56 protein-coding genes and 5 tRNA genes (2 of these 61 cut by a window edge) are annotated in these 56663 nt (G+C 59.0%); 27 read left to right on the top strand and 34 right to left on the bottom strand.

Annotation, left to right across the window (positions count from 1 at the left end):
• The 5 genes from F3J31_RS14435 to leuA form a co-directional block, all read left to right on the top strand.
• Positions 1-568: the 3' portion of an MFS transporter gene (locus F3J31_RS14435; RefSeq protein ID WP_111967739.1), read on the top strand. The gene continues 617 nt to the left of window position 1, outside the view; only the last 568 of its 1185 coding nucleotides appear in the window; its start codon lies beyond the left edge, outside the window; its stop codon occupies positions 566-568.
• 313 nt (positions 569-881) lie between these two features.
• Complete coding sequence (gene mprA, locus F3J31_RS14430) at positions 882-1412, top strand: transcriptional repressor MprA (RefSeq protein ID WP_023308933.1); 531 nt, start codon at positions 882-884, stop codon at positions 1410-1412.
• Positions 1413-1538: 126 nt separating this feature from the next.
• A complete protein-coding gene (emrA, locus tag F3J31_RS14425) occupies positions 1539-2711 on the top strand; it encodes a multidrug efflux MFS transporter periplasmic adaptor subunit EmrA (RefSeq protein WP_045909303.1) in 1173 nt (390 codons plus the stop codon).
• 16 nt (positions 2712-2727) lie between these two features.
• Positions 2728-4275: a multidrug efflux MFS transporter permease subunit EmrB gene (gene emrB / locus F3J31_RS14420; RefSeq protein ID WP_115876129.1), complete on the top strand. Its 1548-nt coding sequence runs from the start codon at positions 2728-2730 to the stop codon at positions 4273-4275.
• A gap of 204 nt (positions 4276-4479) precedes the next feature.
• Entirely contained in the window at positions 4480-6135 is a 1656-nt protein-coding gene (gene leuA / locus F3J31_RS14415) for a 2-isopropylmalate synthase (RefSeq protein WP_167213765.1), read from the top strand.
• Here leuA and F3J31_RS14410 read toward each other — a convergent pair.
• The 19 genes from F3J31_RS14410 to mltB all read right to left on the bottom strand — a co-directional run bounded on the left by F3J31_RS14410 (position 6122) and on the right by mltB (position 20559).
• Complete coding sequence (locus tag F3J31_RS14410) at positions 6122-6886, bottom strand: helix-turn-helix transcriptional regulator (protein WP_167213762.1); 765 nt, start codon at positions 6884-6886, stop codon at positions 6122-6124. The genes leuA and F3J31_RS14410 overlap by 14 nt on opposite strands.
• A 64-nt stretch (positions 6887-6950) precedes the next feature.
• Entirely contained in the window at positions 6951-7466 is a 516-nt protein-coding gene (gene luxS / locus F3J31_RS14405; RefSeq protein WP_014833019.1) for an S-ribosylhomocysteine lyase, read from the bottom strand.
• A gap of 153 nt (positions 7467-7619) precedes the next feature.
• Positions 7620-9164, bottom strand: coding sequence for a glutamate--cysteine ligase (gene gshA, locus F3J31_RS14400; RefSeq protein ID WP_045909305.1), 1545 nt, complete (start codon positions 9162-9164; stop codon positions 7620-7622).
• Between the two features lie 83 nt (positions 9165-9247).
• Positions 9248-9676 (bottom strand): YqaA family protein, encoded by a 429-nt coding sequence (locus tag F3J31_RS14395; protein ID WP_021241956.1) that lies wholly within the window; start codon positions 9674-9676, stop codon positions 9248-9250.
• Entirely contained in the window at positions 9673-10239 is a 567-nt protein-coding gene (yqaB, locus tag F3J31_RS14390) for a fructose-1-phosphate/6-phosphogluconate phosphatase (RefSeq protein WP_032648006.1), read from the bottom strand. Before yqaB ends, F3J31_RS14395 begins: the two co-directional genes overlap by 4 nt.
• 117 nt (positions 10240-10356) lie before the next feature.
• Positions 10357-10433 (bottom strand) — tRNA-Arg (locus F3J31_RS14385).
• A 27-nt stretch (positions 10434-10460) separates the two neighbouring features.
• Positions 10461-10537, bottom strand: a tRNA-Arg gene (locus F3J31_RS14380).
• A 29-nt stretch (positions 10538-10566) separates the two neighbouring features.
• A tRNA-Arg gene (locus tag F3J31_RS14375) sits at positions 10567-10643 on the bottom strand.
• Positions 10644-10707: 64 nt separating this feature from the next.
• Positions 10708-10784 (bottom strand) — tRNA-Arg (locus F3J31_RS14370).
• A 4-nt stretch (positions 10785-10788) separates the two neighbouring features.
• Positions 10789-10881: transfer RNA gene (locus F3J31_RS14365), tRNA-Ser, on the bottom strand.
• A 342-nt stretch (positions 10882-11223) separates the two neighbouring features.
• On the bottom strand, positions 11224-11409 hold the full coding sequence (gene csrA, locus F3J31_RS14360; RefSeq protein WP_000906486.1) for a carbon storage regulator CsrA: 186 nt from the start codon (positions 11407-11409) through the stop codon (positions 11224-11226).
• Between the two features lie 241 nt (positions 11410-11650).
• A complete protein-coding gene (alaS, locus tag F3J31_RS14355) occupies positions 11651-14278 on the bottom strand; it encodes an alanine--tRNA ligase (RefSeq protein ID WP_008499543.1) in 2628 nt (875 codons plus the stop codon).
• A gap of 131 nt (positions 14279-14409) precedes the next feature.
• Positions 14410-14910, bottom strand: coding sequence for a recombination regulator RecX (recX, locus tag F3J31_RS14350; RefSeq protein WP_167213759.1), 501 nt, complete (start codon positions 14908-14910; stop codon positions 14410-14412).
• Positions 14911-14979: 69 nt separating this feature from the next.
• Positions 14980-16038 (bottom strand): recombinase RecA, encoded by a 1059-nt coding sequence (recA, locus tag F3J31_RS14345; RefSeq protein ID WP_024907698.1) that lies wholly within the window; start codon positions 16036-16038, stop codon positions 14980-14982.
• An 89-nt stretch (positions 16039-16127) separates the two neighbouring features.
• Positions 16128-16625: a nicotinamide-nucleotide amidase gene (gene pncC, locus F3J31_RS14340; RefSeq protein ID WP_045908520.1), complete on the bottom strand. Its 498-nt coding sequence runs from the start codon at positions 16623-16625 to the stop codon at positions 16128-16130.
• A gap of 129 nt (positions 16626-16754) precedes the next feature.
• Positions 16755-17633 carry a metal ABC transporter substrate-binding protein gene (locus tag F3J31_RS14335; protein WP_048029245.1) on the bottom strand — a complete coding sequence of 293 codons (879 nt, stop codon included), beginning with the start codon at positions 17631-17633 and terminating at the stop codon, positions 16755-16757.
• Positions 17634-17647: 14 nt separating this feature from the next.
• Positions 17648-18508: a metal ABC transporter permease gene (locus F3J31_RS14330; protein WP_024907701.1), complete on the bottom strand. Its 861-nt coding sequence runs from the start codon at positions 18506-18508 to the stop codon at positions 17648-17650.
• Entirely contained in the window at positions 18505-19158 is a 654-nt protein-coding gene (locus F3J31_RS14325; protein ID WP_167213756.1) for an ATP-binding cassette domain-containing protein, read from the bottom strand. Before F3J31_RS14325 ends, F3J31_RS14330 begins: the two co-directional genes overlap by 4 nt.
• A 300-nt stretch (positions 19159-19458) precedes the next feature.
• Positions 19459-20559, bottom strand: coding sequence for a lytic murein transglycosylase B (gene mltB / locus F3J31_RS14320; RefSeq protein ID WP_045908517.1), 1101 nt, complete (start codon positions 20557-20559; stop codon positions 19459-19461).
• Between the two features lie 251 nt (positions 20560-20810).
• On the opposite strand from mltB, the gene srlA reads away from it, so the two are divergent.
• From srlA to gutQ, 7 genes are all read left to right on the top strand, one after another.
• Positions 20811-21374, top strand: coding sequence for a PTS glucitol/sorbitol transporter subunit IIC (gene srlA, locus F3J31_RS14315; RefSeq protein WP_003862164.1), 564 nt, complete (start codon positions 20811-20813; stop codon positions 21372-21374).
• The gene (locus tag F3J31_RS14310; RefSeq protein ID WP_167213753.1) at positions 21371-22330 is read left to right on the top strand and encodes a PTS glucitol/sorbitol transporter subunit IIB; all 960 of its coding nucleotides are present in this window, start codon (positions 21371-21373) and stop codon (positions 22328-22330) included. The genes srlA and F3J31_RS14310 overlap by 4 nt, the downstream gene beginning before the upstream one ends.
• A gap of 12 nt (positions 22331-22342) precedes the next feature.
• Positions 22343-22705 (top strand): PTS glucitol/sorbitol transporter subunit IIA, encoded by a 363-nt coding sequence (gene srlB, locus F3J31_RS14305; protein WP_022649147.1) that lies wholly within the window; start codon positions 22343-22345, stop codon positions 22703-22705.
• Positions 22706-22719: 14 nt separating this feature from the next.
• A complete protein-coding gene (srlD, locus tag F3J31_RS14300) occupies positions 22720-23499 on the top strand; it encodes a sorbitol-6-phosphate dehydrogenase (RefSeq protein ID WP_023294411.1) in 780 nt (259 codons plus the stop codon).
• Between the two features lie 92 nt (positions 23500-23591).
• Positions 23592-23951 (top strand): transcriptional regulator GutM, encoded by a 360-nt coding sequence (gutM, locus tag F3J31_RS14295; RefSeq protein WP_045908515.1) that lies wholly within the window; start codon positions 23592-23594, stop codon positions 23949-23951.
• Positions 23952-24014: 63 nt separating this feature from the next.
• The gene (locus F3J31_RS14290) at positions 24015-24788 is read left to right on the top strand and encodes a DNA-binding transcriptional repressor (protein WP_032640855.1); all 774 of its coding nucleotides are present in this window, start codon (positions 24015-24017) and stop codon (positions 24786-24788) included.
• A complete protein-coding gene (gene gutQ, locus F3J31_RS14285; protein ID WP_069720350.1) occupies positions 24781-25746 on the top strand; it encodes an arabinose-5-phosphate isomerase GutQ in 966 nt (321 codons plus the stop codon). The genes F3J31_RS14290 and gutQ overlap by 8 nt, the downstream gene beginning before the upstream one ends.
• On the opposite strand, the gene norR is transcribed toward gutQ, so the two are convergent.
• Positions 25743-27257: a nitric oxide reductase transcriptional regulator NorR gene (gene norR, locus F3J31_RS14280; protein WP_205246254.1), complete on the bottom strand. Its 1515-nt coding sequence runs from the start codon at positions 27255-27257 to the stop codon at positions 25743-25745. The genes gutQ and norR overlap by 4 nt on opposite strands.
• A gap of 188 nt (positions 27258-27445) precedes the next feature.
• Between norR and norV the strand changes: the two genes are divergently transcribed.
• Positions 27446-28888 carry an anaerobic nitric oxide reductase flavorubredoxin gene (gene norV / locus F3J31_RS14275; protein WP_167213747.1) on the top strand — a complete coding sequence of 481 codons (1443 nt, stop codon included), beginning with the start codon at positions 27446-27448 and terminating at the stop codon, positions 28886-28888.
• Positions 28885-30018 (top strand): NADH:flavorubredoxin reductase NorW, encoded by a 1134-nt coding sequence (gene norW / locus F3J31_RS14270; RefSeq protein ID WP_167213745.1) that lies wholly within the window; start codon positions 28885-28887, stop codon positions 30016-30018. The genes norV and norW overlap by 4 nt, the downstream gene beginning before the upstream one ends.
• An 81-nt stretch (positions 30019-30099) precedes the next feature.
• On the opposite strand, the gene F3J31_RS14265 is transcribed toward norW, so the two are convergent.
• The 4 genes from F3J31_RS14265 to F3J31_RS14250 all read right to left on the bottom strand — a co-directional run bounded on the left by F3J31_RS14265 (position 30100) and on the right by F3J31_RS14250 (position 35039).
• Complete coding sequence (locus F3J31_RS14265; RefSeq protein ID WP_045418135.1) at positions 30100-31122, bottom strand: HoxN/HupN/NixA family nickel/cobalt transporter; 1023 nt, start codon at positions 31120-31122, stop codon at positions 30100-30102.
• Entirely contained in the window at positions 31100-33340 is a 2241-nt protein-coding gene (hypF, locus tag F3J31_RS14260; RefSeq protein WP_167213741.1) for a carbamoyltransferase HypF, read from the bottom strand. The genes F3J31_RS14265 and hypF overlap by 23 nt, the downstream gene beginning before the upstream one ends.
• A 5-nt stretch (positions 33341-33345) precedes the next feature.
• Positions 33346-33891 carry an electron transport protein HydN gene (gene hydN / locus F3J31_RS14255; protein WP_032643033.1) on the bottom strand — a complete coding sequence of 182 codons (546 nt, stop codon included), beginning with the start codon at positions 33889-33891 and terminating at the stop codon, positions 33346-33348.
• A gap of 134 nt (positions 33892-34025) precedes the next feature.
• A complete protein-coding gene (locus F3J31_RS14250; protein ID WP_045908510.1) occupies positions 34026-35039 on the bottom strand; it encodes a LacI family DNA-binding transcriptional regulator in 1014 nt (337 codons plus the stop codon).
• Positions 35040-35253: 214 nt separating this feature from the next.
• Here F3J31_RS14250 and ascF point away from each other — a divergent pair, with 214 nt between their 5' ends.
• Both ascF and F3J31_RS14240 read left to right on the top strand, forming a co-directional pair.
• A complete protein-coding gene (ascF, locus tag F3J31_RS14245) occupies positions 35254-36705 on the top strand; it encodes a PTS cellobiose/arbutin/salicin transporter subunit IIBC (protein WP_024907719.1) in 1452 nt (483 codons plus the stop codon).
• Between the two features lie 18 nt (positions 36706-36723).
• Positions 36724-38148, top strand: a complete 1425-nt coding sequence (locus tag F3J31_RS14240; protein WP_167213739.1) for a 6-phospho-beta-glucosidase — start codon at positions 36724-36726, stop codon at positions 38146-38148.
• 81 nt (positions 38149-38229) lie between these two features.
• Here the strand turns inward: F3J31_RS14240 and hycI are convergent, their stop codons facing one another.
• The 9 genes from hycI to hycA all read right to left on the bottom strand — a co-directional run bounded on the left by hycI (position 38230) and on the right by hycA (position 46008).
• Entirely contained in the window at positions 38230-38685 is a 456-nt protein-coding gene (hycI, locus tag F3J31_RS14235) for a hydrogenase maturation peptidase HycI (RefSeq protein ID WP_045908508.1), read from the bottom strand.
• Positions 38678-39088: a formate hydrogenlyase maturation HycH family protein gene (locus F3J31_RS14230; RefSeq protein ID WP_023294422.1), complete on the bottom strand. Its 411-nt coding sequence runs from the start codon at positions 39086-39088 to the stop codon at positions 38678-38680. Before F3J31_RS14230 ends, hycI begins: the two co-directional genes overlap by 8 nt.
• Complete coding sequence (locus F3J31_RS14225; protein WP_104950236.1) at positions 39085-39852, bottom strand: NADH-quinone oxidoreductase subunit B family protein; 768 nt, start codon at positions 39850-39852, stop codon at positions 39085-39087. Before F3J31_RS14225 ends, F3J31_RS14230 begins: the two co-directional genes overlap by 4 nt.
• Complete coding sequence (locus tag F3J31_RS14220) at positions 39852-40394, bottom strand: formate hydrogenlyase complex iron-sulfur subunit (RefSeq protein WP_008499573.1); 543 nt, start codon at positions 40392-40394, stop codon at positions 39852-39854. Before F3J31_RS14220 ends, F3J31_RS14225 begins: the two co-directional genes overlap by 1 nt.
• 9 nt (positions 40395-40403) lie before the next feature.
• Positions 40404-42113: a formate hydrogenlyase subunit HycE gene (gene hycE, locus F3J31_RS14215; RefSeq protein WP_045908505.1), complete on the bottom strand. Its 1710-nt coding sequence runs from the start codon at positions 42111-42113 to the stop codon at positions 40404-40406.
• 15 nt (positions 42114-42128) lie between these two features.
• A complete protein-coding gene (locus F3J31_RS14210; RefSeq protein WP_111967750.1) occupies positions 42129-43052 on the bottom strand; it encodes a respiratory chain complex I subunit 1 family protein in 924 nt (307 codons plus the stop codon).
• A gap of 1 nt (position 43053) precedes the next feature.
• A complete protein-coding gene (gene hycC, locus F3J31_RS14205; RefSeq protein ID WP_167213737.1) occupies positions 43054-44868 on the bottom strand; it encodes a formate hydrogenlyase subunit 3 in 1815 nt (604 codons plus the stop codon).
• On the bottom strand, positions 44865-45473 hold the full coding sequence (locus tag F3J31_RS14200) for a 4Fe-4S dicluster domain-containing protein (protein WP_023308971.1): 609 nt from the start codon (positions 45471-45473) through the stop codon (positions 44865-44867). Before F3J31_RS14200 ends, hycC begins: the two co-directional genes overlap by 4 nt.
• A 70-nt stretch (positions 45474-45543) precedes the next feature.
• Positions 45544-46008, bottom strand: a complete 465-nt coding sequence (hycA, locus tag F3J31_RS14195; protein WP_029739532.1) for a formate hydrogenlyase regulator HycA — start codon at positions 46006-46008, stop codon at positions 45544-45546.
• A 210-nt stretch (positions 46009-46218) separates the two neighbouring features.
• Here hycA and hypA point away from each other — a divergent pair, with 210 nt between their 5' ends.
• The 10 genes from hypA to F3J31_RS14145 all read left to right on the top strand — a co-directional run bounded on the left by hypA (position 46219) and on the right by F3J31_RS14145 (position 56131).
• Positions 46219-46569: a hydrogenase maturation nickel metallochaperone HypA gene (hypA, locus tag F3J31_RS14190; protein ID WP_039265546.1), complete on the top strand. Its 351-nt coding sequence runs from the start codon at positions 46219-46221 to the stop codon at positions 46567-46569.
• A 3-nt stretch (positions 46570-46572) separates the two neighbouring features.
• Positions 46573-47436, top strand: coding sequence for a hydrogenase nickel incorporation protein HypB (gene hypB, locus F3J31_RS14185; protein WP_167213734.1), 864 nt, complete (start codon positions 46573-46575; stop codon positions 47434-47436).
• Positions 47427-47699 (top strand): HypC/HybG/HupF family hydrogenase formation chaperone, encoded by a 273-nt coding sequence (locus F3J31_RS14180; protein ID WP_167213731.1) that lies wholly within the window; start codon positions 47427-47429, stop codon positions 47697-47699. Before hypB ends, F3J31_RS14180 begins: the two co-directional genes overlap by 10 nt.
• Before the next feature lie 2 nt (positions 47700-47701).
• A complete protein-coding gene (gene hypD, locus F3J31_RS14175; protein ID WP_167213728.1) occupies positions 47702-48823 on the top strand; it encodes a hydrogenase formation protein HypD in 1122 nt (373 codons plus the stop codon).
• Positions 48820-49830 (top strand): hydrogenase expression/formation protein HypE, encoded by a 1011-nt coding sequence (hypE, locus tag F3J31_RS14170; protein ID WP_167213725.1) that lies wholly within the window; start codon positions 48820-48822, stop codon positions 49828-49830. Before hypD ends, hypE begins: the two co-directional genes overlap by 4 nt.
• A 55-nt stretch (positions 49831-49885) precedes the next feature.
• Positions 49886-51943, top strand: coding sequence for a formate hydrogenlyase transcriptional activator FlhA (flhA, locus tag F3J31_RS14165; RefSeq protein WP_167213722.1), 2058 nt, complete (start codon positions 49886-49888; stop codon positions 51941-51943).
• Positions 51944-52097: 154 nt separating this feature from the next.
• Positions 52098-53096 (top strand): ABC transporter substrate-binding protein, encoded by a 999-nt coding sequence (locus F3J31_RS14160; protein ID WP_048029226.1) that lies wholly within the window; start codon positions 52098-52100, stop codon positions 53094-53096.
• Positions 53096-54133 (top strand): iron chelate uptake ABC transporter family permease subunit, encoded by a 1038-nt coding sequence (locus tag F3J31_RS14155; protein ID WP_167213720.1) that lies wholly within the window; start codon positions 53096-53098, stop codon positions 54131-54133. Before F3J31_RS14160 ends, F3J31_RS14155 begins: the two co-directional genes overlap by 1 nt.
• On the top strand, positions 54133-54894 hold the full coding sequence (locus tag F3J31_RS14150) for an ABC transporter ATP-binding protein (protein WP_167213717.1): 762 nt from the start codon (positions 54133-54135) through the stop codon (positions 54892-54894). The genes F3J31_RS14155 and F3J31_RS14150 overlap by 1 nt, the downstream gene beginning before the upstream one ends.
• Before the next feature lie 16 nt (positions 54895-54910).
• Positions 54911-56131: an MFS transporter gene (locus F3J31_RS14145; protein WP_167213715.1), complete on the top strand. Its 1221-nt coding sequence runs from the start codon at positions 54911-54913 to the stop codon at positions 56129-56131.
• Positions 56132-56136: 5 nt separating this feature from the next.
• Here the strand turns inward: F3J31_RS14145 and F3J31_RS14140 are convergent, their stop codons facing one another.
• The gene (locus F3J31_RS14140) at positions 56137-56481 is read right to left on the bottom strand and encodes a nitrous oxide-stimulated promoter family protein (RefSeq protein WP_045418265.1); all 345 of its coding nucleotides are present in this window, start codon (positions 56479-56481) and stop codon (positions 56137-56139) included.
• Positions 56482-56656: 175 nt separating this feature from the next.
• Here F3J31_RS14140 and F3J31_RS14135 point away from each other — a divergent pair, with 175 nt between their 5' ends.
• On the top strand, positions 56657-56663 hold the beginning of the coding sequence (locus tag F3J31_RS14135; RefSeq protein WP_045908493.1) for a SymE family type I addiction module toxin. It continues 224 nt past the right edge of the window; 7 of the gene's 231 nt are visible here — the first part of the coding sequence; the start codon lies at positions 56657-56659; the stop codon falls past the right edge of the window.

Here is a 56663-nt window from a genome sequence, read left to right as displayed (position 1 = left end):
GTTCACTCAGGATAAACTTCTGCGCACCCGCGCTCTGCTGGGCTGCTTCACCTTCGCCAACTTCAGCATTCTGTGGACGTCGATGGCGTTTCTGCTGGCCGCGCCGCCGTTCAATTATTCCGAAGGGGTGATTGGCCTGTTCGGTCTGGCCGGTGCCGCAGGCGCACTGGGCGCGCGTCCCGCAGGCGGGCTGGCCGACAAGGGCAAATCCCATCTGACCACCTCCGCGGGGCTGGTATTACTCCTGCTCTCCTGGGCGGCAATCTGGTATGGGCACGTCTCGGTGCTGGCGCTGATCGTCGGTATCCTGGTGCTCGATCTCACCGTGCAGGGCGTTCACATCACCAATCAGACCGTCATCTATCGCGTTAAGCCAGAGGCGCGTAACCGCCTGACGGCCGGGTACATGACCAGCTACTTCATTGGCGGCGCGGCGGGCTCGCTCATTTCCGCCTCGGCATGGCAGCATGCCGGCTGGTCAGGGGTATGTGCGATCGGCGCCATCGTCGCCACGCTTAACCTGCTAGTATGGTGGCGCGGCTACCATCGTCAGGATGCAATTCATTAAGTTTTACATTGCGTTGGCCTCTTAGGGTGTTAAGAGGCCCTTCACTCTGTTAATGTAAACGCAATCATTTATCCCAGAAATTTTAATGTGGGTGACATATTTACAATTGGCATGAATAGTTCAGACCCCCGTCCTCACATCCTCTCTTCAGCGGGTTCACACCCTACGCTTTCTGTGCTCACCGGGTCACGGACTTACCCGGCGCTTTCTGATGGTGACATTAATTTGGCGGATATAACCGCACAAATAATTCATTTACATTATTTGTCACTATCGTTACTATATCGGCTGTAATTAATGAGGTTATGCCCAAATGGATAGTTCGTTTACGCCCATTGAACAAATGCTTAAATTCCGCGCCAGTCGCCATGAGGACTTCCCGTACCAGGAAATCCTGCTGACTCGCCTGTGCATGCACATGCAGGGTAAGCTACTGGAAAACCGTAATAAAATGCTGAAAGCTCAAGGGATTAACGAGACATTGTTTATGGCGTTGATCACGCTGGAGTCTCAGGAAAACCACAGCATTCAGCCTTCCGAGCTGAGCTGCGCGCTGGGCTCCTCCCGTACCAATGCGACCCGAATTGCCGATGAGCTCGAAAAGCGTGGCTGGATTGAGCGCCGTGAAAGCGACAACGATCGCCGCTGCCTGCATCTGCAACTGACCGATAAAGGTCACCAGTTCCTGCGCGAGGTGCTGCCACCTCAGCACAATTGCCTGCACAAACTCTGGTCCGCCCTCAGCACCGCCGAGCGTGACCAGCTTGAGCACATCACTCGCAAGCTGCTCACCCGTCTGGACCAGATGGATGAAGACGGCGCCGTTCTTGAGGCGCTGCGCTAACGCGACGACACGCTCACCATTCCAGATTCATAAGAAAACCGACAGGCCAGCACGTCACACTGCTGGCCTTTCTGACAACAGGTCGGCTCAGCCGATGTGAAAATAAGAAGATCGTGGAGAACAACAATGAGCGCAAATGCGGAGAGCACTACCCCGCAGCAACCGGCCAACAAGAAAGGCAAACGTAAGAGCGCCCTTCTTCTGTTGACCTTGCTCTTTATCATTATTGCCGTGGCATATGGGATCTATTGGTTTTTAGTACTGCGTCATGCTGAAGAGACTGACGACGCGTACGTGGCAGGGAACCAGGTACAAATTATGGCGCAGGTGTCGGGCAGCGTGACGAAAGTCTGGGCTGACAATACCGACTTTGTGCAAAAAGGCGATGTGTTGGTGACTCTCGATCCAACCGACGCCCAGCAGGCGTTTGAAAAAGCACAGACCGCGCTGGCCTCCAGCGTCCGTCAGACCCGCCAGCTGATGATCAACAGCAAGCAGCTGCAGGCCAACATCGACGTGCAGAAAACTGCACTCGCACAGGCGCAGAGCGATCTGAACCGCCGCGTGCCGCTCGGCACCGCCAACCTGATTGGCCGTGAAGAGCTGCAGCACGCCCGCGACGCCGTCGCCAGCGCTCAGGCACAGCTGGATGTGGCCATTCAACAGTACAACGCCAACCAGGCGATGGTGCTGGGCACCAGCCTGGAAAACCAGCCCGCCGTTCAGCAGGCGGCGACCGAAGTGCGCAACGCGTGGCTTGCCCTGCAGCGTACTAAAATCGTCAGCCCAATGACCGGCTATGTCTCCCGTCGTTCCGTTCAGCCTGGGGCGCAGATTAGCCCGACCACGCCGCTGATGGCGGTCGTACCGGCAGACAACCTGTGGGTCGACGCCAACTTTAAAGAGACGCAGCTTGCGCATATGCGTATCGGCCAGACCGCGACGGTTGTCAGCGACATCTATGGCGATGACGTGAAGTACACCGGGAAAGTGGTGGGTCTGGATATGGGGACCGGCAGCGCCTTCTCCCTGCTGCCTGCGCAGAACGCCACCGGTAACTGGATCAAAGTCGTACAGCGTCTGCCCGTGCGTATCGAACTGGATGCCAAACAGCTGGCGGATCACCCGCTGCGTATCGGCCTGTCAACGCTGGTGACGGTTGACACCGCCAACCGCGACGGTCAGATCCTGGCAAGCCAGGTGCGTAGCAGCCCGGCTTATGAAAGTAACGCCCGTGAAATTAGCCTCGATCCGGTCAACAAGCTGATCGATGACATCGTGAAGGCAAACGCCGGTTAATCCGAAGGTGAGCGTTATGCAACAGCAAAAGCCGCAAAAACCGCTGGAAGGCGCGCAGCTGGTCATTATGACCATTGCGCTGTCGCTGGCGACATTCATGCAGGTGCTGGACTCCACCATCGCAAACGTGGCGATCCCAACCATCGCCGGTAACCTTGGCTCGTCGCTGAGCCAGGGGACCTGGGTCATTACCTCGTTTGGGGTGGCAAACGCCATCTCCATTCCGATCACCGGCTGGCTGGCAAAGCGCGTCGGTGAGGTGAAGCTGTTCCTCTGGTCCACGGTGGCGTTTGTACTGGCCTCGTGGGCGTGCGGCATGTCCAGCAGCCTGACGATGCTGATTTTCTTCCGCGTCATTCAAGGGATTGTCGCGGGGCCGCTGATCCCGCTCTCCCAGAGTTTGCTGCTGAGCAACTACCCTCCCGCAAAACGTTCCGTCGCGCTGGCGCTCTGGTCGATGACCGTTATCGTCGCGCCTATCTGCGGACCGATTCTGGGCGGGTACATCAGCGATAACTACCACTGGGGCTGGATCTTCTTCATCAACGTACCGATTGGCGCCGTCGTGGTATTGATGACGCTGCAGTCGCTGCGGGGACGAGAGACGCGCACCGAACAACGGCGTATTGACAGCATCGGGCTGGCGCTGCTGATCCTGGGTATCGGCAGTCTGCAGATCATGCTCGACCGCGGTAAAGAGCTCGACTGGTTCAACTCGCAGGAAATTATCATCCTGACCATTGTCGCGGTGGTGTCGATCAGCTTCCTGATCGTCTGGGAGCTGACGGACGACAACCCGATAGTCGATCTTTCGCTGTTTAAGTCGCGAAACTTCACCATCGGCTGCCTGTGTATCAGCCTCGCCTATATGCTCTACTTCGGCGCGATTGTGCTGCTGCCGCAGCTGTTGCAGGAGGTGTATGGCTATACCGCCACCTGGGCGGGTCTGGCGTCGGCCCCTGTCGGGGTGATCCCGGTCCTGCTGTCGCCGATAATTGGCCGCTTCGCCCATAAGCTCGACATGCGTCGGCTGGTGACGTTCAGCTTCATCATGTATGCGGTGTGCTTCTACTGGCGTGCGTATACCTTTGAGCCGGGAATGGACTTTGGCGCCTCGGCGTGGCCGCAGTTCATTCAGGGCTTCGCGGTGGCGTGCTTCTTTATGCCGCTGACCACCATCACGCTCTCTGGCTTACCGCCCGAGCGTCTGGCGGCCGCGTCGAGCCTGTCGAACTTCACCCGTACGCTGGCGGGCTCCATCGGTACGTCGATCACCACCACCCTGTGGACGAACCGCGAATCGATGCACCACGCGCAGCTGACCGAAGCAGTGAACCCGTACAACCCGAATGCTCAGCAGATGTATAGCCAGCTTCAGGGGATGGGAATGACGGAGCAGCAGGCGTCCGGCTGGATTGCCCAGCAGATCACCAACCAGGGGCTGATTATCTCGGCCAACGAGATTTTCTGGATATCGGCAGGGATCTTTATCATCCTGCTGGGGCTGGTGTGGTTTGCCAGACCGCCGTTTGGTGCCGGTGGCGGCGGTGGCGGCGCGCACTAGTCTTGTGCGCGGGTTGCTCGCTCTGTGCGACGGTTGCCCGGTGGCGCTACGCTTACCGGGCCTACGAACGTAGGCCGGATAAGGCGGAGCCGCCATCCGGCAAAAAACCGCACTGTGTCCAGAACGCGACAGCCATTGTCAGTTCCGATAAAGCAGCGCGCCTGAAATCGATTCACGATAGTGAAAAGACAACAGGAGCGCATCATGCTGAACACACCCGCCGACAAGTACCAACCCTATCCCACCCTTTCCCTGCCCGACCGTCGCTGGCCGGAGCAACGCATTACCCGCGCGCCGCGCTGGCTCTCGACCGACCTGCGCGACGGCAACCAGGCCCTTGCCGAGCCGATGGACAGCGCCCGCAAGCTGCAGTTCTGGGCTCTGCTGCTGGACTGCGGATTCAAAGAGATCGAGGTTGCCTTTCCTTCCGCCTCACAGACGGATTTCAACTTCGTTCGCCAGCTGATTGAAGAGAACCGCATCCCGGATGACGTGACGATTCAGGTGCTCACTCAGGCACGGGAAGATCTCATCCATCGCACTTTTGAATCCCTGCGCGGCGCGAAGCAGGCTACCGTGCATCTGTATAACGCCACCGCTCCTCTGTTCCGCCGCCTGGTCTTCGGCATGGAGAAAGCGCAAATCGTTGAGCTGGCGACGCGCTCGACGCGGCTTATTCGCCAGCTGTGTGAGGAAAATCCCGACACCCGCTGGCAATATGAATACTCCCCGGAAACCTTCTGCTTTACCGAGCCGGAGTTTGCGCTGGAGATTTGTGAAGCCGTGGCGGAAATCTGGCAGCCGTGCGACGAGCGGCCTATGGTGATCAACTTACCTGCCACCGTCGAAGTGAGCACGCCGAACGTCTATGCCGACCAGATCGAGTACTTCTGTCGCCACTTCAGCCGCCGACGTGATGTCTGCATCAGCGTGCATCCGCATAACGACCGCGGTACCGGCGTCGCCTGCGCGGAGCTGGCCGTAATGGCGGGGGCTGACCGCGTGGAGGGCTGTCTGTTTGGTAACGGGGAACGTACGGGCAACGTCTGCCTGGTAACGCTGGCGATGAACCTCTACAGCCAGGGGGTTAGCCCGAATCTGGACTTTAGCGATATGAATCGGGTGGTGGAAGTGGTGGAAACCTGCAATCAGCTGCCGGTCCACCCGCGCCATCCGTGGGCAGGACGGCTGGCCTATACCGCCTTCTCCGGTTCGCACCAGGACGCGATTAAAAAAGGCTTTGATGCCCGCAGGCCAGGCGATCGCTGGGAGATGCCTTACCTGCCCGTCGATCCCCAGGATATCGGCTGCACCTACGAAGCGGTGATCCGCGTAAACAGCCAGTCAGGAAAAAGCGGCAGCGCGTGGCTGATTGAGCAGAATCATGGTCTGAAACTGCCCCGCGCCCTGCAGCAGGATTTCAGCCAGCACGTGCAGCAGGAAACCGATCGTCACGGAAAAGAGATGACGCAAAATGCGCTGTGGCAGCTGTTCCGCACCCGCTACGGCCTGGTGGCAACGCCGCACTATGCGCTGCAATCCTACCGCAGCGATAGCCAGCAGGACGGCCAGCTGCGTTTGACGGCCAGCGTCGTCACACAGGGAGGAACGCGCCAGCTGGAAGGTCAGGGTAACGGTCTGCTCTCCGCCGCCGCTCACGGCCTGAGCCGCTGGGTCAACGCCCCGTTCGTGATTAAGGATTATCACGAGCATACGTTAGGTGAACGCAGCGACAGCCGCTCGGTGGCCTACATCCGCTGTCTGTTCCAGGACGGCAGCAGCCGCTGGGGCGTGGGCATTGATAGCGACGTGGCGCGCGCGTCGCTTCAGGCGCTCTTTAACGCCGTCAGTCGTTCTTAAAGTAATCGCTGGGGGAGACGCCCATCACCCGACGGAACATGGCCGTAAAGGCGCTGTGACTGCCGTACCCCAGATCCAGCGCCACGCGTAATACCGGCTGGCCCTGCGCCAGCCGCACTAAGGCTTCCAGCAGGCGCGCCCTTCTCACCCACTCTCCGTAGCTTAATCCCGTCTGCTGCTGAAAATGGCGGTTCAGCGTGCGCTCGCTCATGTTCATCATGCTCGCAGCCTGCGCGCTGCTCCAGCTTTCACCCGGGTGTTGCCGGATTTGCAGACACAGGCGACGTAGCGCCTTACTTTCCGGCTCCGGCAGGTGAAACGGCAGCACCGGCATAGTGCGGATTTCATCGAGAATGAGCTCATAGACGCGCTCATCCCGGCTTCCGGGTGAGTACGATTCAGGTAAAGCAAGGCAGACGAGGATCAGCTCGCGCAGCAGCGGCGTGATCTGCACTATCTGGCAGGTGGCCGGGAGATCGGCCCGCGCCAGCGGATCGATAAACAGCGTTCGCGCCGCCACGTTGCCGGTAATGCGCAAGGAATGCTGCGTGCCCGCAGGCAGCCAGACGCCGCGACCAGGAGGAACAACCCAACAGCCTGATGCGGTCTCCACCCGTACCACGCCGCTCAGGGTGTGCAGCAGCTGTGCGCAGTCGTGCTTGTGCCAGGGTTCGCTGTCACCATGAACGTAATCATGGGCAAACGGAACGAGGGGACGGTGGGTAAAGGAGAAGGTTAAGGTTGTGGTCAAAGGAGGCACCAACACAATGTAGGCCCGGTAAGCGAAGCGCCACCGGGCATCCACAGGCACAATACTAGATGTGCAGTTCCTGCAGTTTTTCTTTCGGCAGGGCCAGCTCTTCGTTGCTGTTCACGCGCACATCACGCTCGATGATATGACGCGCGATTTCCTGCGCTTCTTCCAGAGAGTGCATCTGGTAGGTACCGCACTGGTAAACGTTCAGCTCAGGGATCTGGTTCTGCTCTTTCACCTTCAGCACGTCCTGCATGGCCGCTTTCCAGGCATCTGCCACACGTTTCTCTTCAGGCTGACCAATCAGGCTCATGTAGAAACCGGTACGGCAGCCCATCGGAGAGATATCGATGATCTCAACGCCGTTGCCGTTCAGGTGGTCACGCATGAAGCCAGCGAACAGGTGTTCCAGCGTATGAATGCCTTTCTCCGGCATCACTTCTTTGTTTGGCACGCAGAAACGCAGATCGAAGACGGTGATCGTGTCGCCGTGCGGGGTGTGCATGGTCTTCGCCACGCGGACTGCAGGTGCTTCCATACGGGTATGGTCGACAGTAAAGCTATCTAATAACGGCATACGTCACCTCCGATAGTGATTTTTTTTAAAATAAACTGAACTCTTCTACAGAATGCGCGTCTGAGTATATGAAAGACGCGCATTTGTTATCATCATCCCTGAATTCAGAGATGTATATTTTGGCCACAGCGATGTGGCCTTTTTCTTTTCTGCTTAAGCCTGCTTCGCCAGAAACGCCTCAAACGACTCGGTATCCGCCGCTTCAACCTCTTTCTGACGCACAACGGACGCTTCGCGTTCCGCGACAAAATCTGCTTCGCTCAGGATTTCTAACGGCTCCTGGATCAGCATCTCACGGTACTCCGCCGAGAGTGAACGCCCCGTACCACCAATGCCCTGATCAATCATAGAACGCAGAATGCGTGCTGAGAACGTCAGTTCCGGGTTATCAAAGCATTCCACCAGCTGGTCGCAAATCTGTTGATACGCATCCCCGCCGTCGATGCTGTCCATCGTCCGGGCAACACGCTTCAGATCGCGGAACAGATCTTTGCCGACTTTCGTCAGCGGGAACTGTGCCGTTTCGCAGCCGATACCCAGCGTCAGACCTGGCTTACGCCCTTCCAGAATCACGCGGTTCCAGTTTGTACGGGTACAGAGCAGTTCGTCTGAACTCATTTCCGGCGCATCCGCCAGCACGCACCAGACCATAAACAGATCCAGGAAGCGAATCTGCTGTTCATCAACGCCAATCGGTGAAAACGGGTTGATATCCAGCGAGCGCACTTCAATGTATTCGATCCCGCCGCGCTGCAGCGCATCCGACGGGGTTTCGCCGCTGCGCGTCACGCGCTTAGGACGAATAGGCGCATAGAGCTCGTTTTCAATCTGCAGCACATTACTGTTGATCTGCAAACGCTTACCGTCTTTTTCGAGGCCGATTTTCTCGTACTCTTCCGACGGGGTTTTGATCGCCCGCTTCAATCCTGCCACATATTCGTGCAATTCGTTAAACGTAATACCGAGATTGCTTTGCGATTTATTGGTATAGCCGAGATCGCTCAGGCGCAGAGAGGTGGCGTACGGAAGATAGTACATTCCGCAGTCAGTCTTCTCGAACGGCAGCGTCGTCGGTTTTCCCTGCAGGAAGGATGAGCAAATAGCAGGCGATGCGCCGAACAGATACGGGATCACCCAGCCGAAACGGTAATAGTTTCGGATCAGGCGGAAGTAGCCTGCTGAGATGGCATCTTTATCCGTTTCACCGCATTTTGCTTCCCAGAATGCCATTGGCAACGAGAAGTTGTAGTGCACGCCAGAGATGGTCTGCATCAACGCGCCGTAGCGGTTTTTTAGCCCCTCACGGTAGAGCGTTTTCAGCCTGCCGATATTTGACGTGCCGTACTGTGCCAGCTCAATCTCCTGGCCCTGCTCGATATAGCACGGCATGCTGAGGGGCCACATGCGCTCGTCGCCCAGGTTGCGCGCGGTGTAGCGATGAATATCGCGCATGATCGTCAGCATATGATCAATATCACCCTCTACTGGGGTGATGAACTCCAGCAGCGCTTCAGCGAAATCGGTTGTGATCCATTTATGTGTCAGCGCCGAGCCTAACGCCTTCGGGTGACCCGTTGTCGCTAAACTACCGTCCGCGTTAACGCGCAGCGTTTCACGCTCGAGACCACGCTGAATACCCTTCAATGCCTGAGGGTGGTTTTCCAGCCAGGCCAGCGCCTGAGATACGTCCGGGATCAAATTGACCTCCCGCCTGTCAAAGTAATGTTACTCAGCATAATTGTAATGGTTGACGATTGAAGGTCGCGTATTCATTCCACCAATTAGTGCCACCACGTCATACCCTGCAGCGTTGCCCATGCCACGAGGACATAACGCAACGCCTTGCCAAGGCACAAAAAAAAGAGCACCGGTCCCCAGGAGATGCGCATCCATCCCGCCAGCAGACACAGTAAATCGCCTATTACAGGCATCCAGCTTAATAACAGCGTGGCAGCGCCATAGCGTTTTAGCCAGCCGACTGCCTTTTCCTGCCAGCGCGATTTTTCACGCAGCGGAAAGAAACGCCCAAGAATAACGTTAGTCAGCCCTCCAAGGCTATTACCCATTGTTGCTATTACTACAAGCAGCCAGGGCTGACTCACGCCAGACAACAGCATCGCCACCAGCACCACTTCCGAATTGCCCGGTAACAGCGTGGCGCTGAGAAAACTGCTGGCGAATAATGAGGCAAGTGACAGCGCGTCACTCACAGTAAGCGCACATCCACCGCATCCATTCCGGCATCACGCGCGGCCTGGATGCCGAAATCGGCGTCTTCAAACACGACGCATTTTGCCGCCGGGACGCCCATTAATTCTGCGCAGAGCAGGAAGGTGTCCGGTGCAGGCTTGTGATGTTTAACATGATCGGCGGCAACCACGGCAGAGAAATAGTGGCGCAGGCCAAGATGATTGAGTAATGCCTCTGCAATCGCGCTTTCGCTGCCCGTCCCCACCGACATCGGGCGACGCCCGTGCCACTCTTTTACCACATCAATCAGCGGCAAAGGACGTACGGTATCCAAAAGCATGGCTTTTACCGCATCGGTTTTTTCGCGTGCGAGCAGGTGCGGGTCGAGATCGGCCTGATTCAGTTCAATCACGGCCTGTGCAATACGCCAGGTTGGGGAGCCATTGAGGGCGATCATCGCCTGAAGGTCGAAACGCATACCGTAGCGGCCCAGGACGTCGGTCCAGGCTTGACGATGCGTGGGTTCGGTATCCAGAAGGGTACCATCCATATCGAAGATCAAACCGTCATACTGTGCGTACATCGTGCTCTCGCTAACCGATTAACAAAGCATTACTTTATCGTAAATGGTGGTTTTTGTCGCTGACAGAGAGTGTGATTGCTGACGGAACGTCGAAGGAATAAACAAAGAAGGAGAAGATGGTGCATCCGGGAGGATTCGAACCTCCGACCGCTCGGTTCGTAGCCGAGTACTCTATCCAGCTGAGCTACGGATGCATCGGGAAATGCTTTTAGAAACAGTAATGGTGCATCCGGGAGGATTCGAACCTCCGACCGCTCGGTTCGTAGCCGAGTACTCTATCCAGCTGAGCTACGGATGCATCAGGGTACTGCTTTCAGAAATAGTAAATGGTGCATCCGGGAGGATTCGAACCTCCGACCGCTCGGTTCGTAGCCGAGTACTCTATCCAGCTGAGCTACGGATGCATCGGGATTTACTACTGTACTGCTCGATATTCATATCACTTCTAAAGCAATATGAAGTAATAGATGGTGCATCCGGGAGGATTCGAACCTCCGACCGCTCGGTTCGTAGCCGAGTACTCTATCCAGCTGAGCTACGGATGCAAAATGGCGGTGAGGCGGGGATTCGAACCCCGGATGCAGCTTTTGACCGCATACTCCCTTAGCAGGGGAGCGCCTTCAGCCTCTCGGCCACCTCACCACACAACGCCTCTTTCGAGTGCTTCGAGCAACTCGTTAAGAGCTTCTCGTCGCTGCGTGGCGCATATATTACTTTCTGGGACTTATAAGTCAAACAATTTTCCAAAAGCTTTTATCGTTTGCACAAATCACACGCAATTCGCATGTAAAAGCCGCAAAGAGGGTGTTTTATAAGCGGATTTTGCAGGCATCTTCACAGAAAACTGATGCAGAAATGACAGTGTTGGGACGAGATAAGGGTAGCGGAGTGGTTAAAAAGAGAGCGATTGAAATTAAACGGTAACTTTGAGCAGGAAAAATAGCGGGAGGGTTGCGTCTCGCCCGACAGCGAGACGCGACAATATCAGTAACTGGACTGCTGGGATTTTTCAGCCTGGATACGCTGGTAGATCTCTTCACGGTGGACAGATACTTCTTTAGGAGCGTTAACACCAATACGTACCTGGTTACCCTTTACCCCTAAAACTGTCACGGTGACCTCATCCCCAATCATGAGGGTCTCACCAACTCGACGAGTCAGAATCAGCATTCTTTGCTCCTTGAAAGATTAAAAGAGTCGGGTCTCTTGTATCCCGGCATTATCCATCATATAACGCCAAAAAGTAAGCGATGACAAACACGTAAAGTGTAAGCAGTCACGGCATCACATTCTGTTAAACGTAAGTTTAGCCGATATACACAAACTCAACCTGACTTTATCGTTATCGATAGCACAGTGAACAAGACGCCATAACGTTACCGCTATGGCGTCTGCTTGTGCTTTGTAGTTATTACAGTTTCGCGCTTACCCAGCTTTCAACGCTGGCTAATGCCGCAGGAAGTGCCGCCGCATCCGTACCACCGGCTTGCGCCATGTCCGGACGACCGCCACCCTTGCCGCCCACCTGCTGAGCGACCATACCAATCAGTTCCCCTGCTTTTACGCGGTCAGTCACATCCTTAGAGACGCCCGCAATCAGAGAAACCTTACCTTCTGCCACTGTCGCCAGCACGATAACGGTAGAACCAAGCTGGTTCTTGAGATCGTCGACCATAGTACGCAGCATCTTAGGCTCAACGCCCGCCAGATCGCTGACCAGCAGTTTGACGCCCTTAATGTCTACAGCCTTGCTGGAGAGGTTTGCACTCTCCTGCGCCGCAGCCTGCTCTTTCAGCTGCTGCAGCTCTTTTTCCAGCTGACGCGTGCGATCCAGCGCAACGCGCACTTTCTCGCCCAGGTTCTGGCTATCGCCTTTCAGTAGCTGCGCGATGTCGTGCAGCTGATCGCTCTGCGCATGCAGGCTGGCAATCGCACCTTCACCGGTCACCGCTTCAATACGACGCACACCTGCCGCCGTTCCCGACTCGGAAACAATGCGGAACAGGCCGATATCACCGGTGCGCGAGGCGTGCGTACCGCCGCACAGCTCGGTAGAGAAGTCGCCCATGCTCAGCACGCGAACGCGCTCGTCGTATTTCTCGCCAAACAGCGCCATCGCACCTTTTTTCTTCGCGTCTTCGAGATCCATGATATGGGTCTCGATTGGCAGGTTACGACGGATCTGCGCATTCACCAGATCTTCCACCGCACGGATTTCAGACGGCTTCATCGCTTCAAAATGCGAGAAGTCGAAGCGCAGCACTTTGTCGTTAACCAGAGAACCTTTCTGTGCAACATGGGTACCGAGTACGTCGCGCAGGGCAGCGTGCATCAGGTGGGTTGCCGAGTGGTTCAGACGAATGCGCGCGCGGCGAGCTTCATCAACGTTAGCCTGGACGCCCTCGCCCACTTTCAGAGAACCGGAAACCAGTTTGCCCTGGTGACCAATCGCCTGACCGTATTTTTGAGTGTCGGTCACGCTGAAGCTAAAGCCATTGCCCTTCAGTTCGCCTTTATCGCCAACCTGGCCGCCGGATTCGGCGTAGAACGGCGTTTTGTCCAGAATGACTACGGCTTCCTGGCCCGCGCTGATGCTGTCTACGGCTTTACCGTCAACAAACAGAGCGGTCACTTTGCCGGTCAGTTCCAGCGCCTCATAGCCTTTGAATTCAGACGCGCTGTCAACGCGGATCATCGCGTTGTAGTCTGCACCGAAGCCGCTGGACTCGCGCGCACGACGGCGCTGCTCTTCCATCGCGGCTTCGAAGCCCGCTTCGTCAACTTTGATGTTACGCTCGCGGCAAACGTCCGCCGTCAGGTCAACCGGGAAGCCGTAGGTGTCGTACAGGCGGAAAGCAGTTTCGCCATCCAGCGTGTCGCCCTTAAGCTTCGCCAGCTCTTCGTCCAGCAGCGCCAGACCGCGCTCCAGCGTACGGGCAAACTGCTCTTCTTCGGTTTTCAGAACCTGCTCTACCTGCGCCTGCTGGCGTTTCAGCTCGTCACCGGCTGACCCCATCACGCCAATCAGTGGCCCAACGAGTTTATAGAAGAAGGTGTCTTTCGCGCCCAGCATGTTGCCGTGACGGATAGCACGACGAATGATACGACGCAGCACGTAGCCACGGTTTTCATTTGACGGGATAACGCCATCGGCAATCAGGAACGCGCAGGAACGAATGTGGTCCGCGATAACGCGCAGCGATTTGTTGTTCAGATCGGTCGCGCCGGTCACTTCGGCAACGGCTTTGATCAGGGTGCTGAACAGGTCAATCTCATAGTTGGAGTTAACGTGCTGCAGTACCGCGGCAATACGCTCCAGACCCATACCGGTATCAACGGACGGCTTCGGCAGCGGCTCCATCGTACCGTCGGCCTGACGGTTAAACTGCATGAAGACGATGTTCCAGATCTCAATGTAGCGATCGCCGTCTTCTTCCGGGCTGCCAGGAGGGCCGCCCCAGATGTGGTCGCCGTGATCGTAGAAGATCTCGGTGCACGGACCGCAAGGACCGGTGTCACCCATCTGCCAGAAGTTATCGGACGCGTAAGGCGCGCCTTTGTTATCGCCGATGCGAATAATACGCTCGCGCGGGATCCCGACTTCTTTTTCCCAGATTTCGTAGGCTTCGTCATCGGTTTCATAGACGGTAACCCACAGACGCTCTTTCGGCAGGTTGAACCAGTTTTCACCGGTCAGCAGTTCCCACGCATATTGAATAGCATCGTGTTTAAAGTAGTCGCCGAAGCTGAAGTTACCCAGCATTTCGAAGAAGGTGTGGTGACGCGCGGTGTAACCGACGTTTTCCAGGTCGTTGTGTTTACCGCCCGCACGCACGCAACGCTGTGAGGTTGTGGCGCGGGAATAATTACGCTTGTCGAGACCAAGGAACACATCCTTGAACTGGTTCATCCCGGCGTTGGTAAACAGCAGAGTCGGATCGTTGTTCGGTACCAGGGAGCTGCTGGCAACAACCTGGTGTCCCTTACTATGGAAAAAATCGAGAAACGCCTGACGGATCTCAGCGGTGCTCTTGCTCATAATTATCCTGAAATCAAGCTAACGAAATGTCGTAGCCAGCCTGTATCGGTAAACCGTTGGACAGACCAGCTACTGGAAAAAGTGGGAATAAGATAAGTTTTCTTTGGTGGGAAGTAAAATCCCGCATGCGTTCAATCGGCAAAATTACGCCAGATATCCTGAATATCTTCCATCAGGAAGCCGCGGTAGAGCAAAAAGCGCTGGATTTTGACTTTTTCTGAAAATTCACGCGGCAGCGGTTCGCCGTACTTACGAATAGCTTGCTCTTTTGCCAGCTCGCACCAGTCAATGTCGCATTCGCGCATCGCTTTTTCGATGGACTCCCGGGCCACCCCTTTCTGGTTTAGCTCCTGCCGGATGCGCGCGGGCCCGTATCCCTTGCGGCCACGGCTGGCGAGAAACCGCGTGGCAAAACGCTCGTCATCAAGATAGCGATGCTCATAGCACCATGCGATGACGCGGTCATAATCTTCCGCAGTGGCATCAATCTCTTCCGGGCCGTTTTTACTCATCACCGGTGCCGACAGTTTTCGCCGCAGCTCCTGTTCACTGTGGTCACGAACGGCCAGGATGCGCACCGCGCGATCCAGTAGGCGTGCATACGCGGGTCGACGTGTTGTCGGTTCACTCATAAAAAAACCTGCTGATTCAGAAATGCAAAAAGGGCCGCATCAGCAGCCCTTCATTGTTAAACGAAAGAATTAAAAGTCTTCGTTAGTTTCTTCAGCATCCGCGCTATCAACCGCGAAATCTGGCGTGGAGTCCTGGTTGTTCAGCAGCAGCTCACGCACTTTCTTCTCGATCTCTTTCGCCGCAGCCGGGTTCTCTTTCAGCCAGGAGATGGCATTCGCTTTACCCTGACCAATCTTGTCACCGTTGTAGCTGTACCAGGCGCCCGCTTTTTCAATCAGCTTCTCTTTCACGCCCAGGTCAACCAGCTCACCGAAGAAGTTAATACCTTCGCCGTAGAGGATCTGGAACTCAGCCTGCTTGAACGGCGCAGCGATTTTGTTCTTCACAACCTTGACGCGGGTTTCGCTACCCACCACGTTCTCACCCTCTTTCACCGCGCCAATACGGCGGATATCCAGACGGACAGAGGCGTAGAATTTCAGGGCGTTACCCCCGGTCGTGGTTTCCGGGTTACCGAACATCACGCCAATTTTCATACGGATCTGGTTGATGAAGATCAGCAGCGTGTTGGACTGCTTCAGGTTACCCGCCAGCTTACGCATCGCCTGGCTCATCATACGTGCCGCGAGGCCCATGTGAGAGTCGCCGATTTCACCTTCGATTTCCGCTTTTGGCGTCAGTGCAGCAACGGAGTCGACCACGATAACGTCAACAGCACCAGAACGCGCCAGCGCGTCACAAATTTCCAGCGCCTGCTCACCGGTGTCCGGCTGAGAACACAGCAGGTTGTCGATATCGACGCCCAGCTTACGGGCATACACAGGGTCCAGCGCGTGCTCGGCATCGATAAACGCACAGGTTTTACCTTCGCGCTGTGCTGCGGCAATGACCTGCAGCGTCAGGGTGGTTTTACCGGAGGACTCTGGCCCGTAGATCTCTACGATACGGCCCATAGGCAGACCGCCAGCGCCCAGCGCGATATCCAGAGAAAGCGAACCGGTGGAGATGGTTTCCACATCCATGGAACGGTCTTCACCCAGGCGCATGATGGAGCCTTTACCGAATTGCTTTTCGATCTGGCCCAGTGCTGCCGCCAACGCTTTCTGTTTGTTTTCGTCGATAGCCATTATTACTCCTGTCATGCCGGGAGAAGCGACTGTGCTTCACCGTGGATTTCTGTTCTGTTGGTGCAATTATACTGTATGGTCATACAGTATCAAGTGTTTTGTAGAAATTGTTGCCAGAGCGTTTTTAACGCATAAACGGTTGCCTGACGACGCACGCTTTCGCGATCGCCGCTAAAGCACTCCCGGCGGGTGATCCCTTCACCTTTCGCGGTGGCAAAACCAAACCAGACGGTGCCGACAGGCTTCACGTCGCTGCCGCCGTCCGGCCCCGCGATGCCGCTAATGGAAATGGCGAAATCAGCACGCGCCGCTTTGAGCGCGCCAATCGCCATCTCGATGACCACCGGTTCGCTGACCGCGCCGTGCTGTTCCAGCGTGGATTCGCGCACGCCAATCATCTGTGCTTTAGCTTCGTTACTGTAGGTCACAAATCCGCGTTCAAACCAGGCGGAACTGCCGGCAATATCGGTAATCGCTTTCGCCACCCAGCCGCCGGTGCAGGACTCAGCGGTGGTAAGGGTCGCCCCACGTTGCTTAAGCGCAAGGCCAACTATCTCGCTAAGCTGCATCAATTCATGGTCAGTCATTCTCGCTCCAGGCATCAGAAAAACGTGCTGCACAAGATAGCACTTTCTCGTCAGATGTGGGGATGCGCTTCGGGTTTTACGAGGGTGCTTCAGAAAAAAGCCGGTGCGGGCGCACCGGCCGTGGAAAAGTTATTTCATGCTGTTGGCGAGCGTATTCACATTGTGGCGAAACGCCTTAACGTAGGTGTCTGCCACCCCGCCTTTGGCCGACAGCGCTTCGGGGTAAAGCTCGCCCCCCGGCTGCGCGCCCGTCGCGGATGCAATTTGCTTCACCAGACGCGGATCGAGCTGATTTTCCATAAACCAGGTTTTTACGCCGTCGGCTTTGATCTGATTGATAATCTCAGCAACCTGCGCCGCGCTGGCCTCGCTCTCGGAGGACAGTCCCTGCGGCGCCATAAACCTCACGCCGTAGGCACGGCTGAAATAGCCGAACGCGTCATGGCTGGTCAACACGTTACGCTTCGCCTGCGGGATCTGGCTAAAGCGCGTTTTGGCCCAGCTATCCAGCTGGTTAAGCTGCGTGATATAGGGTTTACCGGAGGCTTCCAGCGCGGCTTTGTCCTGCGGATCGGCTTTCACCAGCCCGTTCAGAATATTTTGTGCATATAACGCCCCGTTCGCCGCGCTGTTCCAGGCGTGCGGATCGGTCACGGTCTTTCCATCTTCCTCAAGCGTGTGGGTTTTCACCCCGGTTGAGGCGACGACCAGCTGTCCTTTGAACCCGGAGGCCTTCACCAGACGGTCAAGCCAGCCCTCCAGCCCCAGGCCGTTTACCACCACCACATCGGCTTTGCTTAGTGCCGCGCTGTCTTTCGGCGACGGCTCGAAGGTATGCGGATCGCCATCCGGCCCCACCAGCGTCGTCACCTTCACATGGTCACCGCCCACCTCCTGGGTGATATCCCCCAGTATCGAAAAGCTGGTGACCACATTCAGCGTTTTCGCCATCACGCCGTGCGACATCATCCCCAGCGCGAGCGCCACTGCTAATCCTGTACGTTTCATCGTTTCCCCTTGCGTTAAAAATACGCCCGCAGACTGCCAGCGAGCCTGCTTCGCGTACCCAATAAAATGGAAATAAAGAACAGCGCGCTGGCGGTGAGCACGATGGATGGCCCGGCCGGAAGACTCATCGCCCAGGAGAGGCTCAGCCCCAGCCATGCGCAAAAAATACCGCTGATGCCCGCCATCAGGAGTAACGCCGGTAGCGTGCGTACCCAGCAGCGAGCTGCCACAGCCGGCAGCATCATCAGACCAACGGCCATCAGCGTGCCGAGCACCTGAAAACCGGCCACCAGGTTAAGAACCAGCAGCGCCAGAAACAGTCCGTGCAGCAGGCCGGGCAACCAGCGGGCGTTCACCTGTAGCCAGGCGGTGTCAAACGCTTCGGTAACCAGCCCGCGATAGAACATCGCCAGCACAATAAGGGTGAACATGCACACGCCCGTGACAAACAGCGCAGCGTCGTTGTCCACGGCGAGGATGGAGCCAAACAGCAAATGCAGCAGATCGACATTCGACCCACGAAGCGACACCAGCGTAACCCCCAACGCCAGTGAGCCGAGATAAAACCCGGCAAAGCTGGCATCTTCCTTAAGCGGCGTGCGGCGGCTGACCAGACCGGCCAGCAGCGCCACGGTAATGCCCGCGATAAAACCGCCGATACTCATCGCCAGCAGCGACATGCCGCTGAGCAAGTATCCCACGGCGACGCCCGGTAAAATGGCGTGCGAAAGGGCATCGCCCATCAGGCTCATTCTCCGCAGCTGAAGAAACACGCCGAGCGCGGTGGTGCTGACCGAGAGCGCCAGGCAAACCACCAGCGCGCGACGCATAAAGCCGTACTCGATAAACGGCTGAAAAAAGAGATGCCAGATCATGCCACCCTCACCCGCTCGGTTTTCCATTGAGGAACGTCAGCATCTAGCCGTAACGTCTGCGGGAAGTGGCGCGACACGCGCTCGCTGTCGTGCAGTACCGCGAGCAGCGTTTGCCCCTGCATATACATCTCCAGCATCACATCCATCAGCACGTTGCAGGTGGCCTCATCGACCCCGGTAAAGGGCTCATCCAGCATCACCAGCGGCGCCTGCTGCACCAGGACGCGGGCGAACAGCATGCGCTGGAACTGGCCGCCGGAGAGCTCATCGATGGTGGATAACGCCATGGATTCCAGCCCGACGCGCTCAAGCGCGCTGGCAATGCGCAGCCGCGTTTCGCGGCGAAACCCGGAAAACAGCGAAATGCCAGGCCAGCAGCCCATGCTTACCACGTCCCGAACGGTTAGCGGAAACTGCGCCTCCAGCGCGTGGCGCTGTGCCAGCCAGCCAATCACCGGGCGCTTTCCCTGCCAGCGAAAACCGCCGCTTACGGGCGGAATAAACCCGGCGAGCGTTTTCAGTAAGGTAGATTTCCCGCAGCCGTTAGCGCCGACAATCGCGGTCATACTTCCATGCGCAATCGTGCCCGAGAGGGGTCGCGTCACGGGCTGGCGTTCATAACCCGCGACCAGGTCATTCATCACAATCATGGCAACGCCACCGCCCAGCGCACGGCCAGCCCGAGAAAGACAATAAGCACCAGCGCCAGCAAAAGCCGAACCGGAGCAGACAGAGAAAAAAGGGACGTTGACATCTCGACACCAGTTTAAATGTTATAACATAACAATAATGAAAGGTGGTTAAGATGTAAATGGCAGGTTTGAAAAGGGAGTGTGGCGAAATGTTTCTGCAAAACGCCCTCTGCCGTGGGAGAGGGCGTCAGGTCGCACCGTATGCGCAGCCATGCCGGGTGGCGGCGTTGCCTTACCCGGCCTACCCGTCGGGGTAACTTACTGACTAAACGGTGACGCCGCCGGCACGCGGGCCTGCGATACCGCCAGCCCCAGCTGCCATACGGCCATCGCATAGTGGGTGCTGTGGTTATAGCGGGTGATGGTGTAGAAGTTCGGCAGTCCGTACCAGTACTGATAGCCCGTTCCAACATCCAGACGCAGCAGGCTCGCCTGCTGTGCATTGCCCAGCGGCTGCGTTGGCGTTAAGCCTGCCGCGGTCAGCTGCGAAATGCTGTAGTTAGTTTTGAAGCCGTTTTCCAGCCCCGGTGCCTGGCCGTTCGCCTGCACCGCCACCTGGCCGCCCGGCACCCAGCCGTGCGCTTTGAAGTAGTTCGCCACGCTGCCGATGGCATCCACCGGATCCCACAGGTTGATATGACCATCTCCGTTAAAGTCGACGGCATACTGTTTATAGGACGACGGCATAAACTGGCCGTAACCCATCGCGCCGGCAAACGACCCTTTCAGATCGAGCGGATCGTCCTGTTCGTTACGCGCCATCAGCAGGAAGGTTTCCAGCTCGGAAGAGAAATACTCCGCGCGGCGCGGATAGTTAAAGGAGAGCGTCGCCAGCGCGTCAAGGATGCGGGTTTTGCCCATCACGCGGCCCCAGCGGGTTTCCACGCCGATAATCCCGACGATGATTTCAGGCGGTACGCCGTACACCTGCCACGCGCGGTTGAGCGCCTCTTCATACTGATTCCAGAACGCCACGCCGTTTTGCACGTTGTCCGGGGTAATGAACTGTTTGCGATAGCGCAGCCACGCCCCGTTTGGCCCGCTCGGCACCTGGGCCGTCGGCGCCTGTCTGTCCATCAGGCGCAGCACGTAGTCCAGACGCTTGGCCTGAGACAAAATTTCGTGCAGCTGCTGTCTGTCAAAGCCGTGTTTGCTCACCATTTTATCGATGAACTGCTCGGCCGCCGGGTTATTCGCGAAGTCGCCGCCCATCTGCATCATATTGTGCTGCGGCTCCAGCAGGAATCCTCCGGAAGGCGCGCCCGCCGTTTGCTGAACGGCTTCGGTCTTAGGTTTGCTACTACAGGCAGACAGCAGAATAAGCGCAGGCAACAGCGCTGCATAACGACGCTTGAACATGAGACATCCATTTAACGGGTTCGATAAGAACCCAGTATGGTAAAGCATCCGCAACACCTCAAGGAAGCGGTACGCACCTCCCCAACGCAAATCCGTGCTTTTTTCCCCCGAAAATCATTCACCACATCAATTAACTTTCAAAATAATACATTTTTCTTTCATTGTGAGACCTAACTAACACTTTAAAACCTTTCAAAGTGATTATTATTAGCCGCAGATAGACAAAAACAAACGCCCTACAGGAGAGAAGAATGATAGAAACCATCACCCACGGCGCCGAGTGGTTCATCGGGCTGTTTCAGAAAGGCGGAGAAGTGTTCACCGGCATGGTGACCGGCATCCTGCCCCTGCTGATCAGCCTGCTGGTTATCATGAACGCGCTGATTAACTTTATCGGGCAACAGCGTATTGAACGCTTCGCCCAGCGCTGCGCCGGAAACCCGCTGTCCCGCTACCTGATACTGCCCTTTATCGGCACATTCGTGTTCTGCAACCCGATGACCTTAAGCCTCGGCCGCTTTATGCCAGAGAAGTACAAGCCGAGCTATTACGCCGCCGCCTCCTACAGCTGCCATTCGATGAACGGCCTGTTCCCGCACATCAACCCCGGCGAGCTGTTCGTTTATCTCGGGATCGCCAGCGGCCTTACCACGCTTGGTCTGCCGCTCGGCCCGCTGGCGGTGAGCTACCTGCTGGTCGGTCTGGTCACCAACTTCTTCCGCGGCTGGGTGACCGACCTCACCACCGCTATTTTCGAGAAAAAAATGGGCATCCAGCTTGAACAGAAGGTCCATCTTTCAGGAGCCACAGCATGAACCGGATCCGCATTGAGAAAGGCACGGGTGGCTGGGGCGGCCCGCTGGAGTTCGACGCCACCGAAGGCAAAAAGATTGTTTACATCACCGCGGGTACCCGCCCGGCGATCGTCGACAGGCTGCGCGAGCTGACGGGCTGGGAAGCGGTCGACGGCTTCAAGGAAGGCGAACCGCCGGAAGCGGAAATTGGCGTGGCGGTGATCGACTGCGGCGGCACGCTGCGCTGCGGCATCTATCCGAAGCGCCGCATTCCAACGGTGAACATTCACTCCACCGGAAAATCCGGCCCGCTGGCGCAGTACATTCTTGAAGACATTTATGTCTCGGGCGTGAAGGAGGACAACATCACGCTGGTGGATGGGACTCCCGCGCCGCAAAAAGCGGCTCCGCGCGAGTACGACACCAGCAAGAAAATTACCGAGCAGAGCGATGGCCTGCTGGCGAAAGTCGGGATGGGCATGGGTTCCGCCGTGGCGGTGCTGTTCCAGTCCGGGCGCGACACCATCGACACGGTGCTGAAGACCATTCTGCCGTTTATGGCGTTCGTCTCGGCGCTGATTGGCATCATCATGGCCTCCGGCCTGGGCGACTGGATTGCCCATGGGCTCGCCCCGCTCGCCAGCCACCCGCTTGGGCTGGTGACGCTGGCGCTGATCTGCTCCTTCCCGCTGCTGTCGCCGTTCCTCGGCCCGGGCGCGGTGATTGCTCAGGTCATCGGCGTGCTGATTGGCGTGCAGATTGGTCTGGGGAACATTCCCCCGCACCTCGCCCTGCCCGCCCTGTTTGCCATTAACGCCCAGGCGGCGTGCGACTTTATCCCTGTGGGGCTGTCGCTGGCCGAAGCGCGCCAGGACACCGTGCGCGTGGGCGTGCCGTCCGTGCTGGTCAGCCGCTTCCTGACGGGCGCGCCGACGGTGCTGATTGCCTGGTTTGTTTCCGGCTTTATTTATCAATAAGAGGTGCCTGCCATGACCGTGATTTACCAGACCACCATTACCCGCATCGGCCAGAGCGCCGCCGACGCGCTGAGCGACCAGATGCTGATCACCTTTCGCGAAGGGGCGCCTGCTGATATCGAAGAGTTTTGCTTCATCCACTGCCACGGCGAGCTGAACGGTGAGCTGAAGGCCGGGAGCCAGCTGGAGCTGGGCGAGGCGCGCTATGCCGTGACCGCCGTCGGCGACGTCGCTGAACAAAACCTGCGCGAGCTGGGCCACATCACCCTGCGTTTCGACGGCCAGCCGCAGGCGGAGTATCCCGGCACGGTGCACGTTGAGGGTCCGGTTCCGCAGGCTGTTACCCCAGGCTGCACGTTAAAATTTGTTGCGTAATTAAGGAGATAGACATGAGTCAGGTTGCCGTTGTCATTGGTGGGGGACAAACCTTAGGCGAGTTCCTCTGCCGTGGGCTTGCCGCAGAGGGTTACCGCGTGGCGGTAGTGGACATCCAGAGTGAAAAAGCCGCCCGCGTGGCGGACACCATCAACACCGAGTTTGGTGAAGGAATGGCGTACGGGTTTGGCGCCGACGCCACCAGCGAGCAGAGCGTGATGGCGCTGGCCCGCGGCGTGGACGAGATTTTTGGCCGTACCGACCTGCTGGTCTACAGCGCGGGAATTGCGAAAGCGGCCTTTATCAGCGATTTCGAGCTGGGGGATTTTGACCGCTCGCTGCAGGTCAATCTGGTGGGCTATTTCCTCTGTGCCCGCGAGTTTTCCCGTCTGATGATCCGCGACGGCATTCAGGGGCGCATCATTCAGATCAACTCTAAATCGGGGAAAGTGGGCAGCAAGCATAACTCCGGCTACAGCGCGGCGAAGTTTGGCGGCGTGGGGCTGACGCAGTCTCTGGCGCTGGATCTGGCCGAATACGGCATTACCGTTCACTCGCTGATGCTGGGCAACCTGCTGAAATCGCCGATGTTCCAGTCCCTACTGCCGCAGTACGCCACCAAGCTCGGCATCAAAGCGGAAGAAGTGGAGCAGTACTACATCGATAAAGTGCCGCTCAAGCGCGGGTGTGATTACCAGGACGTGCTGAACATGCTGCTGTTTTACGCCAGCCCGAAAGCCTCGTACTGCACCGGACAGTCGATTAACGTCACCGGCGGGCAGGTGATGTTCTGAGTTCATTCCCCGGTGGCGCTGCGCTTACCGGGGCTACAATCCCCACAGGCCGGGTAAGGCGCAGCCGCCACCCGGCCATTAAAGGAGCAGATATGGTTACCGCACTCATCACCGTCGCCGCCCTCGCCTGGCTCTGCCAGATGGCGTTCGGCGGCTGGCAAATCCACCAGTTTAACCGCGCGTTTGACGCCCTGTGCCAGAAAGGCCGCGTGGGCGTCGGACGTTCCGGCGGACGCTTTAAACCACGCGTCGTCGTGGCTATTGCGCTGGATGAAAACAATAACGTCTGCGATTCCCTCATCATGCGCGGCATGACCGTCTTTGCCCGTCCGGTGAAAATCCAGGCAATTAACGGCATTTCGCTGCAGGAATTACAGCCTGATGTGATCTTTCCCCATGATCCACTCTGTCAGAATGCACTATCATTAGCGCTTAATCTGAAACATGGATAATTTCGTTGTGAAAGCTATAGACTTGCGAAATTATCATTTCGCAACCTAAGGAACGAAGCGCCTATGAAACCTCGTCAGCGGCAGGCGGCCATTCTTGAGCATCTGCAAAAGCAGGGAAAATGCTCGGTAGAGGATCTGGCCCACTACTTTGACACCACCGGCACAACGATACGCAAGGACCTCGTATTGCTCGAAAACTCTGGCGCCGTCATTCGAACCTACGGCGGCGTGGTGCTCAATAAAGACGAAGCGGACCCGCCTATCGACCACAAAACGCTGATCAACACCCACCAGAAAGCGCTGATTGCCGAAGCCGCCGTAAAATTTATCCACGATGGCGACTCCATCATTCTGGATGCCGGCAGCACCGTCCTGCAGATGATCCCGCTGCTCAGCCGCTTTAACAACATCACGGTGATGACCAACAGCCTGCATATCGTCAACGCCCTGTCGGAGTTCGACAGCGAGCAGACCATCCTGATGCCCGGCGGCACCTTCCGCAAAAAATCGGCGTCGTTTCACGGACAGCTGGCGGAGAACGCCTTCGACCACTTCAGCTTTGATAAACTGTTCATGGGCACCGACGGCATCGATCTGAACGCGGGCGTCACGACGTTCAACGAAGTGTTCAGCGTCAGTAAAGCCATGTGCAACGCCGCGCGGGAAGTGATTTTGATGGCAGACTCGTCGAAGTTTGGCCGCAAAAGCCCCAACATTGTCTGTAGCCTGGAAAGCGTCGACAAGCTGATTACCGACGCGGGTATCGATCCGGCGTTCAAAAAAGCGCTGGAAGAGAAAGGCATCGACGTGATTGTAACCGGAGAGAGAGATGAGTGATTTTCTGTTAGAAACGGGCCGCCAGACGCTGATGCTGGAGCTGCAGGAAGCCAGCCGCCTGCCGGAACGTCTGGGCGAGGATTTTGTCCGTGCCGCCAACACCATTATCCACTGCGAAGGCAAAGTGATCGTGGCGGGCATCGGTAAATCCGGCCATATCGGCAAAAAGATTGCCGCGACGCTGGCCAGCACCGGCACCCCGGCGTTCTTCGTGCATCCTGCAGAGGCGCTGCACGGCGATCTGGGAATGATTGAGAGCCGCGACGTGATGCTGTTTATCTCCTACTCCGGTTCGGCCAAAGAGCTGGACCTGATTATTCCGCGTCTGCAGGAAAAATCGGTTGCCCTGCTGGCGATGACCGGGAAATCCCGCTCACCGCTGGCGCTGGCCGCCAAAGCGACGCTGGATATTTCCGTTGAGCGTGAAGCCTGTCCGATGCACCTCGCCCCGACCTCCAGCACCGTGAATACCCTGATGATGGGCGACGCGCTGGCGATGGCGGTGATGCAGGCGCGCGGGTTTAACGAAGAAGATTTCGCCCGCTCGCATCCGGCGGGGGCGCTCGGGGCACGCCTGCTCAACAAGGTTCACCACCTGATGCGCACTGACGATGCGATTCCGCAGGTCAAACTCAATACCAGCGTCATGGACGCGATGCTGGAGCTCAGCCGCACCGGTCTGGGGCTGGTGGCGGTGTGCGATGACGACGGGTACGTCAAAGGCGTATTCACCGACGGCGACCTGCGCCGCTGGCTGGTGGGCGGTGGCAAGCTGGAAACCAAAGTGTCGGACGCCATGACCCAGGGCGGGCTGACGCTGAACGCCGAGAGCCGCGCCATTGAAGCCAAAGAGGTGCTAATGAAGCGCAAAATCACCGCCGCACCGGTGGTGGATGACACCGGCAGGCTGTGCGGTGCCATCAACCTGCAGGATTTCTATCAGGCCGGGATTATCTAACCCTTCAGCCCGAGACGCTTCGCCAGCCGGTGCAGGTTGGCGACGTCCATCTCCAGCGCCCGGGCGCACGCCGCCCAGTTGCGGTTGTTCTGATCCAGCGCGCGGATAATCATCTGACGCTGAAACGCCTCTGTCGCGTCACGCAGGTTTTCGCTCGTTATCTCCGGAGCTGTATGGGCAATCGTGGGTGCGGTTTCATCATGCTGCGCAAAATGCCGGGCATGTATAACCACTTCATCACCCGAACGCGTCGCTCGCGCCAGCACCACCGCACGGTGAATCGCGTGTTCCAGCTCGCGCACGTTGCCCGGCCAGCCGTAGCTCAGCAGATGCGCCCTCGCCCCCGGACTCAGCACCACGCGGGAAAGCCCCATCCTGAGACGGCACTGTTCGCAGAAATAGCCCGCCAGCAGTACCACGTCGTCCCCGCGCTCGCGCAGCGGCGGAACGGTAAGCGGGAACACGCTCAGGCGGTGGAACAGGTCGGCGCGGAACTGCCCGGCCAGCACCGCCTCACGCAGGTCGCGGTTGGTCGCCGCCAGCACGCGCACATCCACTCTTAAGCTGCGGTCATCCCCCACACGCTGGATATCGCCGTACTGTAATACGCGCAGAAGTTTGGCCTGTAGCGACAGAGAGAGCTCGCCTATTTCATCCAGAAACAGCGTACCGTTATCGGCCATTTCGAACTTGCCGCTGCGGTTGCTGATGGCGCCGGTAAACGCCCCTTTGACGTGACCAAACAATTCGCTTTCCGCCACGCTTTCCGGCAGCGCGGCGCAGTTGAGGTACACCAGCGGATTGACCGCGCGCGGCGACGCTTCATGAATCGACTTCGCCACCAGCTCCTTGCCGGTGCCGGTCTCCCCGAAGATCAGCACGTTCAAATCGGACGCGGCGACAATCTCAATCTCTTTTTTGAGCTGCGCCATGCCCGGAGAGAGGCCAATCATCTCCGTGTGCGTGACCTGCTCAAACGACGCCGGGCTGCCGGGAAGGATATTCTGGCTCTCCAGCTGTTCAATCAGCAGCGCGTTGTTAAGCGCCCCGGCGGCCAGCGCCGCAATGAGGCGCAACTCTTCATCACTGAAAGTATCGAACTGGTCCGGCGACATGCCGTCGAGGGTCAGCGCCCCAATCAGGTTTTGCCCGGCAAACAGCGGCAAGCCAATACAGGCGTGCACCTTCAGGCTCTCCTGTCCGGGAATCAGCCCGTCGTACGGGTCGGGCAGATCGCTGTCCGCCGGGAAGCGCACCACGTCACCCGCGCGGGCAATGGTCTCCAGACGTGGATGGCCTTCAAGGGTAAAGCGCCGCCCGAGCACATCCTTCGCCAGGCCGTCGATCGCCAGGGGAATAAACTGCCGCCCTTCGTAGCGCAGCAGCGCCGAGGCGTCGCACGCCAGCACGTGGCGCAGCGTGGAGATCAGCCGCTGAAAGCGGTCCTGATGGCCGATACCGGTTTGCAGCTCAATGGCGATCTTCGCCAGCACATCTACGGAAAAGCTCATGTCTGCCTCGCTGTCATTTTGACAATGCATATTGTCATAGTGACACTGTTTTGGATAGTCATAATGACTACTCATTACGGATCATAAAAATTTTAATTTATAAAAATCAATAAATTAAAAGTTGGCACGCAGCTTGATATAAGCAAACCATCCTATTTGAAAAACGCGATATTACGCTGAGGTTTGCTATGTCTATTCTGGTTAAAAATAACATTCATTGGGTGGGTCAACGTGACTGGGAAGTGCGCGATTTCCACGGGACGGAATATAAAACGCTGCGCGGCAGCAGCTATAACAGCTATCTCATCCGCGAAGGAAAAAACGTGCTGATCGATACCGTCGATCACAAGTTCAGCCGCGAGTTCGTGCAGAACCTGCGCGGTGAAATCGACCTGAACGCCATCGACTACATCATCATCAACCATGCGGAGGAGGATCATGCCGGTGCCCTGACCGAGCTGATGTCGTATATTCCGGACACTCCGATCTACTGCACCACCAACGCCATCGACTCGATCAACGGTCATCACCACCATCCGGAGTGGAACTTCCACACCGTGAAAACGGGCGACGCGCTGGATATCGGCAATGGCAAGCAGCTGATCTTCGTGGAAACGCCCATGCTGCACTGGCCGGACAGCATGATGACCTACATGACCGGCGACGCGGTGCTGTTCAGCAACGACGCCTTCGGCCAGCACTACTGCGACGAACGCCTGTTTAATGACGAAGTGGATCAGACCGAGCTTTTCGAGCAGTGCCAACGGTACTACGCCAACATCCTGACCCCGTTCAGCCGTCTGGTCACGCCAAAAATCACCGAGATCCTCGGCTTTAACCTGCCGGTGGAGATGATTGCCACCTCTCACGGCGTGGTGTGGCGTGAAAACCCCACCCAGATCGTCGAGCTGTACCTGAAATGGGCGGCGGATTATCAGGAAGACCGCATTACGATCTTCTACGACACCATGTCCAACAACACCCGCATGATGGCGGATGCCATTGCCCAGGGCATCAACGAAGTGGACCCGAACGTGGCGGTGAAAATCTTCAACGTGGCGCGCAGCGATAAGAACGAGGTTTTAACCAACGTTTTCCGCTCTAAGGGCGTGCTGGTGGGCACCTCCACCATGAATAACGTGATGATGCCGAAGATTGCCGGTCTGGTCGAAGAGATGACCGGCCTGCGTTTTCGCAACAAGCGCGCCAGCGCCTTTGGCTCCCACGGCTGGAGCGGCGGCGCGGTCGACCGCCTTTCCACCCGTTTACAGGATGCAGGGTTTGAGATGTCGATGAGCCTGAAGGCGAAATGGCGGCCGGATATCGATGCCCTGGAAATCTGCCGCCAGCACGGTCGCGACATTGCCCGTCAGTGGGCGCTCGCACCGCTGTCGGAAACCGCCCCCGCCGCGGCGGTTGCGCCGGAAGCCGAAGCAAAAGCTGCCGCTGCCGACCTCGGTCCTTGCATGCAGTGCAGCGTATGCCAGTGGATTTACGACCCGGAACGGGGCGAACCACTGCAGGATGTCGCCCCGGGCACGCCGTGGAGTGAGGTGCCGGACAACTTCCTCTGCCCGGAATGTTCCCTCGGGAAAGACGTCTTTGATGAACTGGCAACGGAGGCAAAATGAACCACGGCATCGTCATTATCGGCTCGGGCTTTGCCGCCCGCCAGCTGGTGAAAAATATCCGCAAACAGGATGCTAACGTGCCATTGACGCTGATCGCCGCCGACAGCATGGACGAGTACAACAAGCCTGATTTAAGCCACGTCATGAGCCAGAACCAGCGCGCCGACGATCTCACCCGCCAGACGGCGGGGGCGTTCGCAGAACAGTTTAACCTGCGTCTGTTTCCGTACACCTGGGTCACCGATATCGACGCCGACGCCCGTCTGGTGAAAGCGAAAGATAAAACCTGGCAGTACGACAAGCTGGTGCTGGCCACGGGTGCCTCTGCGTTTGTGCCGCCGGTTGAGGGCCGCGAGCTGATGGTCACGCTCAACAGCCAGCATGCGTATCAGGCCAGCGAAACGGAGCTTCGCGACGCCACGCGGGTGATGATTGTCGGCGGCGGGCTGATCGGCACCGAACTGGCGATGGATTTCTGCCGTGCGGGTAAATCCGTCACCCTGGTCGACCACGCGGCAAGCATTCTGTCGGCGCTGATGCCCGCTGAAGTGAGCAGCCGCTTACAGCATCATCTGACCGACATGGGCGTCCATCTGCTGTTGAAATCGCAGCTGCAGAGCCTGAGCAAAACCGGCAGCGGCATGCGTGCAACGCTCGACCGCAACCGCAGCGTGGAAGTGGATGTGGTGATTGCGGCGACAGGGTTGCGCTCAGAAATGGCACTGGCGCATCGCGCAGGCGCCGAAATCAACCGCGGCGTGAAGGTGGACTGCTACCTGCAAACTACTCAGCCGGACATTTATGCCCTGGGCGACTGCGCGGAAATTAACGGCCAGGTGCTGCCCTTTTTACAGCCGATTCAATTAAGCGCGCTGTCTCTGGCGAAAAACCTGCTCGGCGGCACTACGCCGGTGAAATTACCCGCCATGCTGGTCAAAGTGAAAACGCCGGAATTACCGCTGCATCTCGCGGGCGAAACGCAGCGTCAGGATCTGGACTGGCAGATTGCCCTTTCGCCGCAGGGCATGGTGGCGCGCGGCATCGATGCTGACGGTCAGATGCGCGCCTTTGTCGTCAGTGAAGACAGGATGAAAGAGGCCTTCTCCCTGCTGAAATCGCTCCCTGCTTAACCCCCGTATTGCCGGGTGGCGCTCCGCTTACCCGGCCTATATGCAGACCCGTGCAAGCGTAGCGCAACCGGACTGGGTCGGTCAGGAACGTACCACCAGCGCGTCGTAGCCGCGCCAGCGGTAATTCGCCATGGAAATCAGCCAGCAGGCGACAAACAGACCCACGACGACAAACCCGGCGTTGCCCAGATTGTCGTTCACCGCGCCAATCAGATCCCAGAGGCCGCCGCTGAGGGCAAATTTATCCATCAGCAGACCCAGCGCTTCCAGCCCGCCGATAAACAGCGCCACCACCACGGAGGTGCCGGTGATGGTCATGTTGTAGTAGAGCTTGCGCTGCGGCTTGTTAAACGCCCAGCCGTAGGCGCCGACCATCAGCAGGTTGTCGAGGGTATCCACCAGCGCCATGCCGCTGGCGAAGAGTGCCGGAAAGATCATGATTGACCACACCGACATCCCGCTGGACGCGCTGGCGGCAGAGATCCCCAGCACGCCGATCTCGGTGGCCGTATCAAAGCCGAGACCAAACAGGAAGCCAACCAGGTACATCTGCCAGCTTTTATTGACGAGGCGGAAGGTCTTGCCAAACAGCCAGTTCATTACCCCGCCCTGAGCAGGTAGCGTGATGTCGTCCTGCACGGGCCTGCCGTGTTTCAGCGCCTGAAAACTGCGCCAGACGCCGCGCAGGATCACCATATTCACCAGCGCCATCGCCAGCAGGAAGGTCGCGGAAACGGCGGTACCAATCAGGCTACCGGTTTCGTGGAACCACGCCATGTTCTTCTGAAACGCCGTGGCGGTAGCGGCGATGGCAATGGAAGCCAGCACCACGATGGTGGAGTGGCCCAGCGAGAACCACGCCCCCACGCCGGACGGGCGTTTGCCCTGCTGCATCATCTTACGCGTCACGGTATCTATGGCTGCAATGTGGTCAGCGTCCACCGCATGACGCAGTCCGTAGCACCACGCCAGCAGGCTTGCCGCCATCAGCGCCGTGCTGCCGCTAAAGGTGTGCCATGCCCATCCCCAGGCCAGCAGGTTTGCCATTACCAGAGCCAGCAGCAGAAGCGCGGCGCGAGGTTCATTGCGTAACAGTCGTAACATTTTTAGTCCTTTGTAAACATGACCGGGCAGCGGCGACCACCGCCTGCCCGAAGGAGATCGCTCCGTCACCTGCGGGCAGGCGCGAAGGAAAAAGAAGCGTAAAGTCAGAAAGATAATGACGCAGACGCGCGCGCAGCAGACGGTTGTGTAATACCCCGCCGCTGAGACAGATTGTCGACAGCGACAGGCGCCGGGCATGAAACGCGGCGAGCTCCGCCAGCCCTTTTGCCAGCGCATCGTGAAACGCCCAGGCGCGCGCGCAGGGTTCCGCCTGCCAGCTCAGCCACTGCTGCCAGAAAAGCACGAGGTTATCCACTTCCAGCGTCACCGGATGGTCGACACCCGCGCACTGCGATGCCAGGGCTTCCAGCCGGCAGGCCGCTTCCCCTTCGTAACGCTGCGTGTCGATGCTGAGCGCACAGGCAACCGCGTCAAACAGGCGACCACAGGAAGAAGCTCGCGGCGCGTTGATGCCACGCTGGATCGCCGTCGCCAGCAACGCCCAGTTCTGGCGCTGAACCGCATGGGTTTCCGGGTACTGCTGCCAGTCGGGCACAAACGCCAGGCAGTGGGCGAGCAGATTACGCCACGGCTGCATGGCCGCCAGATCGCCGCCCGGCAGCGCAACGGCAGGCAGACCACCCAAATGCGCATAGTCGCGATAGCTGACCCGCAGGCACTCTCCGCCCCACAGCGCGCCGTTTTCCCCCATGCCGATCCCGTCCAGCGTCAGGGCGATAACGTCTCCGCCATCGCGCGGCCAGCCGTTTTCGGCCAGGCACGCCGCGGCGTGGGCGTGATGGTGGTGTACCTCTTCAAGGGGCAACGCCTGCGCCTGCGCCCACTGACGAGCGCGATATCCCGGATGGGCATCGCCCACCACGCGCTCCGGCTGGAAGGCGTAAATGTCCTGCATCACCGACAGCGCGGAACGCCACTGCGCTTCCACCCCCTCGTCACCGAGATCGCCAAAATGCTGGCTCAGCACCGCCTGATTCCCACGCACCAGGCAGAAGGTGTTTTTCATCTCCGCCCCGGTGCACAGCATGGCGGGGATATTGTCGAACCCGGCAGGCAGCGTGATGGCATCGGGCACAAAACCGCGCGCGCGGCGCAGCATCGCACCGTCCCGATCCATCACCGAATCGTCCATCCGCTGCAGAATATCGCGGTTATGCAGCAGGAAACCGTCCGCGATGCCGCTGAGCTCATCCAGCGCCTGCCGGTTGGTGATGGCAGGTGGTCTGCCGCTGAGGTTGCCGGAGGTCATCACCAGCGGGCACTGGCAGTCCATCATGAGAAGGTGCTGCAGCGGGTTCGCAGGAAGCATGATGCCGACGGAATCCAGACCGGGTGCGATACCTTCCGGGAACACGGGCAGCCAGGCTTTTGGCGTGAGCACAATGGGTGCGGCGGGTGAGCGTAGCAGCGTCTGAACCGTCTCCGGCAGGTCATCCGCATGCGGGATCATCACCGCCAGCGGCTTCGCGGGCCGCTGCTTGCGTGACCGAAGCGTCGCGATCGCCTGCGGGTTACGCGCGTCACAGACGAGGTGAAAGCCCCCCAGCCCTTTGACGGCGACAATACCGCCGCTTTTCAGCATCGCCACCGCCGCGCGCAGCGCAGCGTCGCGCTCAGCTGTCATGTCTCCCGCACGCCACATAAGCCCGGGCCCGCAGTCCGGGCAGGCGACCGGCTGGGCGTGAAAACGGCGGTCGGCAGGATTGCGGTATTCGGCTTCACACGGCCCACAGAGCGGGAACGGCGCCATTGCCGTGGCCGGGCGGTCGTAGGGCATGGCGCGGATAATGGTAAACCGCGGCCCGCAGTGGGTGCAGTTGATAAACGGATAGCGATAACGGCGTTCGCGTGGGTCGCCCATCTCAGCCAGACACGCCGGGCAGGTCGCCGCATCGGGGACAATCTGGGTGTCCATCGTCCCGGCCGCGCTGTGGCGGATGGTAAAGTCCTCCGGCACGCGCGACCAGGTAAACGGCTGCGCTTCCACGCGGTCAATGCGTGCCAGCGGCGGGCAGTCCTGATGCAGCCTCGCGGTAAAGGCCCCCCCATTACCCGCGAGGCGCACCAGCACGCCCTCTCCGTCATTGCAGACGTCACCGGTCAACTGAAGCGCCTGCGCCAGTTGCCAGACGAAGGGACGAAACCCGACGCCCTGCACTTTGCCGCGCACCCGCAGCTGAACGCCGTTGCTGCTCATACGGTTCAGAACAGCAGTGATGACGAGGTGTCGAACGCCGCGCGACGGCGCTTTTCGGCGCTCATCTGTTCAAGCTTGTCGCGATCCACGCAGACCAGCGCGTGTGTCGGACACGCTTCCATACAGGCCGGGCCGGCCTCACGGTGGTAGCAAAGGTCACATTTGTTGGCTTCGGCTTTGTCCGCGCGCACGCTCAGCCCCATACCGCTGTTGCGCACTACCGGACGGACCACCACCTCCATCGCGCCATACGGGCAGGCGACCACGCAGGTTTTGCAGCCAATGCAGCGCTCCTGCATCACGTGCACAAAGCCTTTCTCGCGTTTAATCGCCCCGTTCGGGCAGACGTTCGCGCACGGTGCGTCTTCGCACTGGCGACAGATGGCGGCGGTGGAAATATTCACGCCTTTGATGACGTGGATGCGCGGCAGGAAGGTGTCAGGGGTAAGCGACGCGCAGTCCTGCTCCGCCTGATGGGAAACCACGCACGCCACTTCACAGGTACGGCAACCAATACACTTACTGGCATCGGCCATAATAAAACGGTTCATCTGCTTCTCCAGCATTACAGTTATGCGCGGAGATATTCATAAACCGTGCCAATAATTAACTTATTGATTTTATTTCATTTTAAAAATTAAAGCGGTGCCGTCATCGTCACTTATGACGATGACAGCTGTCGACATCAGCGGTGCGGGCCGTCAATAACCGAGTCGCGCAGGACAAGCTCGCCGGAGAAAATTTGCTGATATTTAAACTCACCGCCGTCGAGCATAAAGATCAGGCGGCTGATGGTCTCTTTGATCATCTCCGTTACCGGAATGCGGACGCTGGAGAGCGACGGTACAATGTAAGGCGCGATGGCCACATCGTCGAAACCGATCACCGACACCGCGTCCGGCGTGGCCACGCCGCTGTCGTGCAGTTGCTTCATGGCACCGATGGCCATATCGTCATTGCTCGCCACCAGCGCCGTAAAGCGCTCACCCCGAGCAAGCAGTTCGGACACCGCCGCCGCGCCGCTGGCGGGGTTCCACTTCCCCTGCGCAATCAGCCCCTCGCGCAGCGAAATACCGTGCTGCGCCAGCGCGTCCTTATAGCCGGAGAGACGCTCAACCCCGGTGGGAGAATCCAGCGAGCCGGTGATAAAGGCGATCTCACGATGCCCTTTCGCAATCAGTTGTGACACCGCGTCCTGGCTGGAGGCTTTATGATCGGACCACACGCTGTGGCTGCTGTTTTTCCGCAGGCGGCGGTTGAGCACCATAATGGGCTGCTCGCACTTCTCGACGATCTCATCCATCTCTTCCACGCTCAGAAAACGCGGATAGATGATCACCGCGTCGCAGCGCATATCGAGCAGATACTGGATCGCCTCGCGCTCTTCATCGGCGCTGTGCTTGCCGTCCGCGAGGATCAGCTGCCGCCCTTTCTCCTCCGTCATGCGCGCGGCGTGAAACAGCAGCTCGCTAAAGTAGACGCCGTGATACAAGGTGTTGGTCACCACCAGGCCCAGCGTCTGGGTACGTTTGGTCGCCAGGTTGCGCGCCAGCAAATTTGGGCGATAGCCGCTCTCTTCAATGGCCTGAAACACCCGATCTTTGGTCTCCTGGCTGACATAGCCATTGCCCGACAGCACCCGGGATACCGTGGCTTTCGAAACGCCTGCCCGCTTCGCCACTTCAAGCATCGTGGTCATGTTGTTATTCCGTCTGAATCTGATGGAGCGCAGTGTACTGCACTGCAGAAAAATTGTCGCAGCGGCGACATCACGCTTTGGGTTCCTGCTGGTGATCGGAGTCACGAAATAAAAAAATGGTCAAAAAGCGATCTTGTTTCATTCATAAAAACTCATGATGATTATGTGGAACCGGTTTCCTACATTTCACACAACGATAACAGGATCACATCCGATGGCCAAAAATTACGCTGCGCTGGCGAACGACGTTATCAGCGCGCTGGGCGGCAAAGAGAACATCGTCGCCGTCACCCACTGCATGACGCGACTGCGTTTCGTTCTGAAAGACGAAACCCTCACCGACGCCGCGCGCCTGAAAAGCATCAGCGGCGTGCTCGGCGTGGTGCGTAACGACAACCAGTGCCAGGTGATTATTGGCAATACCGTCTCTCAGGCGTACCGCGAGGTGGTAAGCCTGCTGCCCGCTGACCTGCAGCCCGCGGTGCCGGAAGGCCCGCAAAAGCTGACGTTACGCCGCATTGGCGCCGGGATCCTCGACGCGCTGATCGGCACCATGTCCCCGCTGATCCCGGCGATCATCGGCGGCTCGATGGTCAAGCTGCTGGCGATGATCCTTGAGATGACCGGCGTGCTGCCCAAAGGCGCGCCGACGCTCACCATTTTGACCGTCATCGGCGACGGCGCGTTCTTCTTCCTGCCGCTGATGGTGGCGGCCTCGGCGGCGGTGAAATTCAAAACCAACATGTCGCTGGCGATAGCCATTGCGGGCGTGCTGGTGCACCCGAGCTTTATCGAGCTGATGGCGAAAGCCGCGCAGGGCGAGCACGTTGAGTTCGCCTTTATCCCGGTGACGGCGGTGAAATACACCTACACCGTCATCCCCGCGCTGGTGATGACCTGGTGCCTGTCGTACATCGAGCGCTGGGTGGATCGCATTACCCCGGCGGTGACGAAAAACTTCCTCAAGCCGATGCTAATCGTGCTGATTGCCGCCCCGCTCGCCATCGTGCTGATTGGACCGCTGGGCATCTGGATCGGTAGTGCGATCTCCGCGCTGGTCTACACCATTCACGGCTATCTGGGCTGGCTCTCCGTGGCCATCATGGGCGCGCTGTGGCCGCTGCTGGTCATGACCGGCATGCACCGCGTGTTTACGCCAACCATCATTCAGACCATTGCCGAAACGGGCAAGGAAGGGATGGTGATGCCCTCGGAAATTGGCGCCAACCTGTCGCTCGGCGGTTCGTCGCTGGCGGTGGCGTGGAAAACCAAAAACCCGGAGCTGCGCCAGACGGCGCTGGCGGCGGCGGCCTCCGCCATCATGGCGGGGATCTCTGAACCGGCCCTGTACGGCGTCGCAATACGTCTGAAACGCCCGCTGATTGCAAGCCTGATCAGCGGCTTTATCTGCGGCGCGGTTGCCGGTATCGCGGGTCTTGCCAGCCACTCGATGGCGGCACCGGGGCTGTTTACCAGCGTACAGTTCTTCGACCCGGCGAACCCGATGACCATCGTCTGGGTGTTTGGCGTGATGGGTCTGGCAGTGGTGCTGTCGTTTGTTCTGACCCTGATACTGGGCTTTGAGGATATTCCGGTCGAAGACGACGCCGAAAAAGCGCGCGCCCTGCAGACCGCACCGGTACAGAACAACGCAGCAAAAGCATAAATTGAAAGCGAGGTAAGAATGTCTGTTTTTCCACAAGGATTTTTATGGGGCGGCGCGCTTGCCGCCAACCAGAGTGAAGGCGCTTACCGTGAGGGCGGCAAAGGGCTGACGACGGTCGATATGATCCCCCACGGCGCGAACCGCCTGGCGGTGAAGCTCGGTAAGGAAAAGCGTTTTTCGCTGCGTGACGACGAATTCTACCCGAGCCACGAGGCGATTGATTTTTACCATCGCTATAAAGAGGACATCGCCCTGATGGCGGAGATGGGCTTTACGGTGTTCCGCACCTCGATCGCCTGGAGCCGCCTCTATCCGTACGGCGACGAACCGCTGCCGAACAAAGAGGGTATTGCCTTTTACCGCGCGGTGTTCGAGGAGTGCAAAAAATACAACATCGAGCCGCTGGTGACCCTCTGCCACTTCGACGTGCCGATGCACCTGGTGACGGAGTACGGCTCCTGGCGCAACCGCAAAATGGTGGATTTCTTTGCCCGCTATGCCCGCACCTGCTTCGAGGAGTTTAACGGGCTGGTGAAATACTGGCTGACCTTCAACGAAATCAACATCATGCTGCACAGCCCGTTCTCCGGCGCGGGGCTGGTGTTTGAGGAAGGCGAAAACGAAGACCAGGTGAAATACCAGGCCGCGCACCACGAGCTGGTGGCGAGCGCGCTGGCGACTAAAATTGCTCACGAGGTGAACCCGGAAAACCAGGTCGGCTGCATGCTGGCGGGCGGTAACTTCTACCCCTACTCCTGCAAGCCGGAAGACGTGTGGATGGCGCTGGAGAAAGACCGCGAGAACCTGTTCTTTATCGACGTGCAGGCGCGCGGCAGCTATCCGGCCTATTCTGCCCGCGTGTTCCGCGAGAAAGGCGTCGTGATTGTTAAAGATCCGGGCGATGACGAACTGCTGAAAAATACCGTCGATTTTGTCTCGTTCAGCTATTACGCCTCGCGCTGCGCCTCGGCGGATATGAACGCGAACAACACCAATGCGGCGAACATCGTCAAATCTCTGCGCAACCCGCACATTCAGGTGAGCGAATGGGGCTGGGGCATCGACCCGCTCGGCCTGCGCATCACCATGAACATGATGTACGACCGCTACCAGAAGCCGCTGTTCCTGGTGGAAAACGGCCTGGGGGCGAAAGATGTCGTTGATGAAAACGGCGAGATTAACGACGACTACCGCATCAGCTATCTGCGCGAGCATATCCGCGCGATGGGCGATGCGATTGAGGACGGCGTGCCGCTGATGGGTTACACCACCTGGGGCTGCATTGACCTGGTCTCGGCCTCAACCGGTGAGATGAGCAAGCGTTACGGGTTTGTGTACGTTGACCGCGACGACGCCGGGAACGGCACGCTGGAGCGGAAACGCAAGAAATCGTTCGGATGGTATCAGAAGGTGATTGCGAGTAACGGGGCGGATCTGGCGTAGCCTGTTTTGCCGGGTGGCGGCTTCGCCTTACCCGGCCTACAAAACCGTAGGCCCGGTAAGCGTAGCGCCACCGGGCGCTGCTCAGAGCTGAGAAAACCCTCCGTCTCCAGCCCACCCGGCTAGTCGTGAATACACTACCTCCACCGCCTCCTTCACCGGCGGCGTCATCGGGTAATAAAACCCGACAATGTCCGGCTGAATGCCCAAAAACAGCACCTCGCCCACGTCACCTTTGATCTGATCCACAAGGTAGTTCAGCGGCATATTGTGGGTGGTCATCATAAACATCTCGGCGATGTCGTCCGGGTCAATCAGGCGGATCTCGCCGGGGTTGAGTCCCATATCGGTGGCATCGACGATTAACAGCCTGTCCGGACGCAGCTCGCGAATGGCCACCACGTCGTTTTCCGGGGCGCTGCCGCCGTCAATCACCACCCAACTGCCCTGCGGGTTCGCGGCGCACATCTCCGCCAGCAGCGGACCCGCGCCGTCGTCACCCATCATGCTGTTGCCGACACACAGTAAAACGTCAGTCACGTAATCTCCTCACCATCAGGTAGATGGCACTCTCCTGATGAATATCATGCAGCATACCGAGCAGCGTTTTGCTCCACGCCTGCTGCTCCGGGGTTTGTCTGCCGAGCGCCGCGTCAAAGGCGTTGGCGAGCATGGCAATGTGGTTCGCATCGATCACGATCTCACCGTACTTCGGCACACCTTCCATTTTGCGCCGCGCCGTACTGCCCTCCTCCAGCGTGGCAATCCACGCCAGGTATTCCGGCCACGGGCAGCTCAGTGCGGCCTCCAGGCAGTCAATCACCCCGAGGTGATGCCCAATCGCCAGGCTGTAATAGACCACCTGCTGCGCCGCATCCGGCGTGGCATCGTTCTCATCAATAAACTTACGGCTCAGCTGGCTGAACACCACCGTTTCACTCATCGGATACGCGCCTCATCGACGATGCTGTTCAGGTTCGCCACAATCTCATTGAGGCGCGGATCGTTTTCCGCCTCCAGCCAGCGTGCGACCTGATGCTCGCCCTGGCTCAGCAGGCGCAGATAGTCGTCGGCAATCTGACGGCCGTAGCGATAGCCCGCCAGCCTGCGCGCCGTGCGATCGACCTTCACCCGCAGCGGCTGCACCATGTCCGGGTGCAGAATGGCCGCAGCCTGGTTGTCGAGCTCGCCCGGCTCGCGGGCGTGGATTTTCTGCTCCAGCAGGCCGAGCGCCATCGCGAAGCCGTACAGCGTGGCGGCGGGCGTCGGCGGACAGCCCGGAATGTAGACGTCCACCGGCACGATTTTGTCGGTGCCGCCCCAGACGCAGTAGAGGTCATGGAAGATGCCGCCGCTGTTGCCGCAGGCGCCGTACGAGATGCAGATTTTCGGGTCCGGCGCGGACTGCCAGGCGCGCAGCGCGGGCGAGCGCATGGCGCGGGTGACGGCCCCGGTGAACAGCAGGATGTCCGCATGACGCGGGGACGGCACCACTTTGATGCCGAAGCGCTCGGCGTCAAACAGCGGCGACAGCGTAGCGAAGATCTCAATCTCGCAGCCGTTGCAGCCTCCGCAATCCACGCGGTAGACGTAGGCCGAGCGTTTGATTTTTTTCAGCAGCGACGCCTTCATGCTGGCGATGGATTCGTCCACCGTCATCGGCACCGGAATGCCGTTAGCGTCGCGTGGGCCAAGTAAATTGTCCATCAGCTGGCCTCTCTCATGTGGCGGGTGATATCAATGCGGTCGGACGGCAGCAGGCACTTCTGTCGCTTGCACGCCGGACAGGTTTCAAAGCTTTCACGGTGATGCTCCGCGCGGGCGTCGCCGTTGTGCTGCAGCAGCGCGATGGCGTAGTCGATCTCTTTCTGCACGGCGAACGGGCGCTGGCAGACGCGGCAGTGGCACAGGTCAAAGCGCGACTGCTGCAGGAAATCTTCTTTCTTCCACACCGCCAGCTCGTACTCCTGCGACAGGCGAATGGCGACCGTCGGGCAGACCTCTTCGCAGCGGCCGCAGAAGATGCAGCGCCCGAGGTTAAACTGCCAGGCCAGCTCGCCGGTTTTGAGATCCGTTTCCACCGTTAAGGCGTTCGACGGACAGGCGTTGACGCAGGCCGCGCAGCCGATGCACTGCTGCGGGTTGTGTTCCGGCTTGCCGCGAAAGTTTTTGTCGACCGGCATCGGCTCCAGCGGATAGCGGCTGGTCTGCGTGCCGGTTTTGATCACTTTTTTGATAAAGGTAAACATGACGAATCCTTATTTCAGCGGCGAGTTCTTACGCTCGATGCTGTAGCGCTCAAGCTCTTTATACGGCACCACCTGGCTTTTCTTCTTGCGCACGTCCACGACGGTCATGCGGTCGGTGCAGGAGTAGCACGGGTCGAGGCTGCCGATGATCAGCGGCGCATCAGACACGGTGTTACCGCGCAGCATGTAGCGCAGGGTTGGCCAGTTGGCGTAGGTCGCCGCACGGCAGCGCCAGCGGTAGAGCTTCTGGTTGTCGCCGGTCATGCTCCAGTGAATGTCGTCCCCGCGCGGCGCTTCGGCAAAGCCGAGGGCAAAGCGGTTTGGAATGTAGGTGAAGCCCTCCACCATCAGCGGGCCGCCCGGCAGGTTGTCCAGACCAAAGTCGATCATATTCAGCGCGGTGAACACCTCGTTGATGCGCACCTTCAGGCGGGAGATGACGTCGCAGCCCTGCTCGCTGTGCACGGTCATCGGCAGCAGGCCGTAGCCGACGAACGGGTGATCGGCACGCGTGTCGCGGGCGTGGCCGCTGGCGCGCACCATCGGGCCGACGTTACTGAAGTCGCGAGCGATCTCCGGATCGAGGCGGCCAATGCCGACGGTGCGCTGCTCGATGTTGGGCGTGCTGAGCAGCATGTCCACCAGCTCCTGCACGTCGCGGCGCATCTGCTGCGCCAGCTGGCGGGTCTGGATCATGTCATCCTTCAGCAGGTCGCGGCGGATCCCGCCGATCAGGTTCAGACCGTAGGTTTTGCGCGCCCCGGTGAGGATCTCCGCCATCTTCATCGACGCTTCACGCACGCGGAAGAACTGCATAAACCCGGAGTCAAAGCCGACAAAGTGGCAGGCCAGGCCGAGGTTCAGCAGGTGCGAGTGCAGGCGCTCCACCTCCAGCAGAATGGCGCGGATCATCTGCGCGCGTTCCGGCACCACGATCCCCATGCCGTTCTCCACCGAGGTGGTGTAGGCGGTGCTGTGGGCGAAGCCGCAGATGCCGCACACGCGGTCAGAGAGGAACGTGACTTCGTTGTAGCCCATGCGGGTTTCCGCCAGCTTTTCCATGCCGCGGTGGACGTAGAACAGGCGGTAGTCGGCGTCGATAATGTTTTCGCCGTCGACGAACAGGCGGAAGTGGCCCGGCTCGTCGGAAGTGACGTGCAGCGGGCCGATCGGCACCACGTTATTCTTCTTGCTGCCCAGCTCGTTGATGAATTCGTAGGTTTCACTGTCGGTGGTCGGGGCCGGACGCTGGCGGTAGTCCATGCTGTCTTTGCGCAGCGGATAGAGTTCGTCCGGCCAGTCGTCCGGCAGCACCAGACGGCGTTCATCCGGCAGACCAACCGGCACCAGGCCATACATGTCGCGCACTTCACGCTCGCCCCAGACGGCAGCGGGCACGCGCGGCGTGACGGACGGGTATTCCGGTTTATTCGGGTCAACCTCGACGCGCACGGTGATCCAGCACTTCTCGCCCTGCTCCATCGACATCACGTAGTACACCGCGTAATTACCGCACAGCTGGCGCTCGTCGTTACCGAACAGCACCGACAGCCAGCCGCCCTGCCGGTAGTAGAGAAACTCCACCACTTCTGGCAGATAGTTCACCTTTACGGTGACGGTGATCTGGTCTTTGGTTTGCCAGGACTCCTCCAGCACCACGCCGGGGAAAGCCTGATGCAATGCGGCGAGATACTGCTGACCTTTCTTTTCTTCAGACATAAACACTCTCTTTAATCACGCCACCAGCAAGGAGACGAACGCTAAAAATGCAAAACCAAACCCGGCCCAGGTGATGCGGGACGTTTCCACAAAACGCAGGCGCGCCATGCTGTTTTCGAACAGGGCAATGACCAGCACGCCGACCAGCAGCTTGAGGGCGGCAACCACGACGGCCAGCAGCAGACCGCCCGCGGAGAAGTGCGTCATCTGCCCCCACGGGAAGAAGACGCCGACAAACATCTGCAGCACCACCAGCTGTTTAAGGCTGATGCCCCACTTCAGCACCGCAAAGCCGTAGCCGCTGTATTCGGTGAGCGGTCCTTCCTGCAGTTCCTGCTCGGCTTCAGCCAGATCGAACGGCAGTTTGCCCATCTCGATAAAGGTGGCGAACGCGCAGGCGCACAGCGCCAGCACCAGCGGAAGGGAGCGGGCAACCGGCCAGTGGTACACGGTGTGGGTGATAAAGCTGATGTGCGTGGAACCCGCAACCTGCGCGGCAACCCACAGCCCCAGCAGCAGGATCGGCTCAACCAGCACGCCGAGCATCGCCTCGCGACTGGCGCCGATGCCGGTAAACGGGCTCCCGGTGTCGAGACCCGCAATCGCAAAGAAGAAGCGGGCGATGGCAAACAGGTAGATCAGCGTAATCAGATCCCCGAGCGCCGGCAGCGGCGAAGCCACCGTCACCACCGGCAGCGCGGTGGCGATGGTGAGCATCACGCCCACCATCACGAACGGCGTCAGGCGGAAGACCCAGCCTGCGGCATCCGGCGCCACGCTCTGGCGAGAAAGCAGCTTGAAGAGATCGCGATACTCCTGGAGTACGCCAGGCCCGCGACGGTTGTGCATCCGGGCGCGCACCACGCGCGTGATGCCCGACAGCAGCGGCGCGGCGGCAAACAGCACCAGCGCCTGAAGAATTGCCAGTAACAGACTCATGTCAGGCTCCTCGTGAAATCACAACGATCACCAGCACCGCCAGCTCGATAACCGCCAGACGGCGGAACAGCGCGGGTACGGCAGCGCTCTGCCAGCCGGGTACCCAGCGCACCGGGTTCAGCCAGTGGCGCAGCTTCAGCACGGCGGCAAAGTTCTCTTTCACCGGCATAGCGAAACCGTGGGCAGTGATGACCATCGACTGTTCGTGTTCGTAGCCGCAGGCCCATGCTGCACCGCGCGAGCGGGAGGTGAGCCGGTCGCGTTTGAAGAACAGCATCAGCACCAGCGGCAGCAGCGGTGCGCCGATCAGCAGCAGCGCGATCATGGGCTGGGAAACGGTGGTGTTCGCCGCGGTCAGCGGCAGCGGAATGGCATTGCCCAGCAGCGGCAGCAGCCACGGTGCGGCGACGCCGCCCGCGATGCAGCACAGCGCCAGCGCGACCACGCTTACGCCCATCAGTAGCGGTGCGCAGCAGGCGTTCTCAGCCTCACGCGTACGCGGTGCGCCGAGGAAGGTCACGCCATAAACTTTCGCCATGCACATCACCGCCAGCGCCCCGGTAATCGCCAGACCGACCGCCAGCAGCGGCCCCAGCAGACGGGCGATAAACGCCTCGCTCTGACCGAGGGAGAAAAAGGACTGATAGATTACCCACTCCCCGGCAAAGCCGTTCAGCGGCGGCAGCGCGGCCATCGCCATCAGCCCGACCAGCATCGCCAGTGAAATCACCGGCATCTTTTTGCCAATCCCGCCCAGCTTTTCGATATCCCGATGACCGGTGCGGAACCAGACGCTGCCCGCCCCGAGGAACAGGGTGCTTTTAAACAGGCTGTGGTTGATCAGGTGATAAAGACCACCGATAAAACCGGCCGCAATCAGCGCCGGTTGATTCAGCGCCAGCCCAATCACGCCCGCGCCAATGCCGAGCAGAATGATGCCGATATTCTCCAGCGTGTGGTACGCCAGAAGACGCTGGATATTATGCTCCATCAGCGCGTACAGGCCGCCGACGAAGGCGGTGATCATGCCCGCAATCAACAGCACCACGCCCCACCACAGCGGCGGTTGTCCACCGGTCAGCGTAATTGCCAGGATCCCAAACAGACCGACCTTCATCACCACCACAGAAAACAGCGCGGCGGCGGGCGCGGAGGCATTCGCATGCGCCTGCGGCACCCAGCCGTGCAGCGGGATGATTCCGGCGAGCAGGCCAAAGCCGAGCACGCCCAGCAGCCAGACGTCATTCCCCAGCGGATGCCCGTTAAGCGCAGCGAAGTCCAGCGTGCCGAAGCGCTGCCACACCTGCCAGCAGGCCAGCGCCAGCAGCAGCGTCCCGAGGCGTCCCAGCGCAAACCACAATTTCCCGGAGGCGCTGCAGCCCGTCAGGAACACGCCGCAGAGCGCCATGATCTCCGCCATCACCACCAGCGCACCGAGGTTGCTGGCGGTAACGGTACAGACCGCCGTCGCCATCAGCAGGTTCACCAGCAGGCCGTTGGCTTTAGCGTGCGGGTGGCGATGCCACTCGATATTGAACAGGCTGATAAACAGCCCGCACAGGCCAAACGTCACCAGCCAGAGGGCGTTCAGCGGCGTAATCTCAACGGTGTGGCGAACCAGCGGTATGAGGGTGTCAACGGATTGTCCGCCGAGCAAAACAACGCCGCCTGCCGCCAGCGTCAACAGGCTACCTGCCGCCCCGCCGATCCCGGCAACTCCGCCGCTCAGGGTTTTATGGAAGGAGAAGATCGGCGCCAGAATAGCTGCGGCAATAAAACAGGCTACCGCGCCGGTAATCATTATGGCCGCGTTCATTTCGCCCCCTCGTTAAGCGCCTGTAGCAGAGAAAGGTCGCCAAAATCACTGTTGATGGTCAGCTCGCGCTTGCGCTTGCTGGTACGGGCGATGTCGCGAATGTTAACCAGAATCAGCGCTTTCGTCGGACAGGTCCGTACGCAGGCCGGGCCCTGTTCATCGAAGCTGCACAGGTCGCACTTCACCGCCACGGCACGGATGCCGGGCACCCAGTCCAGCAACGTACTGACGCGTGCAGGCGCCGGCGGCGCGGGCGGGGCTTTAGGCGAGTTGGCATTGGCCGGAATATGCAGCGGGCGGCTGCCGGAAAATTCAATCGCGCCGAACGGGCAGGCAATGCCGCACAGCTTGCAGCTTACGCACAGGCTTTCATTCAGCTGGACTGCGCCATCCACGCGGGTGATGGCATTTACAGGACAGACACCCGCGCACGGGGCATCTTCACAGTGATGGCAGAGCTGCGGGGCAGACTCTTTTTCATTGCGCATGACGTGCAGGCGCGGCATGGACTGCAGCCCATGCAGGCGATGCGTTTCCGAACACGCCGCCTCACAGGTTCGACAGCCAATGCAGACCGTCGAGTCAGCAATTACAAAACGGTTCACCGGGTTATCCTCTGGTGATAGTCATTTTTGTCGAAAAGCTGTCTTGTCGACACTTCTCGACACGCATGGGTCAGGCCACGTTCGCTGAGGCATTTCCGTCCATCAGCTGCTTCAGGTTGACCGGAAGATCGTGCTCAACGGCGGCGTACAGGCCGTTATAAACCGGCGCGATTTTTTCCAGATAGTGCTCCAGCACCTGCTGGCGATCGCGATTGCTGACGTGGCCGTCCACCATGCCGTCGGCCATTAGCTGCGCCTTCGCAATACACTGTTTTTCGCCGTCTTTTGTCTCGAGGTGATACTCAATGGTGTGGCTGTTGAAGTTATCCGCCAGGGTCACGTTGATGGTGAAATGGCCGAAGAGGACAAAGCGCATATCCCCCTGCGCCGCGCAGCTCATCGCGTGGTGAAGACGCGCTTTCGACAAGGTAATGCCCTGAACCAGCGAGTTGCAGTAAAGGTGCCACTGGTCCTGTAACTGTTGATGACGCTGCGCGATGTAATCTGCTTTTTCGCTGATTTCCCAAATAGTCATAGAAGGTATCCGTTTAATGGAGATAGCGGCTGTTAAGCAGATTCCATGCCAGTTTTTATTTTGCTGATTTTAAAGGGATTAAACTGAAAAACCGCTGTCAACACCGCGGTGTCGACGTGTCATTTCGACAGCGTTGACATCGTCACGCCTTAACAAAAATCAAGCTGGCACTGTTATTGCATTACCGGGGCAATTCATTGAGGAGGCGTCATGCACGAAATCACCCTCTGCCAGCGGGCTCTGGAACTTATCGAACAGCAGGCAGTGCAAAACCACGCGAAGCGCGTCACCGGCGTCTGGCTGAAGGTCGGAGCGTTTTCCTGCGTCGAGACCAGCGCCCTGACCTTCTGTTTTGAGCTGGTCTGCCGCGGCACGCTGGCGGAAGGCTGCGAACTGCATATTGAAGAACAGCAGGCGGAGTGCTGGTGCGAGCAGTGTCAGCAGTACGTCACCCTGCTGTCATCGAAGGTACAGCGCTGCCCGCAGTGTCAGAGCGGCGGTCTGCGCATCGTGGCGGATGACGGCATGCAGATCCAACGCCTCGAAATCGAGAAGGAGTAAAGTATGTGTAGTACCTGCGGTTGCGCCGACGGCAACCTGTATATAGAAGGGGATGAACACCGCCCCCACTCCGCGTTTCGCTCCGCGCCCTTTTCACCCGCCCCACGCCCTGCGGCAGCCCTGACCGGCATTACCTTTGCGCCGCAACCCTCCGATGCGGGCGACCTGCATTACGGCCACGGCGAAGCAGGCACCCACGCGCCGGGCATGAGCCAGCGCCAGATGCTGGAGGTGGAAATCAACGTGCTGGACAAAAATAACCAGCTCGCCGCCCGCAACCGCGCCCGCTTTGCCACCCGCAAACAGCTGGCGCTGAACCTGGTCTCCAGCCCCGGTTCCGGTAAAACCACGCTGCTGACCGAAACGCTCAAGCGCCTGAACGGGCGCGTCTCCTGTGCGGTGATCGAAGGCGACCAGCAAACCGTTAACGACGCGGCGCGCATTCGCGAAACCGGCACCCCGGCGATTCAGGTCAACACCGGCAAAGGCTGCCACCTGGATGCACAGATGATTGCCGACGCGGCCCCGCGCCTGCCGCTGGCAGATAACGGCATCCTGTTTATTGAAAACGTTGGCAACCTCGTCTGCCCGGCGAGCTTCGACCTCGGCGAACGACACAAGGTGGCGGTGCTTTCAGTGACCGAAGGCGAAGACAAGCCGCTGAAGTACCCGCACATGTTTGCCGCCGCGTCCGTCATGCTGCTGAACAAAGTCGACCTGCTGCCGTACCTGAATTTCGACGTGGATAAGTGCCTGGCGTATGCCCGCGAGGTGAACCCGGAGATTGAGATCCTGCTGGTCTCCGCCACGCGCGGCGACGGCATGGACGGCTGGCTACACTGGCTGGAGAGCGAACGATGTGCATAGGCGTACCGGGACAAATTCACGCCATCGACGGTAATCAGGCCAAAGTCGAGGTTTGCGGCATCCTGCGCGACGTCGACCTGACGCTGGTGGGCAGCAGCGATGAAACGGGCACCTCGCGTCTCGGACAGTGGGTGCTGGTTCACGTGGGGTTCGCCATGAGCGTGATTAACGAAGCGGAAGCCCGCGACACGCTCGACGCCCTGCAAAATATGTTCGACGTGGAGCCTGACGTGGGCGCGCTGCTGTACGGCGAGGAGCGGTAATCATGCGTTACGTTGATGAATACCGCGCGCCGGAGCAGGTGCTGCAGCTTATCGGCCACCTGAAAACGCGCGCAGCGCGGCTGGACTACACGAAAGAAAGGCCGCTGCGGATCATGGAGGTGTGCGGCGGGCACACGCACGCGATCTTCAAATTTGGCCTCGACCAGCTGCTGCCGGAGAACATTGAGTTTATCCACGGCCCCGGCTGCCCGGTCTGCGTGCTGCCTATGGGGCGCATCGACAGCTGTATTGAAATTGCCAGCCAGCCCGACGTCATTTTCTGCACCTTTGGCGACGCGATGCGCGTGCCGGGGAAAAATGGTTCGCTGCTGCAGGCGAAAGCGCGCGGCGCAGACATCCGGATCGTCTATTCGCCGATGGATGCCCTGACGCTCGCAGCGGATAACCCCGCGCGCAAGGTGGTGTTTTTTGGCCTGGGGTTTGAAACCACCATGCCCGCCACCGCCATCACGCTGCAGCAGGCGAAAGCGCGCGGCGTCGATAACTTTTTCTTCTTCTGCCAGCACATTACGCTCATCCCCACCCTGCGCAGCCTGCTGGAAGAGCCAGGCAATGGCATTGACGCCTTTCTGGCACCGGGCCACGTCAGCATGGTGATTGGCACAGACGCCTACGGTTTTATCGCTGAACAGTACAATCGTCCGTTAGTGGTGGCTGGTTTCGAACCACTTGATCTACTGCAAGGTGTCACCATGCTGGTTGAGCAGAAAATAGCGGCCCTGAGTACCGTGGAAAATCAGTACCGCCGCGTGGTGCCGGATGCGGGAAATGAACGAGCGCAGCAGGCGATAGCCGACGTGTTTAGCGTTGAGGGCGACAGCGAATGGCGCGGCCTGGGGCTGATTGCTGAATCCGGCGTGCGCCTGACGCCAGCCTATCGCGCGTTCGACGCCGAAGCGCATTTCCGCCCGCAGCCGCAGCAGGTTTGCGACGATCCCCGGGCACGCTGTGGCGAGGTGCTCACCGGCAAATGCAAACCGCATCAGTGTCCGTTATTTGGCAATACCTGTAATCCGCAAACGGCGTTTGGGGCGCTGATGGTCTCCTCCGAAGGGGCGTGTGCCGCGTGGTATCAGTATCGCAACCAGGAGAGTGAAGCATGAATACGGTTGAAATGGCGCACGGCAGCGGCGGACAGGCGATGCAGCAGCTGATTAACCGGCTGTTTATGGAGGCCTTTAACAACCCCTGGCTCGCCGAACAGGAAGACCAGGCGCGCATTGACCTCGCCACCCTCACCGCCCAGGGCGACAGGCTGGCCTTCTCCACCGACAGCTACGTCATTGATCCGCTGTTCTTCCCGGGCGGCGATATCGGCAAGCTCGCCGTCTGCGGCACGGCGAACGACGTCGCCGTCAGCGGCGCCATCCCGCGCTACCTCTCCTGCGGGTTTATCCTTGAAGAGGGATTACCGATGGAGACGCTCACGGCCGTGGTCAACAGCATGGCGCAGACCGCGCGCGAGGCGGGGATCGCGATCGTCACCGGCGACACCAAAGTGGTGCAGCGCGGCGCGGCCGACAAGCTGTTTATCAACACCGCCGGCATGGGGGCGATCCCCGCAGATATTCACTGGGGCGCACAGCACCTCAGCGTGGGCGACGTGCTGATCGTGACCGGCACGCTGGGCTGCCACGGGGCGACCATCCTGAACCTGCGCGAGGGCCTGGGGCTGGACGGCGAACTGCGCAGTGACTGCGCGGTACTCACCCCGCTGATTCAGACGCTGCGCGGTATTCCCGGCGTGAAGGCCCTGCGGGATGCCACGCGAGGCGGTGTCAACGCCGTGGTCCATGAGTTTGCGGCAAGCTGCGGATGCGGGATTGAACTCATCGAGCGCAGCCTGCCCGTTAAGCCCGCCGTTCGTGGGCTTTGCGAACTGCTGGGGCTGGACCCGCTCAACTTTGCAAACGAAGGCAAGCTGGTGATTGGCGTTGAACGGGCCGCGGCACAAGCCGTTCTTGAACAGCTGCAGGCTCATCCGTCAGGAAAAGAGGCGGCAATGATTGGTGAAGTGGTTGAGCGCAAAGGGGTGCGCCTGACCGGACTTTATGGCGTGAAGCGCACGCTGGATCTGCCGCACGCTGAACCCTTACCCCGTATTTGCTAGGCCGCGCCACAAGCGGCCAGCATGGATTTTTTGCTCGTTTCTACTGGAAAGCACTATGCCGTATACACCGATGAGCGATCTTGGACAGCAGGGTCTGTTTGACATTACGCGCACACTTTTACAGCAGCCCGATCTCGGTGCGCTGAGCGATGCCCTGACGCGGCTGGTCAGGCAGTCGGCGCTGGCCGACAGCGCCGCGATTGTACTGTGGCATAGCGGAACGCACCGCGCGAGCTACTACTCAACGCGTGACAATGGCAAAACGTTTGAATACGAAGACGAAACCTATCTCGCGCATGGCCCGGTGCGGCGCATTCTCTCCCGACCTGAAGTGCTGCACTGTAACTTTGAGGAGTTCCGGCAGGCATGGCCACGGCTCGCGGAGAGTAACCTCTATCAGCCGTTCGGGCATTACTGCATGCTGCCGCTGGCAGCAGAGGGTCAGATTTTTGGCGGCTGCGAGTTTATCCGCACGACCGACCAGCCCTGGAGCGAGGCGGAATACGAACGCCTGCACACCTTTACCCAGATTGTGGCCGTCGTTGCGGAGCAGATCCAAAGCCGCGTGACCAATAATGTGGATTACGACCTGCTGAGCCGCGAACGCGACAACTTCCGCATTCTGGTCGCCATCACCAACGCCGTACTGTCACGGCTCGATATGGACGAGCTGGTCAGCGAAGTGTCGAAAGAGATCCATCACTATTTCAAAATCGATGCCATCAGCATCGCGCTTCGCGGCCATCGCAAGGGCAAGCTGAACATCTACTCGACGCATTATCTCGATGAAGCCAACCCGGCACACGAGCAGAGCGAAGTGGATGAAGCGGGGACCCTTTCGGAGCGGGTCTTCAAAAGCAAAGAGATCCTCCTGATCAACCTCAACGAACAGGATCCGGTAGCACCGTACGAGCGGATGCTGTTTAACACCTGGGGCAATAAAATTCAGACCCTGTGCCTGTTGCCGCTGATGTCCGGCAACACCATGCTTGGCGTGCTTAAGCTGGCGCAGTGCGAGGAAGGCGTCTTTACCACCGCCAACCTGAAGCTGCTGCGTCAGATCGCCGAGCGTATTTCCATCGCCCTGGATAACGCCCTCGCCTATCAGGAAATTCATCGTCTGAAGGAGCGGCTGGTGGATGAGAACCTGGCCCTGACCGAACAGCTCAACAACGTGGACAGCGAGTTTGGTGAAATCATCGGACGTAGCGACGCCATGTACAACGTGCTCAAGCAGGTTGAGATGGTGGCGCAAAGCGACAGCACGGTACTGATTCTGGGCGAAACCGGTACGGGTAAAGAGCTGATTGCCCGCGCCATCCACAACCTGAGCAACCGCAACAGCCGTCGGATGGTGAAGATGAACTGCGCCGCGATGCCCGCAGGGCTGCTGGAAAGCGACCTGTTCGGCCACGAACGAGGTGCCTTTACCGGGGCAAGCAGCCAGCGGCTGGGCCGGTTTGAGCTGGCGGACAAAAGCTCGCTGTTCCTCGACGAAGTGGGCGATATGCCGCTGGAGCTACAGCCGAAACTGCTGCGCGTCCTGCAGGAGCAGGAGTTTGAACGTCTTGGCAGCAACAAGCTTATCCAGACTGACGTGCGGCTGATTGCCGCGACCAACCGCGACCTGAAAAAGATGGTCGCCGACCGCGAGTTTCGCAGCGATCTCTACTATCGCCTGAACGTCTTCCCGATCTTCCTGCCGCCGCTGCGCGAGCGCCCGGAAGATATTCCCCTGCTGGTCAAAGCGTTTACCGCCAAGATCGCGCGTCGGATGGGTCGAAATATCGACAGCATTCCTGCCGAGACGTTACGTACCCTTTCATCGATGGAGTGGCCCGGCAACGTGCGCGAGCTGGAAAACGTCATCGAGCGTGCGGTGCTGCTGACGCGCGGAAATGTCCTGCAGCTCTCACTGCCTGACGTGAGCGTGCCTGCCGCCGAGACAGCGAAAGAGGGAGAAGATGAATATCAGCTCATTATGCGCGTACTCAAAGAGACCAACGGCGTGGTCGCCGGGCCAAAAGGTGCCGCCCAGCGTTTAGGGTTAAAACGCACTACCCTGCTGTCGCGCATGAAGCGTCTCGGGATCGATAAAGAGAGCCTGGTTTAAGCCTCACAATCCGGCGGTGTTGCTCTGACACCGCCTTTCGTTACCCTGCGCAATTGTCCCTCATTGACACAAAATCGTTTCCTCTGTATAAAATTCCGCCTTAATAATGAGTTTCATTTGCATCAATAATAATATTAATCAAGGGTAGCGTTTCATGAAGAAGGTCATCTGCGCGTTAGGCCTGGCGGTTGCGTCGGTCAGTTCTGCTCTGGCAACCACATATCCTCTTACCATTGAAAACTGTGGCTATAAAGAGACATTCACCAAAGCGCCAGAACGCGTCGTGGCCCTGGGTCAGAATACCGTCGAAATTTTGCTCCTGCTGGGGCTGGAAGATAAGGTGAAGGCCAGCGCCTTCTGGCCGACGAAAGTGTTGCCGCAGCTCGCGGAACAGAACGCAAAAATCAAAACCCTGACGGTTGAAATCCCTACCCTTGAATCCGTGCTTGCGCAAAATCCTGACTTTGTCCCCGCCCAAACGCCGCTGTTGCTGGGGCCGGAAAGCAAGGTCGCAAAACGCGACGATCTGATGACCCTTGGCGTGAACAGCTACGTGTCACCGGGCATGTGCGCGACCAAAAAAGCCACGGGCGATATGTACGGCAGCCGCCAGAAACTGTGGGATATGACGTATCTCTATCAGGAGATTGAGGATTTCGCCAAAATCTTTAACGTTGAAGACCGCGGTCAGGCCGTGATTGCCGATTTCAAAAAACGTGAGGCCGACCTGCGTAAGGAATTCGGCAAGAACAAAAAAGACCTCTCGTTTGTCTTCTGGTTCTCCAGCTCATCCCCCTCTGCGGACGCCTACGTAGGCGGTAAAAATAGCCCCTCCGGGTTTATTGCGAGCCTGATGGGCGGGCATAACGCCATCACCTCCGAGACCGAATGGCCAACCGTGGGTTGGGAGAGCATTATTGCCGCCAATCCGGATGTGATTGTGGTCTCCAGCCTGGACCGCAACCGCTGGGCGCTGGATAACGCGGAAGAAAAAATCAAATTCCTGAAGAGCGATCCGGCCGTCAGCCAGCTGGACGCCGTGAAAAAAGGCCACATCGTGGTGATGGACGGTCAGGCCATGAACCCGACGATTCGCACGATTTACGGGGCTGAGCAGGTCGGCGAACAGCTCAGAAAGCTGGGGCTGAACTGATGACAATCGCCGTTCTTCAGGCCCGGCAGAGCCTGGTTCTGACGACCTCGGCTTTGCTCGCCCTGGTACTGCTATTTCTGGTGATCGCCCTGAGCGTCAGCGTCGGCGAGCTGTCCATCCCGCTGGATAACGTGTTTTACGCCATCAGCAATAAAATGGGGCTCACCGAGGTTCCGCTCACTCGCATCTATGAAAGCGTCATCTGGGACTTTCGCCTGAGCCGCGCGCTGGTGGCGGCCTGCTGCGGCGCGGGGCTGGCCATCTGCGGTGCCGTATTGCAGAGCTTGCTGAAGAACGCGCTGGCGGAACCCTACGTGCTCGGCGTGTCCGCGGGCGCGTCGACCGGGGCGGTTTCTGTTGTCGTATTGGGGATCGGCACCGGTGCGGTCTCCCTTTCTGCCGGTGCCTTCGCCGGGGCATTCGCCGCGTTTGCGTTTGTCGCGTTTCTGACGAACGGCGCGCGCGGCGGGAATGAACGTACTATTCTGGCAGGCGTCGCCGCCTCGCAGCTGTTCAACGCCATTACCGCCTACACCATCAGCACCTCCGCCAGCGCCCAGCAGGCGCGCGACGTGATGTTCTGGCTGCTGGGCAGCTTCAGCGGCGTACGCTGGCCTGAATTCCAGCTGGCACTGCTCGTGGTGCTGATTGGGTTAGCCATTTGCCTCTACTATTCCCGGGCGCTGGATGCCTTTACGTTCGGTGACGACGCCGCCGCGTCGCTGGGCATTGCCGTTCCCTGGGTGCGCCTGGCGCTCTTTACCACCACCGCGCTGATTACCGCAACCATCGTCAGCATGGCGGGGTCAATCGGCTTTGTCGGGCTGGTGGTGCCGCACGTGATGCGTTTCCTGTTCGGGCCGCTGCACCGCACGCTACTGATTGCCAGCGCGCTGGCAGGCGCGATCCTGATGGTGCTGGCAGACATTGCCTCACGCATGCTGATTGCACCGCAAAGCCTGCCCGTCGGCGTGGTCACCGCGCTGGTTGGCGTCCCCTTCTTTGCCGTGATTATTTACCGTTCAAGGAATAAGTGATGAGCATCTGCGCGGAAAATATTACCTGGAAGGTCGGCAAAAAAGTCATCGTTAATGACGTCTCGCTGAAGGTATCACGGGGCGAAACGGTAGGACTGCTTGGCCCTAACGGCTGCGGTAAATCGTCTCTTTTACGTATCCTCGCGGGGCTGCGTCGCCCGGATGCTGGCTGCGTCACCCTGGACGGACAGGACATTACCCGCATCGCCAAAAAACAGCTTGCCCGCCGGGTCGCCTTCGTGGAACAGCACGGCATGACTGACGCCAACATGCGCGTGCGCGACGTGGTGAAACTTGGACGTATTCCGCACCACTCCGCCTTTTCCAACTGGAGCACGCACGATGACGAGACCGTCACCGCCGCTCTGCAGCGCGTGGATATGCTGGATAAAAGTGAGCAGGGCTGGCTGAGCCTCTCCGGCGGCGAGCGACAGCGCGTCCACATTGCCCGCGCGCTGGCCCAGACCCCGACGGAAATCCTGCTGGATGAACCGACCAACCACCTGGACATTCATCATCAGATGCAGCTGATGCAGTTGATCAGCGAATTACCGGTCACCAGCGTTGTCGCCATCCACGATCTCAACCACGCTTCGATGTTCTGCGACTCGCTGATTGTGATGCAGAAAGGGCACATTGTGGCGACGGGAACACCGCAGGACATCCTGTCCGAGTCGCTGCTCTGGGACGTCTTCCGGGTCAAAACCAAAATTGAGATCTCACCGTTCCATGGCAAAAAGCACATTCACTTTATTGTTTAGGGGCGAGTGAACAACGATGCCCCTTCGCCCTGCCACCACGCTCTGGCCGCCCGTCTTACTGGGTAGCCAGTTTGTTTTTAACATTGGCTTTTACGCCGTTGTTCCCTTCCTGGCGATATTCCTGCGCGACGACATGCTGCTCTCCGGCGGGCTGATCGGGCTGATCCTCGGCCTGCGCACCTTCTCTCAGCAGGGGATGTTTATCGTCGGCGGTGCGCTCTCGGACAGGTTTGGCGCGAAAGTCGTTATCCTGAGCGGCTGTATTGTTCGCGTTGCGGGGTATCTGCTGCTGGCGTTCGGAGGATCGCTGTGGCCGATTATTCTGGGCGCGTGTCTGACAGGCGTGGGCGGCGCGCTGTTTTCTCCGTCGATTGAAGCATTGCTGGCGAAAGCGGGCACGCACAGTGAGGCGAAAGGTAAACGAAGCCGGGCGGAGTGGTTCGCGCTCTTTGCGGTCTGCGGGGAACTCGGTGCGGTACTGGGCCCGGTTGCCGGCGCCCTGCTCACCGGCCTGGGCTTTCGCCAGGTAGCGCTGGCGGGCGCAGGGGTCTTTATCGTTGCGCTGGTGGTGCTCTACTTTTGCCTGCCCGCGTCACGCCACGCCTCGCGGACGCTGAAGCTCGTTCCCTGGTGGACGACGTTCCGCCAGCCCCGCTTTGTCGCCTTTATTATTGCCTATAGCTCGTGGCTTTTGAGCTATAACCAACTCTATCTGGCGTTGCCGGTAGAGATCCAGCGTTCCGGCGGTAACGAGAAAGATCTCGGCCCGCTTTTTATGCTGGCCTCTGTCCTGATCGTGGCGTTACAGCTGCCGCTGGCGCGTTTCGCCCGCCGCGTGGGCGCGGTGAGGATCCTGCCGGTGGGCTTTTTGCTGCTCTCCGCCGCCTTTGCAAGCGTGGCAATGTTTGCGTCGACGGCACCGCCAGAGGGCTGGCTGCGCCTGCTGCCGTCGGTCTGTTTCGTGACGCTGTTGACGCTGGGGCAGATGCTGCTGGTACCCTCGGCAAAGGATCTGATCCCAAGGTTTGCCGAAGAGTCCACGCTGGGGGCGCACTATGGCGCACTCGCCACCGCTGGCGGAGTCGCGGTCCTGACGGGGAATTTGCTGTTTGGCAGTCTGTTGGATCGCGCCCTGGTGCCCTCCACGCAGGCGATGCTCCCCTGGCTGCTGCTGGCCCTCTTTCCGCTCTGCAGCGCGCTGGCCATGAACCTGATTTGCCGCCCGCTCAGAAGCTGAACCGGTCACTTTTTCGGACGATACTTTTCCGGCAGTTCCGGTACGGGACGACGATCATCCATCAGATGACGGACGGTCAGAATGGGGTGACGCCAGAGCATTCGCGGGCCTGCCCAGCGCATAATTTGCTTCATCTCTTCGCGTTTGGCAGGCTGGTAGCAGTGGACCGGACACTGTTTACAGGCGGGCTTTTCCTCCCCGAAAACGCATTTATCCAGGCGCTTATCGGCATAGGCATTTAGCGCCTGATAGTGCCCCTCTTCCGCAGAGGCCTGAGGACACTGCTTCTGATACAGCGCGATCATTTTCGCGATGGTCTCTTTTTCGCGTGAAATTCTTTTACCGGACATAGCGACTTACCGAACAATAAAGTGCAAAAATAATACACCTTTCAATGCAGAATTTCAGTTTTTGCATGCGGTTTTCTGAAGCCTGATTCCAGTTTTAGCCCTGCACCGCCCGACAATCACTGGTATTTTATACAGGCATCAGTAATGACTTTTATCCGTGTTATCGGGAGACCCTATGCAAG

This window comes from Enterobacter sp. Acro-832, assembly GCF_011752745.1.
Classification (GTDB): domain Bacteria; phylum Pseudomonadota; class Gammaproteobacteria; order Enterobacterales; family Enterobacteriaceae; genus Enterobacter; species Enterobacter quasiroggenkampii.
The sequence above is the reverse complement of the archived record's forward strand: the minus strand, read 5'-3'. Positions and strand labels throughout refer to the sequence as shown.

Bases quoted from the DNA above. Each gene is read 5' to 3' on its own strand.
- mprA (WP_023308933.1), top strand. From the start codon at position 882: ATGGATAGTTCGTTTACGCCCATTGAACAAATGCTTAAATTCCGCGCC.
- emrA (WP_045909303.1), top strand. From the start codon at position 1,539: ATGAGCGCAAATGCGGAGAGCACTACCCCGCAGCAACCGGCCAACAAG.
- emrB (WP_115876129.1), top strand. From the start codon at position 2,728: ATGCAACAGCAAAAGCCGCAAAAACCGCTGGAAGGCGCGCAGCTGGTC.
- leuA (WP_167213765.1), top strand. From the start codon at position 4,480: ATGCTGAACACACCCGCCGACAAGTACCAACCCTATCCCACCCTTTCC.
- luxS (WP_014833019.1), bottom strand. From the start codon at position 7,466: ATGCCGTTATTAGATAGCTTTACTGTCGACCATACCCGTATGGAAGCA.
- yqaB (WP_032648006.1), bottom strand. From the start codon at position 10,239: ATGTACGCACAGTATGACGGTTTGATCTTCGATATGGATGGTACCCTT.
- csrA (WP_000906486.1), bottom strand. From the start codon at position 11,409: ATGCTGATTCTGACTCGTCGAGTTGGTGAGACCCTCATGATTGGGGAT.
- alaS (WP_008499543.1), bottom strand. From the start codon at position 14,278: ATGAGCAAGAGCACCGCTGAGATCCGTCAGGCGTTTCTCGATTTTTTC.
- recX (WP_167213759.1), bottom strand. From the start codon at position 14,910: ATGAGTGAACCGACAACACGTCGACCCGCGTATGCACGCCTACTGGAT.
- recA (WP_024907698.1), bottom strand. From the start codon at position 16,038: ATGGCTATCGACGAAAACAAACAGAAAGCGTTGGCGGCAGCACTGGGC.
- pncC (WP_045908520.1), bottom strand. From the start codon at position 16,625: ATGACTGACCATGAATTGATGCAGCTTAGCGAGATAGTTGGCCTTGCG.
- F3J31_RS14335 (WP_048029245.1), bottom strand. From the start codon at position 17,633: ATGAAACGTACAGGATTAGCAGTGGCGCTCGCGCTGGGGATGATGTCG.
- F3J31_RS14330 (WP_024907701.1), bottom strand. From the start codon at position 18,508: ATGATCTGGCATCTCTTTTTTCAGCCGTTTATCGAGTACGGCTTTATG.
- F3J31_RS14325 (WP_167213756.1), bottom strand. From the start codon at position 19,158: ATGATTGTGATGAATGACCTGGTCGCGGGTTATGAACGCCAGCCCGTG.
- mltB (WP_045908517.1), bottom strand. From the start codon at position 20,559: ATGTTCAAGCGTCGTTATGCAGCGCTGTTGCCTGCGCTTATTCTGCTG.
- srlA (WP_003862164.1), top strand. From the start codon at position 20,811: ATGATAGAAACCATCACCCACGGCGCCGAGTGGTTCATCGGGCTGTTT.
- F3J31_RS14310 (WP_167213753.1), top strand. From the start codon at position 21,371: ATGAACCGGATCCGCATTGAGAAAGGCACGGGTGGCTGGGGCGGCCCG.
- srlB (WP_022649147.1), top strand. From the start codon at position 22,343: ATGACCGTGATTTACCAGACCACCATTACCCGCATCGGCCAGAGCGCC.
- srlD (WP_023294411.1), top strand. From the start codon at position 22,720: ATGAGTCAGGTTGCCGTTGTCATTGGTGGGGGACAAACCTTAGGCGAG.
- gutM (WP_045908515.1), top strand. From the start codon at position 23,592: ATGGTTACCGCACTCATCACCGTCGCCGCCCTCGCCTGGCTCTGCCAG.
- F3J31_RS14290 (WP_032640855.1), top strand. From the start codon at position 24,015: ATGAAACCTCGTCAGCGGCAGGCGGCCATTCTTGAGCATCTGCAAAAG.
- gutQ (WP_069720350.1), top strand. From the start codon at position 24,781: ATGAGTGATTTTCTGTTAGAAACGGGCCGCCAGACGCTGATGCTGGAG.
- norR (WP_205246254.1), bottom strand. From the start codon at position 27,257: ATGAGCTTTTCCGTAGATGTGCTGGCGAAGATCGCCATTGAGCTGCAA.
- norV (WP_167213747.1), top strand. From the start codon at position 27,446: ATGTCTATTCTGGTTAAAAATAACATTCATTGGGTGGGTCAACGTGAC.
- norW (WP_167213745.1), top strand. From the start codon at position 28,885: ATGAACCACGGCATCGTCATTATCGGCTCGGGCTTTGCCGCCCGCCAG.
- F3J31_RS14265 (WP_045418135.1), bottom strand. From the start codon at position 31,122: ATGTTACGACTGTTACGCAATGAACCTCGCGCCGCGCTTCTGCTGCTG.
- hypF (WP_167213741.1), bottom strand. From the start codon at position 33,340: ATGAGCAGCAACGGCGTTCAGCTGCGGGTGCGCGGCAAAGTGCAGGGC.
- hydN (WP_032643033.1), bottom strand. From the start codon at position 33,891: ATGAACCGTTTTATTATGGCCGATGCCAGTAAGTGTATTGGTTGCCGT.
- F3J31_RS14250 (WP_045908510.1), bottom strand. From the start codon at position 35,039: ATGACCACGATGCTTGAAGTGGCGAAGCGGGCAGGCGTTTCGAAAGCC.
- ascF (WP_024907719.1), top strand. From the start codon at position 35,254: ATGGCCAAAAATTACGCTGCGCTGGCGAACGACGTTATCAGCGCGCTG.
- F3J31_RS14240 (WP_167213739.1), top strand. From the start codon at position 36,724: ATGTCTGTTTTTCCACAAGGATTTTTATGGGGCGGCGCGCTTGCCGCC.
- F3J31_RS14230 (WP_023294422.1), bottom strand. From the start codon at position 39,088: ATGAGTGAAACGGTGGTGTTCAGCCAGCTGAGCCGTAAGTTTATTGAT.
- F3J31_RS14225 (WP_104950236.1), bottom strand. From the start codon at position 39,852: ATGGACAATTTACTTGGCCCACGCGACGCTAACGGCATTCCGGTGCCG.
- F3J31_RS14220 (WP_008499573.1), bottom strand. From the start codon at position 40,394: ATGTTTACCTTTATCAAAAAAGTGATCAAAACCGGCACGCAGACCAGC.
- hycE (WP_045908505.1), bottom strand. From the start codon at position 42,113: ATGTCTGAAGAAAAGAAAGGTCAGCAGTATCTCGCCGCATTGCATCAG.
- F3J31_RS14210 (WP_111967750.1), bottom strand. From the start codon at position 43,052: ATGAGTCTGTTACTGGCAATTCTTCAGGCGCTGGTGCTGTTTGCCGCC.
- hycC (WP_167213737.1), bottom strand. From the start codon at position 44,868: ATGAACGCGGCCATAATGATTACCGGCGCGGTAGCCTGTTTTATTGCC.
- hycA (WP_029739532.1), bottom strand. From the start codon at position 46,008: ATGACTATTTGGGAAATCAGCGAAAAAGCAGATTACATCGCGCAGCGT.
- hypA (WP_039265546.1), top strand. From the start codon at position 46,219: ATGCACGAAATCACCCTCTGCCAGCGGGCTCTGGAACTTATCGAACAG.
- hypB (WP_167213734.1), top strand. From the start codon at position 46,573: ATGTGTAGTACCTGCGGTTGCGCCGACGGCAACCTGTATATAGAAGGG.
- F3J31_RS14180 (WP_167213731.1), top strand. From the start codon at position 47,427: ATGTGCATAGGCGTACCGGGACAAATTCACGCCATCGACGGTAATCAG.
- hypD (WP_167213728.1), top strand. From the start codon at position 47,702: ATGCGTTACGTTGATGAATACCGCGCGCCGGAGCAGGTGCTGCAGCTT.
- hypE (WP_167213725.1), top strand. From the start codon at position 48,820: ATGAATACGGTTGAAATGGCGCACGGCAGCGGCGGACAGGCGATGCAG.
- flhA (WP_167213722.1), top strand. From the start codon at position 49,886: ATGCCGTATACACCGATGAGCGATCTTGGACAGCAGGGTCTGTTTGAC.
- F3J31_RS14160 (WP_048029226.1), top strand. From the start codon at position 52,098: ATGAAGAAGGTCATCTGCGCGTTAGGCCTGGCGGTTGCGTCGGTCAGT.
- F3J31_RS14155 (WP_167213720.1), top strand. From the start codon at position 53,096: ATGACAATCGCCGTTCTTCAGGCCCGGCAGAGCCTGGTTCTGACGACC.
- F3J31_RS14150 (WP_167213717.1), top strand. From the start codon at position 54,133: ATGAGCATCTGCGCGGAAAATATTACCTGGAAGGTCGGCAAAAAAGTC.
- F3J31_RS14145 (WP_167213715.1), top strand. From the start codon at position 54,911: ATGCCCCTTCGCCCTGCCACCACGCTCTGGCCGCCCGTCTTACTGGGT.
- F3J31_RS14140 (WP_045418265.1), bottom strand. From the start codon at position 56,481: ATGTCCGGTAAAAGAATTTCACGCGAAAAAGAGACCATCGCGAAAATG.